Origin of the sequence: Streptomyces sp. NPDC017940 (genome assembly GCF_044328435.1) — a bacterium.
Classification (GTDB): Bacteria; Actinomycetota; Actinomycetes; order Streptomycetales; family Streptomycetaceae; genus Streptomyces.
Genome location: NZ_JBIRHJ010000006.1, coordinates 537,468 through 593,758 on the forward strand (window position 1 = coordinate 537,468; position 56,291 = coordinate 593,758).

Below are 56,291 nucleotides of genomic sequence, written 5' to 3' on the forward strand. Positions count from 1 at the left end.
GGACAGGCGGGTGAGTCGGCTGTCGCCCGCCACGCGCGCGAGCAGTTCGACGCCTCCATCGGCTGGTCCGACCTCGCCTGGCTGCGCGAGCGGACCTCGCTGCCCCTCGTACTGAAGGGCATCCTCACGGCCGAGGACGCGCTGCTCGCGGCCGACCACGGTGTCCACGCCGTGATCGTGTCCAATCACGGCGGACGTCAACTGGACTTCGCCCAACCCGCCTTCGCCGCCCTGGCCGAGGTCGCCGACGCCCTCGACGGCCGGATCCAGGTGTTCGTCGACGGCTCGGTCCGGTACGGCACCGACGTCGTCAAGGCGCTGTGCCTCGGCGCCGACGCCGCTCTGCTCGGCAGACCCGTGCTGTGGGGTCTCGCCGAATCGGGGGACGAGGGCGCGTCCCTGGTCCTGGGAGGCCTCGTGGAAGAGGTCGAGGAGGCCATGGCGCTCATGGGTGCCTCCGGGGTCGGCTCGCTGAGCCGCGCCGGAGTGGTCTGTCCACGCGCTGAATGACATCCGCAAATCAATCCGCCCTGCTTTATTTTCGGAATAAGCGGGGAGGTTGATCGGTGCTGCCCGAAACATAAACCTCCGCTAGAGGATTCCTCGTGCCATAGATCTGCCACAAGATTTCACTTGTGCCGCTCCTGCGGGTCTGCTGTGATGGAGACAAGGTTAGCTCTCAGTGATCGTCCGTAAGTGATGGAGAATCGCTGCGCACCTCCAACGGGGAGTAATTCTTGTGAATGGCGAATGGGTCGACGAGTTTCTGCTCTCCGGTCCGGACCACGAAGCGGTGCTGACATTGGGCGCCGTCGTGACCAGGGGGGAACTGCGGGCGGAGGTGCAGCGGCGCCAGCAGGAGCTCAGGTCCGCGGGACTGACCCCCGGAGGCGTCGCCGTCCTGCGGCTTCCCCCTTCTCTGACACTGGTTGCCACACTGCTCGCCGGCTGGCGCGGCGCGGCCCAGTGCGCTCTCGTCGACCATCGGCTCACCAGCAGCGAGGCCGACGCGGCGATCGAGAGAATTAATCCGCAGGTCGTTGTCACGCCCGATCGCGAGATTCGTGGAAGACTGCGCGGCTATTTCGAAACGGATTCCGTGATCACTGCCCGGGAGAGTGGTGAATCGGCACACACGGAACATGTGCTGTTACAACTCAGTTCCGGATCCACCGGCCCTTCGAAAGTGATCGGGCGGACCGCGGAGAGCCTCATGGCGGAAGTGGAACGCTATGGGATGTTGAGTGCCTATCCGAAGAACGGCGAGCGTATTGTTGTCCTCGCCTCGGTTATCCATGTGCTCGGCCTCGTCGGTGGACTTCTGTACGGTCTGCACAACCGCATTCCCCTGACCCTGCCGAGCAGTCACACCGCGGACTCCGTCCACGGCGCGGTGGCGGCAGATCCCGCACCGACCACCCTGCTCGGTGTTCCCTCGCAGGCGGCGCTCCTCGCCACGGTGCAGTCACCGCCCCGACTGCCGCAGCTCACCGGCATGATCACGGGCGGTGAGACCGTCAAGGCGAAGACGTGGGAGTTCTTCACGTCCCGGTACGGTGTCCCGCTCGGCGGCATGTACGGCATGACCGAGGCCGGGATGATCGCCACGGACCTCCTCGGCACCACCCGGCCCGGCCTCACCCCGGCCCCCGGCATGACCGTCGAGATCGCGGACGGCGAGATCCTGCTGCGGCTGCCCGCCAGTCCCTACGTCGGCCGCGCCGACCCGACGCGTTACGTCGACGGCCGGCTGCGCACCAAGGACGCCGGGACCCTGGACCCGGCTACCGGGCTGCTGACCGTGCACGGCCGTCTCGACCAACAGGTGTCGGTCGGGGGACTCAAGGTCGACCTCACCGAGGTCGAGGAACTCCTCAGCAGGCTGCCGGGGGTCCGTGAGGCCGTCGTGGTGCAGGGCTCCGGCATCGAGGCCTATGTGGCCGTGACCGACACGATGGTCACCGGCGAGGAGCTCAGCCGTGCGGCCGCGGTCCGCCTCGCGGCGTACAAACGCCCCCGCCGCCTGACCGTACTCCCAGCGATCCCCCGCACCCCCACCGGCAAGCCGCTGCGCAGCGCCGACGCGCTGCGCGCCGCGGCCCGGGCACAGGTGGCGCGATGACCCGGCCGACGTCAACCGACGACCGCGGGCCGATGCCGTACGCGGACCGACAGCCGCTCGAACAGCCCGCTGCCGGCCACGCCCCGCACGGCCACACCCACCACGTGCCTGCCACCACCCACGAAGACCGCCGTACAGGCCGTGGCGGCGTCACCCGGCAGCGCGACCGGCGCGCGCGGACCGCCGTCGGGCGGCGGCCACACCGCGGGCAGGGGCATCGGGCGACTCATCCCGCCCGCGCGCAGTCCGAGCCCGAGCGCCTTGCCCACCGCCTCCTTCTGCGTCCACAACCACAGGAACGCCCGGCTGCGTTCGGCCGCGGCGAGACCGTCCAGCCACTGCGCCTCGGCAGCCGCCAGGTAACTGTGCGCCAGGGCCCGGGCCGCCAACGGCCGGACCGTCTCCACATCGACGCCCAGGTGGACACGAGGAGATCCGCATAGCGCGACCGCGGCCGTGCCCCGGCCGTGACTGACACTCACCTGCGTTCCCAGGCCCGCCCCGTTCAGCAGCGGCCGGCCGCTCGCAGCGTGCGACATCCCCACCTCGGACGGCTCGACGCCGAGCAGCTCCGCCGCGCCCCGCACCGCCAGGGAACGCGCCACGCGCCGTGCGTCACCGTCCACCGCAGACCACAGCACCGTAACCGAGACCGGGTCCGAACCCGGCTGACGCCCCATGAGATCGGAGTCAAGCACATGCAGAAGGACGAGGTCACGAAGTTCATCCTCGACGCCCTGTCGACCATGAACTATGACGTGTCCGAGGTATCCCCCGACAGCCCTCTCGGCCCTTCCGGGCTGGATCTGGAGTCTCTTTCCGTGGCCGAGATCGCGATCCAGATAGAGGACACCTACGGCGTTCGCTTCGAGGAGGACGAGATGGAGAGCCTCGCGCTGCTCACGATCTCCGGCCTCGTCGACGAGGTCGTCAAGCGCGCCTCCGCGTCCGCCGCCGCCGCCCACTCCGGCTGAATTCGGCTCTTCACGCCACCGAACCCGGCACACGAGGAGTCGCCCGGATGAAACGCACCAACGACCGCGCCCAACTGGCGGCCGACCAGGAACTCGGCATAGGCAACGTGCTGACCTCCCTGGCCGGCCGCGGGACGGGCCTCGACCGCCCGGCCCTGACGTTCGACACGGACGTCGAGGGCCATCCCGCCTGGCAGCCGCTCACCCTGCACGAACTGGACCAGCGGGTGGCGGCACGCGCCGCCTCCCTGCACGCCATCGGCGTCGCCCCGCGCGACTGTGTGGCGGTCTTCGTCAGCACCGGCGCCGACATGGTCCTCAGCTATCTCGCCCTGGCCCGCATCGGCGCGATCCCGGCCCTGATCAACGCACGGGTGGCGGGGGCGACGGCGGCCGAGTACATCCGCAGGCTGCGGGCCACCGGAGTGCTCACCGACGAGGCGCACCGCGCCGAGCTGGCCCCGCACGGGCTCGACACGCCCCTGCTCGCCGACGTGGCCGACCTCGGCAAGGGGGATCCGGCGAAGGCCCCGCCGGTCTACCGGCACCACGCCGACGAGCCCGTGGTCATCACGCACTCCTCGGGCACGACCGGACTGCCGAAGGCCGTCGCCCACTCCCACCACGCCCTCTTCGCCTCCATCCGGCACCGCCTGACCCTGCCCAAGGCCCAGGGCCTCGACCGTATGCTCGCCGCCCTGCCGACCGCGCACGCGGCCATGGTGATCGCGGTGAACCTCGCCCTGACCAATCGGGTCGAGCTGGCCGTGCTCTCCGAACAGAGCGGCTCCGGCGTCCTCCAGGCCATCGAGCGCTGGAAGCCGCAGAGCGTGCTCGGCTTCGCGGCCACCTGGTCGGAGCTCGCGGGCGAGGACCTGTCCCAGTGGGACCTCGACTCGATCAGCGTCTGGTGGAACACCGGTGACTGCGCCCACGAGGCGCACATCCGGCGCCTGGTCGCGGTGGGCAGCCGCATGTCGCTGACCCCGCAGGGCATCAAGCGGACCAAGGGCTCGCACTTCGTGGACGGCCTCGGTTCCACCGAGATGGGCCACTCGCAGTTCTTCATCACCCACACCCCCACCACGGACCGCTACGGCCGGTGCATCGGGCGTCCGCACGCCTTCTCCACGGTGGCCGTCCTCGACGACGACTGCGAGCCGCTCGGCCCGGGTGAGGTGGGCCAGCTCGGCATCAACGCGCCGACGCTCTCCCTTGGCTACTGGAACGACTCGGTGACCACCTACCGGACCCGCAGGAACGGCTTCTTCCTCACCGGGGACCTCGTCTACCGCGACGAGGACGGCTGGTTCTACCACGTGGACCGCGCCGTGGACGCCGTGGAACTCCCCGACGGCCAAAAGCTGTTCTCCGCCATGAGCGAGGAACGCGTCCTCGCCGCCTGCGACGACATCCGGGAGTGCACGGTCGTCGCCGTACGGGAGGGCGAGAGCGTCACCACCACGGTGCTGCTGATCCCGGCGGACAAGGCCGACATCGAGACCGACCGCACCGCTCAGGTCCTGGCAGCCCTGGAGGACCACGTGGCCGCCACCGTGGACCGGGTCGTCGTGGTCGACCCGGAACTCATTCCGCTCGGCCCCACCGGAAAGGTGCGCAAGGTCCTGCTCCGCGAGCGGTTCCTCGCGGGCGAGCGGTTCGGGGCCGGGGAGTCGGTGCTCGCCTCATGAGCACGACCGCCGTCCGGCACGGCGCCACCGTCACCGGCCTGGGGACGTTCACTTCCCTGGGCCGGGGCGCCGCCGAGATGTTCGACGCGCTGTGCAGCGGGAAGTCGGGGCTCACCACGCCTCCCGCGGCACATCCCCTGTTCGGCACCCTGGACGTGGCGGGCATCGCCCCGGACCTGGACCCGGCCGAGGTGCTCCCGCCCGGGGAGCGGATGGTCGACCGGTACGCGCTGATGGCGCTGGCCGCCGCCGCGGACGCCATCGCCGACTCCGGCCTCGCCATCGGCAGCGACGTCGACCCGACCAGGGTGGCCGTGGTGCTCTCCAGCGGCGCCGGCGGCCTCACCACGTACGAGGAGCAGGCGCACGAGCGGCGCGACCGGGGCCCCACGGCGGTCAGCCCCTATCTGCTGCCCGGCATGCTGCCGAACATGGCGGCGGCCCGGGTCGCCATCAAGTACGGCATCCGTGGCTGGAGTTCGGCGATGGCCACCGCCTGCTCGGCCGGTGCGCACGCGGTCGTCGAGGCCGCCCGGCTGATCCGCCACGGCGAGGCCGACGTGGTGATCTGCGGAGGCGCCGAGGCACCGCTCAACCCGACATCCGCCCTGGCCTTCAAGCACGCCAGGGCCCTCGCGCGCGGGTGGGAGGATCCGACGGCCGCCAGCCGCCCGTTCGACACGGGGCGCAACGGCTTCGTCCTCGCGGAAGGCGCCGGAGTGCTCGTCGTGGAGCGCACCGACGTCGCCGACGCCCGCGGCGCCGCCGGCTACGCGGACCTGCTCGGCTGGGGCGTCTCCACCGACGCGTACAAGCCGACCGCGCCGCGGCCGGACGGCGAGGGCGCGGTGCAGAGCATGCGGTCCGCCCTGGCCTGCGCCGGCCTCGCCCCCGAGGACATCGGCTACGTCAACGCGCACGGCACCGCCACCAAACTGGGTGACATCGCCGAGGCCCGTGCCGTGCGCACCGTCTTCGGCACGGACGGCGGCCCCGCGGTCAGCGGTACGAAGTCGATGACCGGTCACCTGCTGGGCGGCGCCGGAGCCGTGGAGGCGGCCGTGTGCGCGCTCGCCCTCAGCACCGGGCAGCTGCCGCCCACACACAACCTCCAGGACGTGGCCCCCGACTGCGAACTGGACCATGTGCGCGGCGCCGCCCGGCCGAGCGGGACCGAGGCCGTGCTCTCGAACTCCTTCGCGTTCGGCGGGCACAACGTGAGCCTGCTGCTCGGCCGGGCCCGCACCCGCAGCAAGCGTGGGCGATGACCCCACGACCAGGCACGACGCCATGACCGGAGCAGAAGACCAGTGACGCGAAAGGACTTCTTGTGAACATCGACGGCATCGACCATGTCGAGTTCTATGTGGGAGATGCCCAGCAATGGGCGTTCTCCCTGTGCACCGCCTTCGGGTTCCGCCTCGCGGGCCAGGCGGGCCCGGAGACCGGGCTCGACGGCCGCCGTTCGCTGCTGCTGAGCCAGGGCGGCACCTGGATCGTGCTCACCTCCGCGCTGACCGCCGACCACCCGGTCGCCGACTACGTCAGCCGGCACGGTGACGGAGTCGCCGGCATCGCCTTCGAGGTGAGCGACGCGGCCGGGGCCCACGCCGAAGCGGTGCGGGCGGGCGCCGTCTCCGTCACGGCACCCGCCGTCCACGCCCGCGGCGCCACCGAGGTCACCACCGGCACGGTGGCGGGCTTCGGCGACATCACCCACACGTTCGTGCAGCGCGAGGGCGACCGGGCCGAGTTCCTGCCCGGCGTGATGGACATGTTCGCCGCCGACCCCGACGGGCCCGAGGCACTGATCAGCGTCGTGGACCACGCGGCGGTGTGCCTGCCCGCCGGGGAGCTGAACGAGACCGTCGCCTTCTACGAGAAGGTCTTCGGCTTCTCCCAGATCTTCGAGGAGTTCATCGAGGTCGGCGAGCAGGCCATGGACTCGAAGGTGGTCCAGAGCCCCTCGGGGAAGGTCACCTTCACCCTGATCCAGCCGGTGGCGGGCCGTCGCCCCGGCCAGATCGACGACTTCCTCGCCCGTCACGGCGGCGCCGGAGTGCAGCACCTCGCGCTGCTCAGCGACGACATCATCGCCACCGTGGAGACGTTGCAGAACCGCGGCGTGCGGTTCCTCGAGACCCCCTCGGGCTACTACGACGAACTCGAGCAGCGCCTCGGCCGCACCGACGTGCGCCTGGACGACCTGCGCCGGACCAATGTCCTGGTCGACCGCGACCACTGGGGCCAGGTGTTCCAGATCTTCACCCGCTCCATGCACGTGCGCCAGACGTACTTCTGGGAGGTCATCGACCGGCACGGTGCCCGCACGTTCGGCAGCGGCAACATCAAGGCCCTCTACGAAGCGGTCGCCCGCGAGGAAACCGCCCCGGTCTGACCGGCACCTTCCCCACCCTGGAGCAGAACTGTGATCCATCAGGAACCGAGCCGCTTCGCGCTCACCGAAGCGGAACGCGCACTGCTGCCCACCGAGACCGAGATCGACCACTACCTGGATCACGGCTGGTACCTCTCGAAGAAGCTCCTCACCGACGAGGAGACGGAAGCGCTCGTCGAGGCCAGTGAGCGCTTCTACGACGGCCACCGTGACCGCACCCTGCCGGCCCGCCCGCCCAAGCTCGCCTACTGGGAGCCGTCGGCCGGACCCGTGCAGCGGCACAACGACTACATCCACTACGAGGACGACACCATCGGCCGCATCCTGCGCAAGCCGCTGATCGGGGCCGTGGCAGCGAGGCTCGCCGAGGCCGAGGAGATACGGATCTTCCAGTCCACCCTCATCCTCAAGCCGCCGCGGCCCGAGGAGCAGAGCAACGTCGTGCCGTGGCACTTCGACCGGCACTACTGGGCCACCTGCACGTCCGAGAACATGCTGACGGCGTTCATCCCGTTCCACGACTGCGACGAATCCCTCGGCACCATCACGATGGTGGACGGCAGTCACCGCTGGAAGGAGACCTCGGCCAACGACCAGACGTCGCTGCACTTCGCCGAGCGCAACCGGGACGAGCTCGAGGAGATGCTGGAGGAGAACGCCGCGTTCAACAACGCCGAGGTCCGCAAGGTCCCGATGAACATCCCGCGCGGCCACATGAGCTTCCACCACTGCCGCACCTACCACGGCAGCGGCGCCAACCTCGCGGACCGCCCGCGGCGGGCCGTCTCCCTGCACTTGCAGGACGGCGCCAACCGCTACCAGGACTTCCGCCGTTCGGACGGCTCGTGGGTGTCGTACAACCACGATGGGCTGGTCCGTCGTACCGCCGACGGCAAGCCCGACTACTCCGACCCCGAGTACTGCCCGGCGCTATGGCGCTCCTGACCGCCGACCCGCGGGAGAGGACCGTGTTGCGCACCGCCGCGGTGGTCGGTACCGGCATGATCGGCACCTCGGTGGCCCTCGCCCTGCGGTCCCGGGGCGTGACGACCTACCTCGTGGACCGGGTCGCGGAGGCGGCGAGGACCGCGGAGGCGATTGGCGCGGGAATCGCCGGACTGCCGCCCGAACCGGTGCAGTTGGCCGTGCTCGCGGTACCGCCGAGCAGTACGGCGGACGCGCTCGCGGAGTGGCAGGGCCGGGATCTGGCCGAGAGCTACACCGACGTGGCGAGCGTCAAGGCAGGACCGCACCGGGAGATGACCGCGACCGGCTGCGACCTGACCCGGTTCGTCGGCGGACACCCGATCGCCGGCAGTGAACGGTCCGGTCCGACGGCGGCCCGTGGCGACCTCTTCCACGACCGGCCCTGGGTACTGACCCCCTCCCGGCAGTCGGGGGACGCCGCCCTGTGGCACACGCGGCAGCTGGTGCGGCTGTGCGGGGCCCGGCCGCTCCTGATGGACCACGCCGAGCACGACCGCGCGGTGGCCCTCGTCTCGCACACCCCGCACCTGGTGTCCAGCCTGCTGGCCGCCCGCCTCAAGGACGCAGGACCGGCCCAGCTCCAGTTGGCGGGGAAGGGACTGCGGGACACCACCCGGATCGCCGCGGGCGACGTCGGGCTGTGGACGGACATCCTCGGCAGCAACGCCGAGGCCGTGCACACGGTCCTCGCCGGTCTGGCGGCCGACCTGGGCGAGGTCCTGGCCGTCCTCGACCGCCTCGGCCCGGGCGGGGCGGAGCGGGACACGGCCGTGGCCACCCTTCGATCCGCCCTCGCCCGTGGCATCGAGGGCCGCGAGCGGCTCGACCCCCGGGCACGCGACACCGCGACCGCGGTGCCCGGTGCCACCGACGGCGGCCCGCGGGACGCCGGTCGCGCAGCGGCGGAGCCGTTACTGACCGTCCCGGCCCTGCATACGTGACACCCGAACGGCCCGCGCCACGGCAGAGGACCACCGGGGAGACCCCGACACCCCCCAACCCAGTGGAGAGCGACCCATGAACACCCGACGGTTAGACGTCTGCCTGATCGGCGCGGGCCCCCGCGGGCTCGCGGTACTCGAACGGATCTGTGCCAACGCGGAGGAGGTCGCACCCGGTACCGAGGTGACCGTGCACGTCGTCGACCCGTTCCCGTCCGGCGCCGGGCGGGTCTGGCGCACCACCCAGCCCCGGCGGCTGCTCACCAACACCGTGGCCTCCCAGACCACCGTGTTCACCGACGAGAGCGTGGAGATGGCGGGACCGCTCGTGCGGGGCCCCAGCCTGTACGAGTGGGCGCGTTTCCTCGCTCTCGGCCTGGAGGACGAGGACGGCCCCGACTACCCGGAGTCCGTGCTCGCCGAAGCCCGTGCCCTGACCCCCGACTCCTACCCCACCCGCGCCTTCTGCGGCTACTACCTGAGGTGGGTGTTCCGGCGCGTGCGGAACACCGCCCCACGACAGGTGACCGTCGTCGCGCACCGGACCAGAGCGGTGGCCCTGCGGGACGAGAGCCCCGGGGGCACCCAGTGGGTGCGCCTGGAGAACGGCGTCGTCCTGACCGGACTGCACGCCGTCGTGATGGCCCAGGGCCATCTGCCGCTGCGCTCCACCACCCGCGAGGCGCGGCTCTCGGTCTTCGCCGACCGGCACGGCCTGCGCTACATCCCTCCCGCCAACCCGGCGGACGTGGATCTGTCGGGCGTGCGTTCCGACGACCGGGTCGCCCTGCTCGGGCTCGGTCTGAACTTCTTCGACTACATGGCACTGTTCACCGAGGGCAGGGGCGGCACGTACCGAAGACGCGAGGGGAAGCTCGTCTACGTCCCCTCGGGTCTGGAGCCGAGGCTGAGCGCCGGATCCCGCCGGGGGCTGCCGTTCCACGCGCGCGGCGAGAACCAGAAGGGCCCGCACGGCAGGCACATCCCCTTCCTGCTGACCCCCAAGACCCTCGCCGACCTGCGGGCGCGGGCCGAGACCCGGGGCGGCCTCGACTTCCGCGCGGCGATCTGGCCGCTGGTCGCCAAGGAGGTCGAGACCGTCTACTACGCGACCCTGCTCACCGCCCGCGGCCGCGCCGATGAGGCCGAGCGGCTGCGGGCGGCCTATCCGGCCGCTGCCGCCGGGAGCGCGGAGGAGGAGCGTCTGCTGGCCGCGGCCGGGATCGGACCGGACGAGCGCTGGGACTGGGAACGCCTCGCCCGGCCCTTCGACGGACTGTCCTTCGCCTCGCCGGAGGAATTCAAGGACTGGCTCCTCGGCCATCTGCGCGCGGACGTGGACGCGGCCCTCGCGGGCAACGTGGACGGCCCGTTGAAGGCCGCCCTGGACGTGCTGCGCGACGTGCGCAACGAGGTGCGCCTGCTGGTGGACCACAGCGGACTCGCGGGCGCGTCCCACCGCGACGATCTCGACGGCTGGTACACGCCGCTGAACGCGTTCCTCTCGATCGGCCCGCCCGCCCGGCGCATCGAGGAGGCTGTCGCACTCATCGAGGCGGGGGTCCTGGAGGTGCTCGGCCCGGACACGACTGCCCGCGCACATGCCGAGGAGGGGGTGTTCGTCCTGGAGTCCGCACGGGTGCCCGGCTCCCGGCGCACGGCGAACGTGCTGGTCGACGCCCGGCTGCCGGCCGTCGACCTGCGCACCACCGCCGATCCGCTGTTGACCTCGCTGCTTGAGCAGGGCCGGTGCCGTCCGCATGTGCTGACCGGCGCCGACGGCGTGCGGTACGAGACCGGCGGCCTCGCCGTGACCCCGCGCCCCTTCCACCTCCTGGACGCCGGGGGCGTGCCCCACCCGAGGAGGTTCGCCTACGGCGTGCCCACCGAGTCCGTCCACTGGGCGACGGCGGCGGGCATCCGCCCCGGGGTGAACTCCGTGACGCTGGCCGACGCCGACGCCATGGCCCGCGGTCTGCTCGCGCTCGGCGAGGTGGGCGATGTGAGCGTCGAGACCGCGGAGGTGGTGGTGCCGTGACCGGGACCGCTCGTGACCGGCCCCCGGCCACCGGCCTGGACGCGGGGCTGCTCAGCCCGGTGTCGGCGGGCACCGCGGCGGCGGCAGCGACCACCGACGAGGCCTGGTTGCAGGCGCTCCTCGACGCCGAGGCCGCGCTGGTACGGGCGCAGGCGGCACTCGGGGTCGTCCCCGAGCGGGCCGCCCGGACGATCACCGAGCTGGCCCGGGCCGAGCACCTGGACCCGGTCGCGCTCGCCCGGCAGGCGCGCGGCGCGGCCAACCCCGTGGTGGCGCTGGTCCGGGCGTTCACCGAGGTGGTGGCCGCCAAGGACGCGGCGGCCGCGGAGTATGTGCACCGCGGGTCCACCAGCCAGGACATCATGGACACCGCGGCGATGCTGGTGGCCCACCGGACGCTGGGGCCGCTCATCGACGACCTCGACGGCGCGGCGGTGGCCCTGCGGGGACTCGCCGCCGCCCACCGCGACACCGTCATGCCGGGACGCACCCTCGCCCTGCACGCCGTCCCCGTCACCTTCGGGCTCAAGGCGGCGGGCTGGCTCCGGGGCGTGGTCCAGGCCGCGGACCGGCTGCGGGCGTTGCGGGCCGAGCGGCTGCCCGTCCAGCTCGGTGGCGCGGCCGGCACCCTGGCCGGGTACGCCGAGTACGCCCGCCTCGACGGCGCGGGCGGCCCGGAGGCGTTCGCCGCGGAGCTGTTCGCGCGGCGGCTGCCCGCCGAGTACGCCCGCGAGACCGGCCTGGCCGAGCCGGTGCTGCCCTGGCACACCGAGCGCACCCCGGTGACCGCGCTCGCCGCCGAACTCGCCCTCACCACGGGCGTGTTGGGTAAGATCGCGGTGGATGTGCAGAGCCTGTCGCGCACCGAGACGGCCGAGCTGGCCGAACCGGCCGCGGCCGGCCGGGGGGCGTCGTCGGCCATGCCGCACAAGCGCAACCCGGCGCTGGCCACCCTGGTGCGCGCCGCCGCGCTCCAGGTTCCCGCCCTTGCCTCGGTGCTCGCCCAGGCGATGCTCTGCGAGGACGAGAGGTCGGCCGGCGCGTGGCACGCCGAGTGGCTGCCGCTGCGCGACTGTCTGCGCCTGACCGGGGGCGCCGCCGAGACCGCCCGTGAACTGCTCGAAGGGCTACGGGTGTTCCCGGACCGGATGCGGGACAACCTGGATCTGACCGGCGGACTCGTCGTCTCCGAACGGCTCGCGGTGGTGCTGGCCCCGAAGCTCGGCAAGGTGCGGGCCAAGGACGTGGTGAGCCGCGCCGCGCTGCGGGCCGCGGCGGAGCGACGCCCCTTCGCCGAGGTGCTCGCCCAGGCTCCGGAGGTCGCCGGGACCCTCACCGGGGAACAGCTGGCGGAGCTGCTCGACCCGGCGCACTACACGGGGGTGGCGGGGGAGTTGGTCGACCGGGCGCTGCGGTGCGGGCCGCAGGGTGCCCGGCAGCCCGTGGAGCACTGAGAGGGGAAGCACGTGCGGGGCCGGGAACGGGACGGGTCCCGCACGTCAGCACGAACACCTAGGGGACGGGGGGAGACACCCAATTCCCGGTACGTACGTACGGCCGGGATGACCCAGGGAGTCGTTATCGTTATGCGTACAGCTTTGGTTCTCGGTGGCGGTATGGCGGGCCTGGTCGCGGCCCGGGTGCTGGCGGACCACGCCGAGGAAGTGATGGTGCTTGAACCCGACGACGTCGCGGTGGATCAGCCGCGGCAGCGGCGCGGTGTGCCGCAGAGCGCGCACGCCCACATCCTGCTCGGCCGCGGCCGGCAGATTCTGGGAGACCTCTTTCCCGGACTGTTCGACGCGATGATCGGTCACGGCGCGGAACTGCTCGACTTCGAGCGGGACGGCGGCTGGTACGCCGACGGGCTGCGCCGGGTGGCGGTGCCGGGTGACGACATGCTGAGCATGACCCGCCCCTTCCTGGAGTGGCATCTGCGCCGCCACGTGCTCAGGTCGGGGCGGGTGCGGTCCGTGCGGGCGAAGGCGACCGGGCTCACCCTCACCGGGTCCCGGGTGGACGGGGTGCGGATCGCACGGGTGGACGGCGGCGGCGCGGGGACCCCCGGCGGGCCGGGGGAACGGATCGCCGCCGATCTCGTCGTCGACGCCACCGGACGGTCGAGCCGACTCGGCGACTGGCTGCGGGAGAGCGGTTTCCAGGAGCCGCCCCGCCGCCGCGTGGGCTCGGACATCGGCTACGCGACCTGTCTGTTCCGCCGTGAGCCGGGGCAGCGTCTCGCCGGTGTCCGGGCCGCGCACTCCACCCGGACGCTGCGCTCCGGGCGCCCGGGGGCCAGCTCCCTCAGCCCCGTCGAGAACGGCCGGTGGATCGCGCTGACGACGGGCTTCGCCGATGACCGGCCGAGCCGCTGCTACGACGAGTTCGTGGCGCGCTGCATGGCGGACGTGGAGCCGATGCGGGAACTCGTGCGCGCGTGCGAGCCGATCGGGGAGGTGGCGGTGTACCGCTTCCCGGCCAGTGTCCGCCGGGACTTCCACCTCCTCGGCGACGACTTCCCGGCCGGACTCGTCGTGTCGGGCGACGCCGTGGCCTCGTTCAACCCGGTCTACGGCCAGGGCATGACCACGGCGGCGCTGCACGCCGAGGCGCTCGGCCAGTGGCTGCGCTCCGCTCCGGACCTGGACCGGCCGGCCGGCGCCTACTTCAAGCGGATCGCCGCCGTCGTCGACAACGCCTGGGAGACATCCGCCCAGCAGGATCTCTTCCTGCCGCACGTCGCCGGGAAGCTGACGGTGGGGCAGCGGGCCCAGCTCTACCTCCGGGACCGGCTGATCGACGGCTGCATCACCGACATGAAGGTGCACCGGAGCTTCCTCGACGTGGTGAACATGCGGACCGGACCGCGTACGCTGCGGCGGCCCTCGATCCTGTTCCGTGCGCTGCGCGCGCCACGACGACAGTCGGCACTGCGGTGACTGATAAGCTGAAAAAGCACGATCGAGCGTTCATATTTCCTGCGAACACACCGCACCCTGCGGCTGCCAGTCAGGCAGACGGCGACGCACAGGAGGCTCCGAGGATGCCGGACCGCACATGGTTGATCACGGGCACGTCGACCGGCATCGGGCGCGCCCTGACCGAGATCCTGCTGGAGCGCGGCGAGCGGGTCGCGGCCACGGTCCGTGCGCCCGAGGCGCTGGCCCCGCTCGTCGAGGCCGCGGGTGACAGGTTGCTGCCGCTCACCCTGGACACCACCGACCCCGAGGGTGTCACGCGGGCGGTGGAACGGGCTCACGCCACCTTCGGACGGATCGACGTAGTGGTCAGCAACGCCGGATACGGCCTGTTCGGCGCCGCCGAGGAAGTCACGGACGAGCAGATCGAGCGGCAGCTCGCCACCAATCTGCTCGGCCCGATCCGGCTGGCCCGCGCCGTGTTGCCGCGGCTGCGAGCCCAGGGAGGCGGCCGGTTCGTACAGATCTCCAGCGTGGGCGGCCTTGTCTCCGTGCCGCACCTGAGCGTCTATCACGCCACCAAGTGGGGCGTGGAAGGGTTCTTCGAGGCCCTGCGTGCCGAGGTCGAGCCGTTCGGTGTCCAGGTCACGCTGGTCGAACCCGGGGCCGTCCGCACCGACTTCGCCGGCCGCAGCGGGGAACTGGCCCCGGCGCTCCCGGAGTACGCCGACACACCGGCCGGGCAACTGCGCCAGGCGTTCGAGCACGGCGTCCTCCCGGTACCCGGCGACCCGCGCAAGGTCGCCCGCGCCGTCGCGGACCTGGCCGACCGGGAGCGGGCCCCGCTGCGGCTCGTGCTCGGCAGCGACGCGTTCGCACTCTTCCAGGGCGCGCTCCGCGACAGGCTCGGCGAACTGGAGGAGCAGAAGGACACGGCGCTTTCGACGGACGCCGACGCCCCGGCCTGAACCGCATCCCACTCCGGCCCGAACCACACACCCTTCCCGTACCCGTATCCGTACCCTTTCGCATCCGCACACCGACCGTACGATTGCCGAGGCGTCCCAGCATGGTGAACCCCCTCAACACCAAGGCCACACTGTTCCGTTCGTTCCACGCCGAGGGTGAGCTGCTCGTGCTGCCCAACGCCTGGGACGCCTGTAGCGCCGTCGTGATGGAACGCGCCGGCGCAGCCGCCGTCGGCTCCACCAGCGCCGGTGTCTCCTGGTCCCTGGGCCGCCCCGACGGCCAGCGGCTGACCCGGGACGAGATGGTCGCCGCGGTCGGCCGGATCGCCACCGCCGTGCAGATCCCGGTCACCGCCGACATCGAGGGCGGATACGGCCCGACCCCCGAGGACGCGGCCCTGACCGTCACGGCGGTCGCGGCCGCGGGCGCTGTGGGCGTCAACCTGGAGGACGCCCCGGGCGCGGACGGCGCACCGCTGATCACCCCGCCCGCGCAGGCCGAGCGGATCGCTGCCGTCCGGGAGGCGGCCGCCGCGGCCGGTGTGCCCGACCTCGTGATCAACGCCCGTACCGATGTGTACATGGCGCAGGTGGGCGAGGCGGACGAACGCTTCGACCTCGTCCTCGACCGCGCCAAGGCCTACGCCGAGGCGGGCGCCGACGTGCTGTTCGTGCCGCTGCTCCTCGATCCCGGAACCCTGACCCGCCTGGTGGCCGAGGCACCGCTGCCGATCAGCGTCATGGCCTGGCCGGGCGGACCCACCGTCGCCGAATTGAAGGCGACGGGCGTCCGCCGGATCAGCGTGGGCACCGCGCTGGCGCAGGCGGCCTACACCGCGGCGGATCGCGGGACGCGTGAGCTGCTGACCGAGGGCACCTATGAGACCAGCGCGAACTCGCTGAACGTGTTCGAACTGAACACGTTCCCCCATCTGTCCGCCGAGTGAGGAGGGAGCGGGCGGCCGGGCCCGTGTGACGTCCGCCTTCCCCGTTTTCCCCGGGCGTCCGTGTTCCCCGGGCGTCCGTGTTCCCTGGGCGTCCGTCGTTCCCGAGTGCCCTCTCTCTGCACGCGCGGCAGCACCCCGTGGCCGGTCACCCCGGCCACGGGGTGCTGTTCGTCGTCCGGCCGGCCGACGCCGCTGCGCGACTGCCCTCGCGGGGCTGTATATCGTTATGCGGAGTCATTGGCGCCTGAATGGATTGTCGGTGCCCCGGTGTGCGTCGGCGGTCGTGCGGCGGGCGGACCGGGGAGCGGCCCCGCGGGGGAGACGGCATGAGGAGTACGGCATGAGTGACAGTCCCGCGGCGCGGCTTCAGGTGCTCTTCGAGGGGCACCGACTGACACCGACGCAGCGGCGCATCGCGCACTGCATGGTGCGGCGCGCCGCCGACGCGCCCTTCCTCTCCAGCGTCGAGCTCGCCGAACTGGCCGGCGTCAGCCAGCCCTCCGTCACCCGCTTCGCCGTCGCGCTCGGCTTCGACGGCTATCCGGCGCTGCGGCGGCACCTGCGCGAGGTGACCCCCGCGGAGGCGGGCGACGGCGGCGACCTGAACGAGTACCAGCAGGCGGTCGAGGCGGAGATCGAGAACCTGCGGCACCTGGCGGACCTGCTCGCCGACCCGGCGCCCGTGGAGCGCGCGGGGCATCTGCTCGCCGCCTCCCGGCCGCTGCCCGTGCTCGGCCTGCGGGCCGCGGCCTCCCAGGCGTACGGGTTCTCGTACTTCGCCGCCAAGGTCCACCCCGACGTACGCCTCCTCGACGAGGGCGGCACCATGCTGGCCGACCGCGTCGACGCCGCGGTGCGCGCCGGGGCGACGGCCCTGCTGTGCTTCGCGCTGCCCCGCCATCCGCGGGAGGTCGTCGCCGCCCTGGAGTACGCCAGGGCGGCGGGCCTGACCGTGGTCACCGTCGCGGACTCCGCGTTCGCCCCGGTGGCCGCCCACTCCGACCTGCTCCTGCCCGCCGCCGTCGGCACCGGACTGGCCTTCGACACGGCCTGCGCCCCCATGCTCCTCGGCCGTGTCCTGCTCGAAGCCCTGTGCGACGGGCTTCCGGATGCCCAGGCCCGCCTGGAGGAGTTCGATGTGGGAGCGGCGGAGCGGGGGCTCTTCGTGGAGTAGGTGTTCCTCCGGCCGGAAGGGGGGGCGTCGATCGCGCCGCGCGCTCGTCCTCAAGCGCCGGACGCAGTCTGCCTCCGCAGCACCACCTTGTTCACCGCCCACAGGCCGATGCCGATCAGGACGAGCACCCCCGCGCGGATGTAGACGTCCGCCGGGCGGTCGGCCAGGGGGCTGGCCAGGGTGAGGGCGGTGACGGCGCCGAGGACCGGGAGGACGGTGGGGGTGCGGAAGTGGTGGTGGTCGACGGGGTCGCGGCGCAGGACGAGGACCGCGACGTTGACGACGGCGAACACGCACAGGAGCAGGAACGCCGTGGTGTCGCCGAGGCCCTCGATCTCACCGGTGGAGACCAGGCCGACGGCGAGCAGCGAGACGAAGACGATGCCGACGATCGGCGTGCGGCGGCGCGGCAGGACACGGCTCATCGCGCGCGGCAGGATGCGCTCGTTGGCCATGCCGTAGCAGAGGCGGGAGGCCATCATGATGTTGATGAGGGCCGAGTTGGTGACCGCGAACAGGGCGATGAGCGCGAAGAGTTTGTGCGGAAAGTCGACGCCACCGGCCTTCACCACCTCCAGGAGGGGGCCGCTGGAGCCGGCCAGGGTCCCGTGGTCGACGAGGAGCGAGGACACCAGGGCCACCAGGACGTAGATGGTGCCGGTGACGGCGACCCCGATGAAGATCGCCTTGGGGAACGTCCGCGTCGGGTCCTTGGTCTCCTCGGCCATGTTGACGGAGTCCTCGAAGCCCACGAAGGCGAAGAATCCGAGGGCCGTGGCCCCGAGCACGCCGGTCATCAGGGCGTACCCGGTGCCGGACGCCTCGAACTCGGTGAGCCTCGCGGGCTCCCCGTCCCCGCTGAACACCGCCCACGCGCCGATCGCGAGGATGATCAGCAGGCCGGTCAGCTCGACCACCGTGAGGACGACGTTGGTCTTCACGGACTCCGAGACCCCGCGCAGGTTCAGCGCCGCGAGCAGCAGGATGAACGCGATGGCCACCAGGGTCGGGGGCAGCGCGTCACCGGTCAGCTCGGCCAGATAGTCGCCGCTGAAGGCACGGGCGGCGGCGCTCGCCGACGAGAGCCCGGAGGCCATCACCATGAACGCGACGATGAAGGTGAGGAAGGGGACCTTGAACGCCTTCTGCGTGTAGAGGGCCGCGCCCGCCGCCTTCGGGTACTTGCCGACGAGTTCCACGTACGACGCCGCCGTCAGGATCGCCACGACGAACCCGATCGCGAACGGCACCCACAGCGCGCCGCCGACCTTTCCCGCGACCTTGCCCGTGGTGGCGTAGATGCCGGTGCCGAGGATGTCGCCGATCACGAAGAGGATGAGCAGTCTGGGGCCGAGCACGCGCCGCAGGCCCGGATCCTCGGCGGCCGGTGGTGCGGTGGTGCCACTCGTTCCTGACGTCGTCACAGGAGCCTCCCCCGAGGGTGACGGTGAGCCGCTTCCGGCTGGGGATGGCCTTCTGCCCGCCCCGGGCGCCGCCGAAGCCGGAGTTGAGCAACCTCAGAGCTCGCGCAGCGCGTCCCGCACCCCGCCGCCCGCCTCGGCGACGACCTCCGCCACGCTCTGCGGCTCCCGCACCACCCCGAACCGCACCGCGCCCCCCGCCTCCCGCGGGTCGGCCACGAAGCCGTGGATGCCGGGCCTGACCAGGCTGTTGTACGAGTAGTGGTGGGCGAAGCAGTAGGCGCCGGTGTCCAGGACGGCCACGTAGTCGCCCTGTTGCAGGGGCGGCAGCTCGCGGTCCCTCGCCAGCAGGTCACCGGCGAAGCACGCAGGGCCCGCGATGTCCTGGCGGACGGCGGGACCGGGCTTGGGGCGCCCCTCGGCGTCGTACGCGGCGATCCTGAGGGGCCAGGACTCGGGCACGTACACCGTGCGCGTCGCCACCTGCACGCCCGCGTGCGTCAGCGCGATGCCCCGGCCGCCCGCCGACTTCACGTACTCGACGCGGGCGAGCAGCGTCCCGTGCTTGGCGAGCAGCGACCGGCCGAACTCGGTGACCAGGCCGTAGCGTCCGTCGAGGAGTTCGGGCACCTCGCGCCGGAGCAGCCGCGCGTAGTCGGCGTGGGTCGGTGTCTCCTCGTCCGACGCGAAGTTGACGGGGAGCCCGCCGCCGAGGTCGAGGGTGTCGATCTGGCGCCGCCCCGCGCGGTCGTTGATCTCCTCGGCGAGCGCGTACGTGGCCGCGACACCGCCCGCCATCAGCTCCAGGGGCATGCCCTGCGAACCGGAGTGCGTGTGCAGCCGGGTCAGCCACGGACGGTCCAGGTACGCGCGCACCAGCCACTCCCGCGCGCCCTCGTCCCGCAGCGGCACCCCGAACTTGGAGGTGGCGGTCGCCGTCGAGAGTGCCTCGATGGCACCACCGCCGACCTGCGGGTTCACCCGTATACCGAGGGGCGAGCGAGTGGGCGCGGAGCGCACGAGCGCGTCGATGCGGGCGAGTTCCTGCGCGTTGTCGGCGTTGACGGCGATGCCGAGCGCGAGGGCCTCGCGCAGTTCGGCCGGGGTCTTGGCGGGGGAGTCGAGGACGGTGTGCGTCGGAGGAACACCCGCGGCGCGGGCCAGGGCCAGCTCGCCGGGGCTCGCCACCTCGGCGCCCACCCCGGCGGCGGAAAGGAGCCGCAGCACGGGGACCAGCGGGGCCGCCTTCACCGCGAAGGCGTGCAGGACGGGGGTGCCGGGCGCGGTGACCTCGTCGAAGGCGGTACGGAGCGCGGCGGCCGAGGCCCGTACCCCGGTCACGTCGAGCAGCCCGGCGAGCGGCAGGTCGGGGCCGACGAGGCCCTGCTCGACGGCGGCGCGCACGGCCTGGTCGCGGCGGGCGGCGGGGTCGGTGGGCGCGGTGGGGGGAGTGGCGGGGGCCTTGGCGGGCCGAGCGGAGGGGGCCGTGGCGGGCCGAGCGGAGGGGGTGGTGGCGGGCGGAGCGGAGTTGTCTGGACCCATGTGATCCAGACAATCACCCGGACGCGGCGACCGCTGCCCCGTGACGCTATTGACTAGTTCTATTCACAGCAGCAGGATGTGAATAACAACGTCACAGCAGGACAGCATGCGAGGAGGCACCCCATGTCAGGACCCCGCCCCGTACGGGCCCCGCGCGGCACTGCACTGAGCGCCCTGGGATGGCAGCAGGAAGCGGCCCTGCGCATGCTCCAGAACAACCTCGACCCGGAGGTCGCCGAGCACCCCGACAAGCTCGTCGTCTACGGCGGCACCGGCAAGGCGGCCCGCGACTGGCGCTCCTTCGACGCGATGGTGCGCACGCTGAGGACCCTCAAGCAGGACGAGACGATGCTCGTCCAGTCCGGCCGCCCCGTCGGCGTCATGCAGACCCACGAGTGGGCGCCGCGCGTGCTCATCGCCAACTCCAACCTGGTCGGCGACTGGGCGAACTGGGAGGAGTTCCGCCGCCTCGAAGCGCTCGGCCTCACCATGTACGGCCAGATGACCGCCGGTTCCTGGATCTACATCGGCACCCAGGGCATCCTCCAGGGCACGTACGAGACCTTCGCGGCCGTCGCGGCGAAGAGGTTCGGCGGCACCCTCGCCGGAACGATCACCCTCACCGCCGGGCTCGGCGGCATGGGCGGCGCCCAGCCGCTCGCCGTGACGATGAACGACGGCGTCGCGATCTGTATCGACGTCGACCCGCGCGCCATCGAGCGCCGCATCGAGCACAAGTACCTGGACGTGAAGGCCGACTCCCCGGAGCACGCCCTCCAGCTCGCCGTCGAGGCCCGCGACGCCCGCCGCCCGCTCTCCATCGGCCTCCTCGGCAACGCAGCCGACCTGCTCCCGCGCATGCTCGCCGAGGGCGCCCCCGTCGACATCGTGACGGACCAGACCTCCGCCCACGACCCGCTCGCGTATCTGCCGTCGGGCGTCGACTTCGACGACATGGCCGCGTACGCCGCCAAGGACCCGGCGGGCTTCACCACCCGCGCCCGCGAGTCCATGGCCCGGCACGTCGAGGCCATGGTCGGCTTCATGGACGCGGGCGCCGAGGTCTTCGACTACGGCAACTCCCTCCGCGGCGAGGCCCAACTCGCCGGATACGACCGGGCCTTCGCCTTCCCCGGCTTCGTGCCCGCCTACATCCGCCCCCTCTTCTGCGAGGGCAAGGGCCCCTTCCGCTGGGCGGCCCTGTCCGGCGAGGCCTCCGACATCCACAAGACGGACAGGGCGATCCTCGACCTCTTCCCCGAGAACGAGTCGCTCCACCGCTGGATCAAGATGGCCGGCGAGCGCGTCCACTTCCAGGGCCTGCCCGCCCGCATCTGCTGGCTCGGCTACGGAGAGCGGGACCGCGCGGGCGAGCGCTTCAACGACATGGTCGCCTCCGGCGAGCTCCAGGCCCCCCTCGCCATCGGCCGCGACCACCTGGACTGCGGCTCCGTCGCCTCCCCGTACCGCGAGACCGAGGCCATGCTCGACGGCTCCGACGCGATCGCCGACTGGCCGCTGCTCAACGCCATGGTGAACGTGGCGTCCGGAGCGAGCTGGGTCTCCCTGCACCACGGCGGGGGCGTCGGCATGGGCCGCTCGATCCACGCGGGCCAGGTCTCGGTCGCCGACGGCACGAAGCTCGCGGGCGAGAAGGTGCGGCGCGTGCTCACCAACGACCCCGGGATGGGGGTCGTCCGGCACGTCGACGCCGGGTACGAGTCCGCGGACGCGGTCGCGTCCGAGCGCGGCGTGCGGGTGCCGATGCGGGAGGGCGAGTGAAGCGCCCCGAGAAGGCCCGCGGAACCGCGCGCCCAGCCACAGCGGCGCAGTCGCCCGCGCCCCGCACGACCTTCACGCAGATGTGGCGCGACCTGCGCCCCGTCGGGCGCGACGCCGAGTCCGGCGGCTACCGCCGCCACGCCTGGACGGGCGCGGACGCCGACTGCCGGACCTGGTTCCAGGAGCAGGCGGAGTCCCGCGGCCTGACGTACGAGACCGACCGCAACGGCAACCAGTGGGCGTGGCTCGGCGACCCGGCCGCGGGGGACGCCGTCGTCACCGGTTCCCACCTGGACTCCGTCCCCGACGGCGGCGCCTTCGACGGCCCCCTCGGAGTGGTGTCCGCCTTCGCCGCCCTGGACGAACTCAGGGCCCGCGGCGCCGAGTTCACCAAGCCCCTCGCCCTCACCAACTTCGGTGACGAGGAGGGCGCCCGCTTCGGCCTGGCCTGCGTTGGCTCCCGCCTCACCGCGGGCAAGCTGACCCGCGAAGCGGCGTACGAGCTGCGGGACGCGGACGGCGTCACCCTCCCGCAGGCGATGGAGCGGGCCGGGTACGACCCGGCGGCCATCGGCCCCGACCCCGAGCGCCTGGCCCTCGTCGGCGCGTTCGTCGAACTGCATGTGGAGCAGGGCCGGTCCCTGGACCTGTCCGGCGACCCGGTGGGCATCGCCGGCGCGATCTGGCCGCACGGCCGCTGGCGCTTCGACTTCCGCGGCGAGGCCAACCACGCGGGCACCACCCGCCTCGTGGACCGCAGGGACCCGATGCTGTCGTACGCCGAGACGGTCCTCGCCGCCCGCCGCGAGGCGGAGCTGGCGGGCGCGCTCGCCACCTTCGGCAAGATCGCCGTCGAGCCGAACGGCGTCAACGCCATCCCGTCCCTGGTCCGCGGCTGGCTGGACTCACGGGCCGCCGACCAGGACACCCTGGACACGGTGGTGACGGCGATCGAGAAGGCGGCCCGCGAGTACGGCGACCGGCACGGCATCGACGTGGACGTCGTCCAGGAGTCCTGCACGCCCGTCGTCGAGTTCCAGCACGCGCTGCGCGACGAACTGGGCAGGGTCCTGCGCGAGCGCACCGGCCGCGCGCTCCCGGTACTCGGCACGGGCGCGGGACACGACGCGGGTATTTTGTCCGAGTCGGTCCCGACCGCCATGCTGTTCGTACGCAACCCCACGGGCGTCTCGCACTCGCCCGCCGAGCACGCCGAAGAGGACGACTGCCTGGCCGGGGTGCACGCCCTCGCGGACGTACTGGAAGGCCTCGCGTGCCGATGACCGAGCCGACGCCGAAGTCGACGTACTGGATGGAACACGCCTGGCTGGACCCGGTCGTCGAGCCCGGGGTCGCCCTCGACATCGACACCGGCGGCCGGATCGCCGCCGTCCGGCGCGGCGTCGAGGTCCCGCCGCCCGGCGCGACGGTGCTGCGCGGCCTGACCCTGCCGGGCCTCGCCAACGCCCACTCGCACGCCTTCCACCGCGCGCTGCGCTCGACCGTCCAGGTCGGCAGCGGCACGTTCTGGACGTGGCGCGAGGTCATGTACCAGGTCGCCGACCGGCTCACTCCCGAGTCGTACCACGCCCTGGCCAGAGCCGTGTACGCGGAGATGGCCCTGGCCGGGATCACGGCCGTCGGCGAGTTCCACTACCTGCACCACGCGCCCGGCGGCACCCCCTACGCCGACCCCAACGCCATGGGCGAGGCGCTGATCGCCGCCGCCGCCGACGCGGGCATCCGCATCACCCTGCTCGACACGGCGTACGTGGCCGCGGGCCTCATCGACGCCTCCCGGGGCGTGGCCCCCAACCGCCACCAGCTGCGCTTCTCCGACGGCACGACGCAGGCGTGGGCCGAGCGGGTGTCGCTGCTCAAGGACCGCGCCCACGCCCGCGTCGGCGCGGCCGTGCACTCCGTACGGGCCGTCCCCGCGCGGCAACTGGCGGCCGTCGTCGAGTGGGCCTCCGTACGGGGCGCCCCGCTGCACGTCCACCTCTCCGAGCAGAAGGCCGAGAACGAGGCCTGCGTCGCCGCCCATGGCCGCACCCCCACCCGGCTGCTCGCCGACCACGGCGTCCTCGGCCCCCGCACGACCGGCGTGCACAACACCCACCTCACCGACGAGGACATCGCCCTCATCGGCGGCTCCGGCACCGGCACCTGCATGTGCCCCACCACCGAACGGGACCTAGCCGACGGCATCGGGCCCGCGCCCGCCCTCCAGCGCGCCGGCAGCCCGCTGTCCCTCGGCAGCGACAGCCACGCCGTCATCGACCTCCTCGAAGAGGCCCGCGCCATGGAGCTCGACGAGCGCCTGCGGTCCCACACCCGCGGGCACTGGACCGCCGCCGCCCTCCTGCGGGCCGCCTCCGCCGACGGCCACGCCGCCCTCGGCTGGCCCGACGCGGGCACCCTCGAACCCGGCGCCCTCGCCGACCTCACCACCATCGCCCTCGACTCCGTCCGCACCGCGGGCGCCCTGCCCCGCCTCGGCGCGGAGGCGGCCGTCTTCGCCGCCTCCGCCGCGGATGTGCGGCACACCGTCGTGGGCGGCCGCCACGTCGTGCGCGACGGCACGCACACGGCGGTCCCCGACGTGGGGGCGGCGCTGGGGGAGGCGGTGGCGGCATTGCGCTGACCCGCGCGGGGCGCCCCGGTCCCGCCCCTTCTCCGAAACCGGGGCTCCGCCCCGGACCCCGTTGTCGGCCTGCGGCCTCGTCCTCAATCGCCGGACGGGCTCAAAAACTCTCGCCGGTGCGGTGAAGTCACCACCCGACCGGCACGGATCCAGCCCGTCCGGCGTTTGAGGACGAGGCGCGGAGCGCCGATACGGGGTCTGGGGCGGAGCCCCAGTTTCGGGAAGGGGTGCCCGCGCGCGGAGCGCGCTGATGCATACAGCGGGGAGCCCCCGGCAAGGCCCCCGACCCGCACCCCACCCCCCGGACAGGACCATGACGAAGACCACCACCACCATCACCAACATCGCCACCCTGGTCACCAACGACCCCGCCCTGGGAGAGGGCCCCCTCGGCCTCATCGAGAACGCGGCCCTCGTCCTGGAGGGCGAGACGCTCGCCTGGGCGGGCCCCACCGCCAAGGCCCCCGCGGCGGACGAGACGTACGACGCGAAGGGCCGCGCGGCCATCCCCGGCTTCGTCGACTCCCACAGCCACCTGCTCTTCGCGGGCGACCGCACCAAGGAGTTCAACGCCCGCATGGAGGGCCGCCCCTACGAGGCGGGCGGCATCCGCACCACGGTCGCGGCGACCCGAGCGGCCACGGACGCCGAGCTGGAGGCGAACGTCACCCGCTACCTCCGGGAGGCCCTGCGCCAGGGCACCACCACGTTCGAGACGAAGTCGGGCTACGGCCTGACGACACAGGACGAGGCCCGCGCCCTGCGCATCGCGTCCCGCCACACCGACGAGGTGACGTTCCTCGGCGCCCACATCGTGTCACCGGACTTCGCCGACGACCCGGCGGCGTACGTGGAACTGGTCACCGGCGAGATGCTGGAGGCGTGCGCGCCGCACGCCCGCTGGGTGGACGTGTTCTGCGAGAAGGGCGCGTTCGACGGCGACCAGGCGCGGGCGATCCTGACGGCGGGCAAGGCGAAGGGCCTGCACCCCCGCGTCCACGCCAACCAGCTCTCCCACGGCCCCGGCGTCCAGCTGGCCGTGGAGCTGGACGCGGCCTCGGCCGACCACTGCACGCACCTCACCGACGCCGACGTCGACGCCCTAGCGAACAGCGGCACGGTGGCGACCCTCCTGCCCGGCGCCGAGTTCTCCACCCGCGCCGAGTGGCCGGACGCCCGCCGCCTCCTGGACGCGGGCGCGACGGTGGCGCTGTCCACGGACTGCAACCCGGGCTCGTCCTTCACGTCCTCGGTCCCGTTCTGCATCGCGCTCGCCGTACGGGACATGGGCATGACCCCGGACGAGGCGCTCTGGTCCGCCACGGCGGGCGGCGCGGCGGCCCTGCGCCGCACGGACGTGGGCCGCCTCTCCCCGGGGGCGCGCGCCGACCTGGTGCTCCTGGACGCCCCGAGCCATGTGCACCTGGCGTACCGGCCGGGGGTCCCGCTGGTGGCGGAGGTATGGCGCAGGGGCGCCCGTACGGACTGAGCTGCCCCGCCCCAGAAGTACCGCGGGCTCAGGCCCACATGCCGCCGTCGACCCGCAGGACCGTGCCGGTGACGTACGAGGAGCGGTCGCTGAGGAGCCAGGCGGCGGCCTGGGCGATCTCCTCCGGGTCGGCGGCGCGGCCCAGCGGGGTCTGGGCGTTGAGGCGGTCGATGGTGCCGGGGGACTCGTCGTCCCACGCGCGGAGCATCTCGGTGAGGGTGGTTCCGGGGGCGACGGCGTTGACGCGGATGCCCTCGGGGCCGTAGGTGGCGGCGGCGGACGCGGTGAGGCTGTTGACCGCCCGCTTCGTGGCTCCGTACGCGGGCAGCGCGGGGTTGGCGAGGAGGCTGCCGACGCTGGAGGTGTTGACGAGGGCGCCGCGGCCCGCCGTGCGGCGGATGGCGGCGACCTCGGCGTTCATGGCCAGCCACGGGCCCTTCAGGTTCACGGCGCAGACGCGGTCGAAGTCGGCTTCCGACAGCTGGTCCATGGGGCCGGGCGGCTGGCCCGTCGCACCGTTGTTGAAGGCGACGTCGAGCCGTCCGTACAGCTCCACGGCCCGGTCGACGGCGCCCCTGACGCTGTCGGCGTCGGCGAGGTCGCACACGACGTGGTCCGCGGTGCCGCCGTCCGCCCGGACGGCGTCCCGCACCCTCCGCAACTGCTCCTCCGTGCGGGCGGCGAGCAGGACGCGGGCGCCCTCGCGGGCGAAGAGGCGTGCCGCCGCGGCGCCGATGCCGCGGCCGGCACCGGTGATGAGGGCGACCTTGCCGTCGAGGAGGCGGGTGCCGGGCAGGAGCGATGTGGTGTCGTTCATGCGGAGGAGCCTGGGCCCGCTCCCCGGTGTGGTCCAGGCACTGGCAGTACCTGGTTGGCAGGCGCGTGACCGGCGCACACTGGTCGGATGAACCGACAAGAACTGGCGGGCTTCCTGCGCGGCAGGCGCGAGCGCGTCACGCCCGCCGACGTGGGCCTGCCCGTGGGGCCGCGCCGCCGTACGCCGGGGCTGCGCCGCGAGGAGGTGGCGCAGCTGGCGTACATCTCGACCGAGTACTACGCGCGCCTGGAGCAGGGCCGCGCCCCGCACCCGTCCCGCGAGGTGCTCGCCCAGCTCGCGCGCGCCCTGCGCCTGTCGGACGCCGAACGCGACCACCTCCACCACCTCGCCGGAGCCCCGCCGGGACCTCCGCCCGGCCCCTCCCGGGAGGTGCGCGGGAGCATCGTCGACCTCATCGAGCGGCTGCCGGACGCGGCGGCGCTCGTGGTGTCGGCGACGTACGAGGTCATCGCCTGGAACGCGCTGGCCGCCGCCCTGACGGAAGACTTCTCGGGCCTGTCGCGCCGGGACCGCAACCTCGTCCGGCGCGCCTTCCTCGGCCCCCACCGGGACGGCCGCCGACTGTACGGCGTCTCGGACGCGGAGGCCTTCGCCCGCACCGCGGCCCAGCACCTGCGCGCGACGGCGGCCCGCTACCCCGACGACGCGGAGGTGCAGGACCTGGTACGCGAACTCCGCACCTCCAGCGAGGACTTCGCCCACCTCTGGGCCACCCACGAGATCTCCCCCCGCCCCACCCTCTGCAAGACCTTCCACCACCCCCTGGTGGGCCCCGTGGCCGTCAACTGCGACGTTCTGGACATCACCGACCGCGACCAACGCGTCTTCTTCTACACGGCGACGCCCGGTACCCCTTCGGGGGAGGCGCTGCGGTTGTTGTCGGTGGTGGGGACGCAGCGGATGGGGGTGCCGGGCTGAGTGCCCGCCGGCCGGCGAAGCCGGTGGTGGCCTCCCGCGGCATCTCGTAGCCGTGGGAGGTCGGACGGCTCAGGACGACGCCCCCAAGGCCGCGAGTTCGGCGCGCACCAGGGCTTTCGCGTCCTCCCCGTAGACCGCGGACCGCTCCAGGAGGCTGAAGGCCTTCTCGTAGCGCTGGATCTGGACGACGTCGGTGCACACGGGGGCATCTCCGAACAGCTCGACCTCTACGCGCGCCCCGTCGAAGATCCCGAAGCTGTTGCCGGGGAAGACATGGAGCGGGGCGCGGCCGGGGATGATGCCGAGCGTCACTCCTGGCAGTGCGAACGATGCGAGGACGCGTTCGAGTTGCCCCCGCATGACGTCGAAGCCGCCGATGTTGGAGCGAAGGGACTGCTCGCCCAACAGGGTCCTGTACGTCCGTCCGTCCTTGCCGAACAGTTCGGCACGCGCGGTGCGGGCCCTGACGCCCGCCTCGATGTCCCGTGGCGACTCCAGGAAGTCGACGACAAGGGTGAGCATCGCTCGCACGTACTCGGGGGTCTGTAGGCTCCCCCAGATCACGTCCGGGCAGTAGTGCTTGGTCTCCTTGGTCTGCCTGACCAGGTTCAGGAAGGCTTCCTGAGTCGGGCCCATACCCTCCTGGTGAAGCTCCTCCCATGTCTTCGCGCGGCCTTCGGGCGTATCTGCTGTCACGGGCACCTGCTCCATTCGATGGATCACTCATGGCGGGCCAGGGCATTCAGACGATCACTGGTGACGTCGGACCGTCTGCGCGGGGCAGTCGAGTTGCGGCATGGTGCGATTCGGGGAACAGCACACCAGGGCCAGGGACAGGAACGTGGGCCTTTCGAGATAGCAGCCGAGGGAGACGTCGCCGCCCCAGCCGAGCCTCACGACGGCGCACTCGGCGAGTAGCGCGAGGCGCTCACGATTCCGCTCGGCGGCCGGCGGCAGGTCCACGACGGGGAACTCCGCCTTCACCTCCCGGTGGCGTCGGACCAGCTCGGGGCGACTGCCCTCCGGGGGCGCGTGCGGGGGCGGAGGCCGCCGGAGGGCCTCGTCGTCGAAGTGCTGCTTGGGTCCGGTCCACAGGTAGCCGTGGTGATGCAATTGCCGTCCCCTTTGGGGAGTACGGGGTGGGAGTCCGGGTGCGACCGGCCTCCGCCTCCGCCGAGGCGGGAGTCCGCGTTCGACCGGCCTCCACCCCCGCCGAGGCGAGAGCGGAGACCGGGGGGGGGAAGTACCGGGCGCGAGGAACGCGAGAATCAGGCGGAGAGCCCGAACCTCGCCGGGTCGATACCGGCCGCGTCCAGCTCCGCCGTACTGAAGCGCAACGCCGCGCCGCCGGGCCGCTTGCTGTCCCCCACGGCCCAGATGTCCTCTCCGATCCTCGCCAGGGTCACGCACGACTCACCGTCCGGGTGCGTGTTGCCACCGCACGCTTTGCTGAAAACGACGGTGTCGGAAAGGGGGAGGCTGTACAGGTCGGTTCCGTTGTGCATTGCCGCACCTTCTTCCTGCTCGGCTGGGTACGGCCATGGCCGGCCGTGGCACCATCATTGCGCTCGGACGGGGCGATGTGCAGCGCTAGGTACGTTGACGCATAAAGTCTTCGGCGGCCTCGGTAAGAAATGCTGACGCGTTCTGTCCGGTAAGGGCGTGGGACCAGAACAGATCGAACAGGTTCAGGTGTTGGTTCACGTCTCTCGGGTCGCGCAATACAACTTCGCCGGAGAAGAGTTCGACCGTGACAAGACGGTCGTCGTAGACGACGAAGATGTTCATCGGTGTACCGGGAACCTGCACTCTTTGCGGGACCACTCCGATTTCGACGTTGCTCTTCCTGTTGACCTGCGCCATGTGCGCACACTGCGCCGCCATCGTTCCGGCGCTCGCCCGTCGCCACTTGACGGCTTGCTCGGTCAACAGGAACTGAAACGATCGTGATGTGTCGTCCAGGACGACCTGGCGGTCCATGCGCGCCTGTACGGCCCTGCGAACGTCCCTGGCCGGATCGCCGTCCACCGTGGGTGACAGCGTCTCGACGGCGTACTCGCGGACGTGCAGGAGTCCTGTGGGAACGGCGGGCAGGAAGTGCCGCATCACTCGCGAGGAAGACTCGAGAGCCTTCAGTTCGGCTTGCTTGTGGTAGAGGCCCATGCGCGCGTACGCCCGCCATGACGCGTAAACGACATTCGCCCTGCGGGCCAGCTGTATGAGCTCGTCGGAGACCTGGTCGGGCACAGCAAGTGCCTTGAGGATCCGCTCGACGTCGATCACCGAGGGCAGCGCGCGGCCGGTCTCGATCCGGCTGATCTTCGTCTGGCTCATGTTGCAGCGGAGCGCCAGACGTTCACCGCTGAGACCGGCAGCGCGGCGAAGACCCCGAAGGGCCTCCGCCAGATCCTTCCGCTCCCGTGCTTGCTCGTCAGGTGCGATAGGCACTGAACGGTACGGCGCTTTCCAGAGCGAGATCTCGCCACGCGAGATATTTCCCCAAGTCCGGGTCCTGGATCAGTTCACGGCTGATCTGCGAGCCGTCGGAACGGTAGTTGAGGTGTACGACCGTCGACTCGTCGAACATCCAGAAGTCCTGCTCCGGAAGTCCGGAAACCTCGCGGTCGGTCACATCGACTATGTGGTAGTCCTCCCCGGCCGCGACATTTCCGGGAATGCACCACTCGAACAGATACCGGCTGTACGGCGTGAGCGGTCGACGCACGAGCTTGGCCCGCGTCATCGTCCGCCCGGCCGCCGTACGGTCACCGACCGTCCGATGCCACGGTGCGTTGAATCCGTCGGGTTTCCGGGCTCCGGCCAGAAAGCCGCGAACCGTCTCGGCCTCGGCGGGCATGGTGTACGTCTGGTGCACTTCGAGCCGAAAGGCGGAACGCTCGAAATCTCGGAAGTACGCCTGCCATGCGTCGCCGTCGAGGAGTACAGGGCTAGAACCACCCACGGGCACGGGCCGCCTCCTTCAGGATCGCTTCCGGAATCATGACGACCGACTCGCCATCCGGCGTCGGGTGGGACACGTCGTAACCCTGGATCGCCAGCATCCCCGGTTCCGGCGTCGCGTACACGGTCGGGCAGTCGCCATTCCCGCACTTGTCGTCGTCATCGCTCTTGCACGGCCCGCCGGCCACCATCCGCAGTTCGTCCATCGAGGCCCCTCCGGTCTGTGTGTCAGCAAGTTACGGAGAGTCCTCAACCCGACACAAGGGCGACCTGCGGTTCAGTCACGTAGTCGCATAGAACTGTGCGGGCAGGGCACGGCCGTCCTCACCCTGCGGAAAGGTCCGCCACGTACTCCTCGAAAGGCACGGCCTGTTCCAGGGCTGTGCGCTGCCACTGCACATAGGGGGCGGGGTCGTCCTCGTACACCTCACGATCGATCTGCGTACCGTCCGGCCGGAAGTTCAGGTGCGCGACGCGCAACCCGTCGAACAGCCACCAGTCACGCCCGGTGAGCGGCAAGCCGTGGCCGTCTCGCGTCACGTCCAGGACCCGGATGTCCTCCCCGGCCGCGATGTTGCCCGGGATGCCCCACGCGAACTGATACCGCTGGTAGTCGGTCAGCGGTCGACGCACGACGCGGACGCGGCCGATGCGTCTGCCCGACTGGACGTATCCGCGGACTCGTTCGTGCCAGCGGGCGTTGTGGTCGGCGGGCTTGGCCTCGCCCCGCAGGAAGCGGGCGACGTTCTCCTGCTCCTTGGGCATGGTGTAAGTGGGCTGCGCCTCGAACCGCCACGCCTCCCGCTCGAAGGCATCGAAGAAGCGGCGCCAGTTCTCACCTTCCAGGGGCACGGGTTGCCTTCCTCAGGAGGCCGGGCCGCCCGCAGCGACGGCGGCGATGAAGGGTGTCCACGCTGTGGCGCCGATGAGCAGGGCGGGGCCGTCCGGGACCTTGGAGTCCCGGACGGGGACGGTGCCGGGGAGGTCGGTGGCGACCTCCAGGCAGAGCCCTTCGGAACCGTTGCTGTAGCTGCTCTTGTGCCAGGCAGTGATACCCAGGTCAGCGCTCGTACGTGCCATTTCCGTAGTCCTCCGCTGCCTTCTTGATCATCCTCAGTGAGTCCTCCGGCGGCAGTGCCGCGGCTCTGAGTCGACCGTACGCGCTCGTGTACTGCGCCACGAGTTCCGGTTCATCGATGAGCTGCCCGCTGTACATGCCCTCCGTGTACATGAGCGGCGGCGAGTCGGCAAAGGTCATGAGCCAGGTCGCGCCCATCATGAAGGGGTGCGCCCTGCCGTTCCACGGGAGGATCTGTGGGATGACGCGCCGACGCTGGGTGACAGTGACGATGTGGGCCAGCTGCTCCGCCATCTCGGCATCGCCGATGATCGGTTGCCGAAGGATCGACTCGTGCATCACGAGCCAGCAGTCGGGACCCTTCGCGTCTTCGAAGAGCCAAGCCCGTTCCCGCCGGTCCTCGACCTTGGCCTTGACCGACTCCTCGGCCTCACGAGGGTGCGCGGCATGGACAACTGCCCGGATGTACGGCTCCAGTTGGAGGGGACCCGGGATCAGCGTGGGGTTCCACTCCTCGATCTCCTTCGCGTGCGCCTCCAGCTCCACGACGTGGGCGAAGTACTCGGCGTGCTTGCTCCTCCGCGCCTTGTGCACGTCCTCGCAGCGTCGTTCGAAGAACCCGTCGGTCGCGAGGAACCGGTCCACGTGGCGGGCCAGTTCCAGCGGAATCCTCCGCTGCCCCCGCTCGATCTCGCTCAAATACGTCGCCCCGAAGTAACTGCCCTCCACGGTCTCCTGGAGCGTGCGGCCCGCACTCTCCCGTTTCCAGCGCAGCTCCTTGCCGTAGAACGCGGGAACGCTCGCCGAACCGTCGATGTCCTTGCGCGCTGCCACAGCTGACCGCCTTCCACGCCTCGCACTGTGGAACCCAAACCCCTGTCACGCTACGTCACTCGGACGCCACTGTGTGACCAGAACGTCACAGAGCGCACGGAAGAAGGCGTCCCCCCATGCACGATCAGGACCCGCACCCCGCCCCCACCTTCGAGGTGGCCCTCCTCGCTGCCCCCAAGGCGGTGCCCGAGCTGCGGCGCGTGCTGCGGGGGCGTCCCGACGTACAGCTCTGCGTCAGTGAGCTGCTCAGCAACGTGATCCGGCACCTCGGTGAGGGGACGCCGGTGACCGTCCGGCTGACGAGGGCGGGGGACGGGCGGACCCGGGTGGCCGTCACCGATCCCGACCCCCGGGCCTGGCCGGTGCTGCGGAACGCCGGGAGCGGGGACGAGACCGGGCGCGGTCTTGCCCTGGTCGACGCGGTGTCGCTGCGGTGGGGCGTGGAGCAGGGCGCCGACAGCAAGACCGTCTGGTGCGAGGTGGGGGAGGGGTGAGGCGGGCCCGGACACACGTCTGGGGCCGCCCACAGGGGACGGCCCCACAACGACGTGCCGTCCGGACCGTTTGCTCGCGGAGCGCCTGGGCATCCGACAGAACAGGAACGTGAGGCGGCGCCCTACTCCTCCAGGGTCAGCCCCTTGCGAAGGCGCATGAGGGTGCGGGACAGCAGACGGGACACGTGCATCTGGGAGATGCCGAGTTCCTCGCCGATCTCCGACTGCGTCATGTTGGCGACGAAGCGCAGCGAGAGGATCTTGCGGTCCCGGGCGGGCAGTTCGGCGATGAGCGGCTTCAGGGACTCGACGTACTCGATGCCCTCCAGGCCGTGGTCCTCGTAGCCGATGCGGTCGGCGAGGGCGCCCTCGGAGTCGTCCTCCTCCGGCTGCGCGTCCAGCGAGCTCGCGGTGTAGGCGTTCGACGCCGCCATACCCTCGATGACCTCGTCGTTCGAGATGCCGAGGCGCTCGGCGAGTTCGGCCACCGTCGGCGCGCGGTCGAACTGCTGCGCGAGCTCGTCGCCCGCCTTGGCGAGGTCGAGGCGGAGCTCCTGGAGTCGGCGCGGCACCCGCACCGACCAGGAGGTGTCGCGGAAGAAGCGCTTGATCTCGCCGACGATCGTCGGCATCGCGAAGGTGGGGAACTCCACCCCGCGGCTCAGTTCGAACCGGTCGATCGCCTTGATCAGGCCGATGGTGCCGACCTGGATGATGTCCTCCATCGGCTCGCTGCGGGAGCGGAACCGGGAGGCGGCGAACTTGACCAGGGCCAGATTCAGTTCGACGAGGGTGTTGCGGACGTACGCGTACTCGTACGTGCCCTCTTCGAGGGATTCGAGCCGCTCGAAGAGCGTCTTGGAGAGGGCGCGCGCGTCCAGCGCCCCCACCTCGTCGTAGGGGGGAATCTCGGGGAGCCCGGGCAGGCTCTCGTGCGGTTCGCCGATGACGGCGGACGGACGCACGGCGGTCGTCGCGATCGGCGCGGCCTCGTCGGCGGGAGCCGAGGGCGCCGGAATCGTTGTGATCTCGGTCTCGGTGCGGTCCGTGCGGTCCGTGCGGTCCGTGGGGTTCGTACGGTGCGGCGGGAGTGTCGACGTCGCCTGGTCAGTATGCGATTCGTCGAGCCGGGGTGACATGGTCTCCTCCATCGTTCTCGGCATATGGCTGCCGATGCCACTACGTGCACTGCGGTGTGCGGCGCCTCCATGGCCGTCCGTGTCGATTGGTGTCCCTTCTACCCCTACCCGCTTCCGCGCCGGAGTCGCAAGTGCGTTCCGTTCCTAAATGTCCGAATTCTGGAGGATGTTCGGGTACCCCAAGGCGCAAGGAGGGCGTAGTGTTCAGGGGCGTCATCGCGTCTCACAGCGCGCAAGGAACAGCCCACGACTTGTCGGGAAGAGCGGGAAGAGAGTGACGGCATGGACCGCGGGACGGTCGGCAGCGCACACAAGGGCCGGCTTCTGGTCGAAGTCCGGAAAGAGGGCCACAGCGCCGTCGTGACTCCGGCGGGTGAGTTGGATCACCACACCGCCGATTTGTTGCGCGAGCCGCTGGAGGCCTGCGTCGACGACGGCTTCACACGCCTCGTGGTCGACTGCTCGCGGCTCGAGTTCTGCGACTCGACGGGGCTGAACGTGCTCCTCGGGGCCCGGCTCAAGGCCGAGGCCTCCGGAGGTGGTGTCCATCTGGCCGGGATGCTGCCGGTGGTGGCGCGGGTCTTCGAGATCACCGGCGCCGACGCCGTCTTCACCGTCCACGAGACGCTCGAAGCGGCGCTGGCCGACTGAGTCGGGTGACTCTCCGTGTGCGGCGCGTAGTGTTACGCGTCAGTTGTCGCTGCGTGATCAATGCGTTACCGGCGTCACACGGTTCCTACCGAAATCCATGGGTGTTCCCTCGGAACTGTCGGGCAGGAGACAAACTGGATCTGTCGTCGCCCCGGCGTCGATTCGGCGTCGGCCCGACTTGGCGTCGATCCCCTTCGGCCTCGGTATCGGCGTCGGCTCGGTGTCGGCTCGGTGTGGGCTCATCCCCGTGAGTCCCGTCGAGTGGTCCGCAAGCAGCAAGTCAGCAGTACGTCAGTTCAGTCAGTCAGCAAGTATTAGTCAGATCGGTAAGCGGCCAGGAGGCAGCCCGCGGGCGGGGGTCCGCCGGGACCTCGCACCCTCGTCACTTGTCCAGTCCTCTTGTCGGTGAGGTGAAGTGCTGATGAGCACCACCCGGCCTTGCTCGCCGGGCGACCGCGGCCCGGAGCCGGAGGCCGCGGTCGCGGCTGCTCCCGTGCCCGCGACCGCCCCGGAGTCCGGGGTCCGTCAGGCCCGCAGACTGAGCCTGAACGGGGAGAGCGGCGTCGTGCCGCTCGCACGCGACTTCACCCGGGAGGCGCTGCGCGCCTGGGGCTGGCTGCCCGCGTCGGGCGCCGATCGGCGTGCCGCCGCCGAGGATGTGCTGCTCGTCGTCTCCGAGCTGGTCACCAACGCGTGCCTGCACGCGGAGGGGCCCGACGAGCTCCGGCTCTCCAGTGACGGCAAGGTCCTGCGCATCGAGGTCGCCGACCGTGGCGCCGGTCAGCCCGCTCCCCGGACCCCGCATCGGGCGGGGCGGCCCGGGGGGCACGGGATGTTTATCGTGCAGCGGCTCTGTCTCGACTGGGGTGTTGTGCGGGCGTCCGATTCCGAGGGTAAGACTGTCTGGGCGGAATTGGGCGCCCCCGGTTAGTTTGGGGGGCCGGGCCGCTTTTGCCTCTCCGGCTGGGGTGGGAGGGGGTTCGCCTTTCCCCTCCGGGGGTGGGGTGGGCGTTGGTCGCGCTGCGCGCTCGTCCTCAAACGCCGGACGGGCTGGAACCTCCTCCTCGGCCGCTTGTGTGTTGGCTGAGTGAAAGCACCGCGCTGCGCGCTTGTCCTCAAGCGCCGGACGGGCTGGAACCCCCCTCCTCGTCTGCTCGTGTCCTGGCGGAGGTGAAAGCGCCGCGCTGCGCGCTTGTCCTCAAGCGCCGGACGGGCTGGATTTTGCCCGCGTACCGGGCGGGTTTCGGGCGCGCCGGATCACCACAGATCCGGCGCGCCCTCTGTCTTCCCTCTACAAGGTCACGGGCGTACCTTGAGCGCCCAATCTGATGTGCCGTCAGTAAAAGTGCATGTGCGGCACGGGACTCGCCCGCACCACGGCATGAGGGGAAAACGAGGTGTCGTACCAGAAACAGACGGCCGCGCTCGTCCTCGCCACGGCTCTGGCCGGATCGGCTCTGCTCCTTGCCGCACCTGTCGCACAGGCCGAGGTCCAGGACGTGGACTACCAGTGCAAGACGCCCATCGGCAACAAGGGGGCGGTCTCCCCGATCGACATCAAGAGCGTCAAGAGCGGCAGCGGCTACAAGCTCACCATGTCCTTCCGGAAGGGCGTCTCCTCAAGCCCCGTCGAGCTCGGCAAAGGCGCGATGAAGCCCAGCGCGCTGATCAAGCTCGGTGGCGCGGAGAGCGGGACGGTCCCGGTCTCCGGGCCCACCAACGCGGCGGCGATCCCGGCCAACACCCCCATCAAGATCAGTGACCTGTCGGGTACGTACACACCGAAGAAGTCGGGCGAGGCCACCTTCACGGCCGGAGTCCTGACCATCAAGGCCCTCGGCACCACCACGACGTGCACGCCCGCGAACAACCCCGGGCCGTCCCTGACGCTCGACGTCAAGGGCTCGGGCGGCGGTGGTTCGGGTGACGGTTCCGGTGACACCGGCGCGGGCTCCGGCACCGGTGACGCCTCCACGGGGTCCCGGGGTGCCGGGTCGGGCGGCGGCGAACTCCCGCAGACCGGTCCCGCCGACTCCGCCCTCGCGCTCGGCACCCTCGGCGGCACCGTGCTACTCGCTGGCGCGGCCGGAGTGCTGTGGCTGACCCGGCGGAACCAGGCGGCGCGGTCCCGCTGACATGTGAGGAGACCTGGTACGGGTGCGGAAGCCGCCGATGCCGGTGACGTGGGGGAGGTACGGGGCGCATGCGTTGTGCGCGGGTGCGGCTCGACGCGGCGGCGGGGCGGGTCTCGTACGACCTGGTCAACCGCGGCAACACCGTCCTGGAACCCCGGCTCGCGGTACGGGCCGACGGGCTGTTCGGCGAACTGCTCGACCGCAAGGCACGGAAGCTGCCCCTCCAGCTGGCACCCGGACGGCGGATCTCCCTCACCGAACCCTGGGCTTCGCTCCCGGCCCTCGACTCGGTGGACGTGCGGCTCACGGTGACCGCGGCGGGCGGGGTGCGCGAGCACGGGGACGCCTCCGCCCGCTTCGTGCCGTGGCCCGCGGTCGGAGGAGGCGCGGCGGGCGCACTCGCGCTCACCGCGGGAGGCGTAGTCGCGGTACGTCGGCGTCGACGGGCGGAGGCCAGCTGTGAACGGTGAGGGTGCGCGGGGTGCGGTTGGTGGCGGCTTCGCGGTGGCCGTGGGGGGTGTGGCGGGCGGTGGGTCCGCGCATGCCGTACGGGGTGTGGTGCGCGGCGGGTCCGCCGTGGTCCTGCGGGGTGCGGTGGGCGATGCGGGGAGGCGGGAGTGCTGGTCTGCGGCTCGCAGCCTCGGGCCGCGCGCCCGGCGACCACGGCCCCGCCGCCGCGGGCGTGAGCACGCCCCGGTCGCCGTCACCCTCTTCGCCGCCCTGCTCGGCAGCGCCTTCGCCGCGTCGCCGGTCGCCCGCGCTGCCGACAATCCGCGCGGTGCCCTCGCCGCACCTCCGGCTCCCCGCAGCCCAGCCGCGCCCCCCGCCGACAAACCCACCGTCACCCTCTCCACCCCCCAGGCCGGTGCGGGAGGTTCGGTCACCGTCCAAGGGGTGGGGTGGCGGGGTGGGGCCCTGCTGATGGTGCTGGTCTGTGGGCAGGCGGAACCCGGTGTCGGGGTGCCGGGCGGTACCAACTCCTGTGCCAACTCCCACGGGCGTGCCGTCACCACCGACGGTGACGGTGCCTTCCGCAAGGAGCTGCCCGTCGCCGAACCCCCGCAGCCCTGCCCGTGCGTCGTGCACGTCGCCACGGTGACCGGCGCGAAGGCCGCCGCGGACGTGGAGTTCAAGGTCGCGGGGCACCCGGTGCAGCCGCTGCCCGAGCGGCGCGCGGGCGGCAGGCTCGCCGTGCTGACCGACACCCGGCTCGACGGCTCCAGCGGCCTCCTCACCTGGTTCGGCGCCCCGCCGGCACGCACACTCGCCTTCACCGTCGGCAACGTCGGCTCCGCCCCGGTCAAGGACCCGGTCTTCCACGTCGGTACCTCCCACGGCGTGTTCGCCCCGCAGTGGGAGGAGCAGCAGTGGCGCGGCACCATCGCGCCGGGCAAGAAAGCCAGGATCGAACTGCCCGTCGAACTGTCCGCGGGCGCGCACGGCGACTACCTCGTCTCGCTGCGGTTCGGCGACAAGGTCCTCGCCGAGCAGCCCTGGGGCGTGGGCCGCCCCTGGGGCGTCACCCTCTTCTGGGTGCTGCTCTGCCTCGTCGTACCCGCCGCCGTCTTCCGCATCGGCATGGCGGTCGTCGACCGGCTGCGCCCCCACCGCGGCCGCGGCCGCCGCCCCCAGGGCCGCCACCGCACCGACCGCATCCGCGCCCTGACCGTACGCCTGCCCAAGCTCCGCCTGCCCCGGACGGCCGTGACCGAGCGGCACGAGGGCGAGAAGCGCGCGGGCGAGAAGCGCGCGGGCGCGAAGCGCGGCGTGGGAGCGGAAGCCGCGCGCCCCGCCGCGCGCCCCTCGTCCCTGCCCTGGTTCAGCCCGGACACCGACCCGGGCACCCCCGCACCACAGCTCTCCGCACCGTCCGACCAAGGCCGCAACAGCCGTACGACGAAAGGAGAACCATGAGGAGGACGTGGACGACGCGGAGGACGTTCAGGACTCGCGGCACGCGGGAAGCGACCTGAGAGTGGAGGGGACGCGGACCAACCCGCCCATCCCTAAGGGCGGCGCGATGGTCCTGTCCGACATGAAGGGCACTCTGAAGCTGACGGAACCGGGCGAGGTGACGCTCACGCCGGACGCCTACGCCATCAACGTCGACAAGCCGATCTCCACCGACACCAAGTGCAGGCCGGAGGAGGCCGTGAAGGCGGCGGTGACCATCAAGGTGACCACGGGCGGCGGGAGTTCGGGCGGGACGACGACGTCCGGGGGCAGCACGTCGGGAGGTACCGCGTCCGGCGGCAGCGACTCGGGCGGCAGCGACTCGGGTGGGAGCTCCGGCGGCACGGCTTCCGGCGGGAGTTCCGGGAGCAGCGCCTCCGGTGGGAGTTCCGGTGGCGGTGGCGACCAGAGCGACTTCACCGGCAGGGAAGTCCAGGTCCCCTACCGGTGCAAGACACCGATCGGCGACAAGGAAGCCACCTCGCCGGTGCAGATCAACGCCAGGAGGAGCGGCGGGAGTTACGGTCTCACCGTACGGTTCAAGAAGTCGGTGATGGACAGCCCGGCCGACATCCCCGCTAACTCCGTCGTCCCCTCGATGGAGGTACGGCTCGGCGGTGCCGACCAGGGCACGGTGACGGTGCAGGGCCCCGCGAACAAGGAACCGATCAAGTCCGGTGCCCCGATCACCGTCCCCGACCTCAAGGGCACGTACAAGCCCGGCGCCGACGGCAGGTCGACGCTGTCGCCCGGCATCCTGACCGTGCAGGCCCTCGGTACGACCACGACCTGCACCCCGGCCAAGACCCTGGTCTCCCTGGAACTCGACACGTCGGCGCAACCGGGCGGCGCCTCCGGCGGCTCGTCCGCCAGCGGTGGCAGCGGTGGCAGCGGTGGCAGCGGTGGCAGCGGTGGCAGTGCCGGGGGCGGCGCGGCGGGCGGCTCCGCGTCCGGGGCGGCGGGCGGTGCCGCGGCGTCGGGCGGCGGCCTCGCGGACACCGGCGCCGACGACAACGGGGGCCTGCGGGCGCTCAGCCTCGTCGCGGGCACGGCGATCCTGCTCGGCGGCGCGGTCTTCACGTTCCTCCCGAGGTGGCGCCGCGACACCTGACGCCCCGGTACTCCTCGCAGAGGGCCGGGACAGGTGGCTGCGCGTGCCCTAGTGTGCCCGCAGCCACCTGAGGACGTCGTCCGCGAGGCCCGGCGCCCGCAGGAGCGGGCCGCCGTGCGCGGAACCGGGCAGCGTCCGGGCGGTCACGTCCCGCAGACCGGCGTCGGCCTGGGCGGCGGCGAGTTCGGCGGAGTGCGCGGGCGGTACGAAGTCACCGGCGGAGTGGACGAGGTACAGGGGGGCGTCGCGCGCGCCCGAGGCGTGCGAGGCGGCCGACATGTCGCCCCACCGCCCCCGACAGCCCGCCCCCGCCCGGCCGGGGTCGCGCGGCGCCGCGATGCCCGGGTCTTCCTGCCCTGCTTGGCCGGGGTCGCGCGGCGCCGCGATGCCCGGGTCCCCCTGCCCCGCCCGGCCGGGGGCGCGCCGCGCCGCGATGCCCGGGTCCCCCCGCCCCGCCCGCCCCGGGTCGCACCCGGCGAGACGTCTCGCCGCCCGGGCGAGCGCCCGCTGGGCGTCGCTCGCCTCCGGCCGGGTCCCGTCCCGCAGGGCCCGGAGGGGTGACGCCACGGGGGACAGGGCGACGACCCCGCGGGTGTACGCGCGGCCCTCCCCGTACGCGCCCACGCTCACCGCCAGGTGACCGCCCGCCGACGAGCCGAGCAGGAGGGGGCGCGCGGCGCCGGGGCCCTCGCGCCGGGCGATCCACCGCAGGGCCGCGAGGACGTCGGCGCGCTGCGCGGACCACACCGCGTCCGACGAGAGCCGGTAGTCCGTGTCGTACACGGTGAAGCCGCGGGCCGCGAACCACCGCGACCAGCCGCTCCAGTCGGTGTCCCGCGCCCACGAGCCGCCGTGCAGGACGACGAGCGCCGGACGCCTGCCGCCCTGCGGCCCGTACACGGTCACCGTCTGGCGCGGATGCGGGCCGTAGGCGAGTACCCGGCCCGCCGGGGCGGGGGCGGGGGCGGTGGCCGTGGACGCCGCGGTGACGGCGGCCGAGGGCGCGGCGACGGAGGGCGGGGTGGCGGCGCCCGCGGAGAAGAGCGTTCCGCACAGGGTCAGGGTCAGCAGCGCGCGGCGTACGGTCATGCGGCGATGGTCCACCGGGCGCCGGAGCCGTGCCCGGTGAAACGCCAAGGGCCACCGCACCGGGTGGTGCGGCGGCCCTCAGTTCGTACGGACCGTACGAGATCGTGCTCGGGCGGGGGGTGTCAGTTGACGTCGCCCATGAGTGCCTTGACCTTCTTGCGGTACATGAAGACCGAGATGCCCGCGACGACGGCGAGGGTGGCCTCCATGGCGACCACGCCGGTCTTGTTCAGGTCGACGCCCGCGGTGGACAGCAGGCCGGTCGTGCAGTCACCGGCGGTCACGGCGAGGAACCAGACACCGAGCATCTGCGAGGCGTACTTCGCCGGCGCCATCTTCGTGGTGACCGACAGACCGACCGGGGAGACGCACAGCTCACCGACGGTGTGCATGAAATAGATCGCGACCATCCAGTACGCGCCGACCTTCTCGCCGTCACCCGCCATGGTCAGCGGGAGCAGGAAGACGAAGAACGAGGCGCCGGTGATGATCAGGCCGACGGCGAACTTCACGACCGTGGTCGGCTCCTTGTCGCGGCGGTTCAGCGCCAGCCACAGGACGGCGACGACCGGCGCCAGAGCCATGATCAGGACCGGGTTGACCGACTGGTACCAGGAGACCGGGAAGTCGAAGCCGAGGATCGAGGTGTCGGTGGAGTTCTTGCCGAACAGGGCCACCGTGGAGGCACCCTGGTCGTAGATCATCCAGAAGACGGCGGCGGCCACGAAGAACCAGATGTAGGCCGTCATCCTGGACTGCTCGACCTGGTCGAGCTCCTTGTCCCGCTTGATGCGGGCGAGCACCCAGATCGGGATGACCAGGCCGGCGACCGTGATCGGGACGATGGCCCAGTTCAGGGTGTAGACGCCGGTGGCGATCGTGACGCCGTAGAAGACCGCGGCGGCGATGATCCACAGCATGGCCTTGCGCAGCAGAGCCATCAGGACCGGCTTCTCCACCGGCTTCGGTACGACGCTGCTGCGCTCGCTCAGGTGGCGGCTGCCGAGCAGGAACTGGATCAGGCCGAGGGCCATGCCGAACGCGGCGAGGGCGAAGCCCAGGTGCCAGTTGACCTTCTCGCCCACGGTGCCGATGGCCAGCGGGGCGAAGAAGGCACCCAGGTTGATGCCGATGTAGAAGACCGTGAAGCCACCGTCGCGGCGCGGGTCGTCCGGGCCGTCGTAGAGGTGGCCGACCATCGTGGAGATGTTGGCCTTCAGGAGGCCGGAGCCGATCGCCACCAGGACGAGGCCGACGAAGAACACCCCCTGGCCGGGCAGCGCCAGGGTGATGTGACCTGCCATGATCACCAGGGCGGCGATCGTGATCGTCTTGCGCGGGCCCCACACGCGGTCGGCGAACCAGCCGCCCGGCATGGCGAGCAGGTACACCATCGCCATGTAGATCGAGAAGATCGCCGTGGCGGTCGCGGCGTTCATGTTCATGCCGCCGGGCGCGACCAGGTACAGGGGGAGCAGGGCCTTCATGCCGTAGAAGCTGAAGCGCTCCCACATCTCGGTCATGAAGAGAGTGGCCAGGCCGCGGGGGTGGCCGAAGAAGGTCTTCTCGGAACCAGGAGTGCTGGCCGAGTCCTTCGTCAGGCTGGACGCCATGGGTCGATCCTCGTGGTTCGGGACGCGTCCGACGGCGCGGGGCCGCGGGCACGCCCGGTGGGGGGCGGTCGGCACCGGCGCCGGCCGTCCTGCCCTCACGCCTGAAGAGGGATCGGTGCCACGAAGTCCGTGGGGCACCGGGGACGACGACTCCGAGATCCACACCCCGGGACGCGACTTCGCGTGCGGGGCCCGACCACAGGTCATTCCGTTCAAGGCCGGTGAACGCGCACCGACCCACACACAGAAAAGACCCCTGGCGCGCAATAGCGGGCCAAAGGTCCTTGAGTAGTGCTACAGGCGTCTCGCCACCATACGCCACGACAGAGCGGCATTTGGAAGGACTTGAGACATGGATCACAGGTGACGATGGAACCAATCTCGCACATTCCAAGGTGTACGCAGGGTACTTCCGAGGATCGCACCGCTCGGGTGAGAGGGATCGCATTCCCGGGGCGCGCGGTGGCGGGGTGCGGTGGCCTGCGCGGCCGGGGGGTGCGGATCGCGTGGCGATCAGCCTCCTGCGCAGGTTCGGTGCGGACTACCATCACCCCATGACCCGTGTACTGCTCGCCGAGGACGACGCGTCCATCTCGGAGCCGCTGGCCCGCGCACTGCGCCGCGAGGGCTACGAGGTCGAAGTGCGCGAGGACGGTCCCACCGCCCTCGACGCCGGACTTCAGGGCAGCGTGGACCTCGTCGTGCTCGACCTCGGCCTGCCCGGCATGGACGGCCTCGAGGTCGCGCGCCGGCTGCGTGCCGAGGGTCACACGGTGCCGATCCTCATCCTGACCGCCCGCGCCGACGAGGTGGACACGGTGGTCGGGCTCGACGCCGGTGCCGACGACTACGTGACCAAGCCGTTCCGCCTCGCCGAACTCCTCGCCCGCGTACGGGCCCTGCTGCGGCGCGGCGCCACCGAGCCCCCCCAGCCGCCCGCCACGCACGGCGTGCGGATCGACGTGGAGTCGCACCGGGCCTGGATGGGCGAGGAGGAGCTCCAGCTCACGGCCAAGGAGTTCGACCTGCTGCGGGTCCTCGTACGCGACGCGGGCCGCGTCGTGACCCGGGACCAGCTCATGCGCGAGGTCTGGGACACGACCTGGTGGTCCTCCACCAAGACCCTCGACATGCACATCTCCTGGCTGCGCAAGAAGCTCGGCGACGACGCGGCCAATCCGCGGTACATCGCCACGGTGCGGGGGGTGGGGTTCCGCTTCGAGAAGAGTTAGGGGCTGGTGGGGGGCTGGGGGGCGTTGGGCGGTGCGGTTCGCTGGGGTTGGGTGGGTCTGCGCCCTGCCGGGGGTGGGGTTGGCCCGCGGTTCGCTGGGGGTGGGGTTGGGCCGTGCCTCGCCGGGGGCAGGGCTGACCCGCGCCTCGCCCGACCCCGGGCTGACCGGCGCCCCGCTCGGGGTCGGGTTGACTCGCGCCCCGCCGGGGGTGGGGTGGGGCTGATCCGCGCTTCGCCGGGGGTTGGCCCTCTCGGCCCACCGGGGCGCCGGCTCGCCCGTCGACCCCCGGCTCGCCCGTTGGCCTGCGGCCTGCCCGTCCCTCGGGCTCGCCTGTCGGCTTGTGCTGGCCTGTCGGGTCGCGCCAACGGGTACCGCACTTGGTCCGCGCCACTGGGCTCCGCCCCTGGCCCTCCGTCGCTGGGCGGCATCCGACTCCGCCGCTGCGCGGCAGGTTCCCCACCCGCCCGGCCGTGACCGTCGTCCTGGGCGTGCCCGCCACTGGCTGCCGTCTCTTGTCTCCCGCGCCGGTAGGGGCTTGTGTCTCCGCCGCTGCGCGGCGGGTTCCCCACCCGCCCGCCCGTGACCGCCGTCTCTGGCGGCGTGCCCCCTGCTGGCTGCGGTCTCCTGTCTCCCGCCGTGGGGGTCTGTGTTTCCGCCGCTGCGCGGCGGGTTTCCCACCCGCCCGCCCGTGGCTGTCGTCCTGGGCGTGCCCGCCGCTGGCTGCGGTCTTTTGTCTCCCGTCCGGAGGGGGTTTGTGTCGTCGCCGCTGCGCGGCGGGTTCCCCACCCACCCGCCCGTGATCGTTGTCTTCGTTGGTGTGCCCGCCACTGGCTGCCGTCTCTCGTCTCCCGCGCCGGTAGGGGCTTGTGTCTCCGCCGCTTGCGCGGCGGGTTTCCCACATGCCGGCCCGTGACCGCCGTCTCTGGTGGCGTGCCCCCCGCTGGCTGCGGTCTCCTGTCTCCCGCCGGTGGGGGTCTGTGTTTCCGCCGCTGCGCGGGAGGTTTCCCACACGCCCGCCGTGACCGCCGTCTTCGGTGGTGTGCCCGCCACTGGCTGCCGTCTCTCGTCTCCCGCGCCGGTAGGGGCTTGTGTCTTTGCCGCTGCGCGGCGGGCTCCCCACCCACCCACCCGTTGCCGGGAACGTGACCGTGACCAGCGTCCCCCACGCTCCTGGCGTCCCGGCGCTCCCGCCCCCCTGCTGCCCCCGAGCGGCCCGCGCTGCCCAGCCCGAGCGCTCCGCGCCACGCGCCAACCAGCGCCCACGCCGACGGCCTCCGACCTGTTCCTGCCGGGGGCCCCGGACCCGGAGTACGGGCGGGTGGGTGGGGGAACCCGCCGCGGAGCGGTGGGACGGTTGTTGTGTTCGCCGCCGGGTGTCCCGGTGCCGGGCAGCACGAGCGCGGGGGCCCCGGACCCGGAGCACGGGCGGGTGGGTGGGGGAACCCGCCGCGCAGCGGTGGGACGGTTGCCGTATTCGCCGCAGGGTGCCCCCGGGGCCGGGCAGCACGAGCCGGTGAGCGCACCGGACCGGCAGCACGGGCGGGTGGGTGGGGGATTCCGGCGCGCAGGAGCCGGACGGTGCCGCACGAGGCAGGGACGGGCAGGAGCGGGGTACCGCCCGAGACCGGGCCGGGCGGGGCGGTGCCGTGCGGGGCCGGGTCGCGCAGGAGGTGGGGCGGTGCCGGGCCGGGCAGGGGCGAGACGGTGCCAGGCCGGGCAGGAGCGGGACGGTACCGCCCGAGACCGGGCCGGGCGGGACGGTGCCTTGTGGGGCCGGAGCGAGCGGGCGGGACGGGTGCCGCGCCGAGCCGCGCAGGGGCGGGACGGTGCCCCGCCGGGCCGGGCCGGGCAGGGGCGGGACAGTGCCTTGTGGGGCCGGAGCGGGCGGGCGGGACGGGTGCCGTGCGGGGCCGGGTCACGCAGGAGGTGGGGCGGTGCCGCACCGGACCGGCAGCACGGGCGGGCGGGTGGGGGATTCCGGGGCGCAGGAGCCGGACGGTGCCGCACGAGGCGGGGCCGCGCAGGGGCGGGACAGTGCCGGGCGGGCGGCGGTGTCGCGCCTGGCCGGGAGGGGTGGGCCCGGGAGGGGCCCGGGTGGGGGGACACTGGTCGGGTCCGTCACCCTGCCCGGCCGGAGGGCTTATGCGTCGCCGCCTGATCAACTCGACCCTAGCCGTAGTCCTCGTGGTGATCGCCGTCTTCGGCGTCTCCCTGGTGATCGTCGAGACCCGCACGATCAGCAACAGCGCCCAGGAGCGCGTGGACTCCGAGGCGCTCCGCCTGGTCGGCATCGTCGACAGCAGGCTGCTCAGCGACGAGCGCGTCAGCGGGGACGTCCTGCGCAAGCAGGTAGACACCGAGCGCTACGCCCGCATCGAGATCCCCGGCCGCCCCGCCATCGAGGTGGGCACCCGCCCCACCGGCGACGTGATCCGCGCCACCCGGGACGGCGGCGAGGGCGAGAAGGTCACCGTCGAGGAGCCCCGCACCGCGGTCACCCAGGAGGTCGGCCGCACCCTCCTGATCATCGGCGGCGTCGCCCTGCTCGCGATCGTCGCGGCGGTCCTGCTCGCCGTACGCCAGGCCAACCGCCTCACCTCCCCCCTCACCGACCTCGCGGAGACCGCCGAACGCCTCGGCTCCGGCGACCCCCGCCCCCGCCACCGCCGCTACGGCGTCCCCGAGCTGGACCGCGTGGCCGACGTCCTCGACGGCAGCGCCGAACGCATCGCCCGCATGCTGACCGCGGAGCGGCGCCTCGCCGCCGACGCCTCCCACCAGCTGCGCACCCCGCTGACCGCCCTGTCCATGCGCCTGGAGGAGATCACCCTCACCGACGACCTCGACACGGTGAAGGAGGAGGCCACGGTCGCGCTCGCCCAGGTCGAGCGGCTCACGGACGTCGTGCAGCGGCTGCTCACCAATTCCCGCGACCCGAGCACGGGCTCCGCGGTCACCTTCGACCTGGACGAGGTGATCAAGCAGCAGCTCGAGGAGTGGCGCCCCGCCTACCGCAGCGCGGGCCGCGCCATCGTCAGCTCCGGCAAGCGGCATCTGCACGCCGTGGGCACCCCGGGCGCGGTCGCCCAGGTCCTGGCCGCGCTGATCGAGAACTCCCTGATGCACGGCGGCGGCACCGTCGCCCTGCGCACCCGTGTCATCGGCAACCAGGCCGTCGTGGAGGTCACCGACAGCGGCCCCGGCGTCCCCGCCGACCTGGGCGCGCGGATCTTCGAGCGGGCCATCTCCGGCCGCAACTCGACGGGCATCGGCCTCGCCGTGGCCAGGGACCTGGCCGAGGCGGACGGCGGGCGCCTGGAGATGCTCCAGGCGAAGCCCCCGGTGTTCGGCCTGTTCCTGTCGCGTGCACCCTCGTACCGGGACGACCGTGACGACCGGGACCAGGACGGCGACCGGGACCACGAAGGCGACCGGAACCACCGGGGCGCGGACCAGGAGACGGTGCGCTGAGCCCGCGCCGGGCCCCCGCGAAGGCCCTTCCTCAGGCGGCCCGCCGCGGCCGGACGGCGTCCTGCCCGGGCCCGTCGTCGCCGCGCCCCTCGCCACCCCCGCCCCCGTCGCCGCCACCGTCCAGGAACGATTCCGCATGGGCCACGGCCTCCCGCGCGGGCAGCGCGCGGAACACCCAGGTGCGGTAGGACCAGAAGCGGAAAAGCGTGGCGATGGCCATGCCGAGGAACTTGAAGACGTTGGACTGCAAGCTGCTGTCCCAGCCGAAGCCGTACGTCGCCACGTACAGAACGCCGTTCTCGATCACCAGGCCGACCGCGCTGAACAGCAGGAACAGCGTGAGTTCCCGGGTGCGGCCGCTCTTGTCGCGGTCACGGTAGGTGAAGTACCGGAACCCCAGGTAGTTGCAGCAGATGGCGACCGCCGTGGCGATGACGCTCGCGCGCACCACCGGCAGGTCGGTGACGTGGCGGACCAGGTTGAACACGGCGAAGTTCACCAGCGTCCCGACCGCCCCCACGGCTCCGAACTTGGCTACTTCGCGCGCGACTTGGTCGAATCGCACCCTCAGTGCGCCGCGTTCCGTCATGTGTGGTCGCCCCAGCCCCCGTCGATTTCGTATGGTCCCGTCGACGGGATCGATGATCGATATCGAGCGGTGTGTGGTGCGTCGATGTGAATCGGTAGCTGCCCGGGATCCGTCGTTTCGCTCGCGTCAACCCAGCCATGCTAACCAGCGGTCCCCGTGGGCGCTCGCGGGCGCGGGGAACTCCGTGACACCCCCGTGACACCGGTGCACGGCCCGGCCGCACCCGCGCCGGGGCCGGATGGCGGGGCGGGGAATCGGTCCCGTACCGGATGGCCGATACCCTGTGGGTGTGACGTTCCCGGTAGTCGGCATGGTCGGCGGGGGGCAGCTCGCTCGTATGACACACGAGGCGGGCATCCCGCTCGGCATCAGGTTCAAGCTCCTCAGTGACACCCCGCAGGATTCCGCGGCGCAGGTCGTCGGCGACGTCGTCATCGGCGACTATCGCGACCTGGACACGCTGCGTGACTTCGCGCGGGGCTGCGACGTGATCACTTTCGATCACGAACATGTACCCACCGAGCATCTACGGGCCCTGGAGGCGGACGGCATCCCCGTGCGCCCGGGGCCCGACGCGTTGGTGCACGCCCAGGACAAGGGCGTGATGCGCGCGCGGCTCGACGCGCTCGGGGTGCCCTGCCCCCGCCATCGGATCGTGCGGGACCCGGCCGACGTGGCCGCCTTCGCGGCCGAGGGCGCCGCGGCCGCAGGCGATACGGAGGGTGACGGCTTCCCCGTCGTCCTCAAGACCGTGCGCGGCGGGTACGACGGCAAGGGCGTGTGGGTGGTGCGCTCCGCGGCGGAGGCCGCCGAGCCGTTCCGCGCGGGCGTGCCGGTCCTCGCCGAGGAGAAGGTCCCCTTCGTACGGGAGCTGGCGGCCAACGTCGTCCGCTCCCCGCACGGGCAGGCGGTGGCGTACCCGGTCGTGGAGTCCCGCCAGGTCGACGGCGTCTGCGACACGGTGATCGCGCCCGCGCCCGGCCTCGCCGAGGGCCTCGCGGGCCACGCCCAGGAGCTCGCGCTGCGCGTGGCCGAGGAACTGGGCGTCGTCGGGCACCTCGCCGTCGAGCTGTTCGAGACCGCCGACGGCCGTGTCCTGGTCAACGAGCTCGCCATGCGGCCGCACAATTCCGGCCACTGGAGCCAGGACGGCGCGGTCACCTCCCAGTTCGCCAACCACGTACGCGCCGTCCTCGACCTGCCGCTCGGCGACCCGCGCCCGCGGGCGCGGTGGACGGTCATGGCCAACGTCCTGGGCGGCGACTACCCCGACATGTACGCCGCGTACCTGCACTGCATGGCACGCGACCCGCAGCTGAAGATCCACATGTACGGCAAGGACGTGAAGCCCGGACGCAAGGTCGGCCACGTCAACACCTACGGCGACGACCTTGACGACGTGCTCGAGCGCGCCCGTCACGCGGCCGGCTACCTCAGAGGGACGATCACCGAATGAGCAGCACCTCCCCCGTCGTCGGCATCGTCATGGGATCCGACTCCGACTGGCCCGTGATGGAGGCGGCCGCCAAGGCCCTGGCCGAGTTCGAGGTTCCCTACGAGGTCGACGTGGTCTCCGCGCACCGCATGCCGCGCGAGATGGTCGCGTACGGCGAGCAGGCCGCGGACCGCGGGCTCAAGGCGATCGTCGCGGGCGCGGGCGGCGCCGCCCACCTGCCCGGCATGCTCGCCTCGGTCACCACGCTGCCGGTGATCGGCGTCCCCGTACCCCTGAAGTACCTCGACGGCATGGACAGCCTCCTGTCCATCGTGCAGATGCCCGCGGGTGTGCCCGTCGCCACGGTGTCGGTGGGCGGCGCCCGCAACGCGGGGCTGCTCGCCATCCGCATGCTGGCCGCGCACGACGAGGAACTCGCCGCCCGGATGCGGGAGTTCCAGCAGGACCTGAACGACCAGGCGACGGAGAAGGGCAAGCGCCTGCGCGCCAAGGCCGAGGGTGCCGGTTCCGGTTTCGGCTTCGGTTCGGGACAGTGAGCGCATGACGAAGCTGCCCGACTCCCTGGCCCGAGCCCGCGCCCTGCTCGCCGAGTTCCCCGTCGTCGACGGTCACAACGACCTGCCGTGGGCGCTGCGCGAGAAGGCCGGGTACGACATCGACCTGCTCGACATCGCCGCCGACCAGAGGGGCCGGCTGCACACGGACATCGCGCGGCTGCGGACCGGCGGGGTCGGCGCGCAGTTCTGGTCGGTGTACGTCCGCGCGGACATGGCGGGCGACACCGCCGTCAGCGCCACGCTCGAACAGATCGACTGCGTACGGCGGTTGCTGGCCCGCCACCCCGGGGACCTGCGCGCCGCGCTGACCGCCGCCGACATGGAGGCGGCCCGGGGCGAGGGCCGCATCGCCTCCCTGATGGGTGCCGAGGGCGGCCACTCGATCAACAACTCCCTGGCCACGCTGCGGGCCCTGTACGAGCTCGGCGTGCGCTACATGACGCTCACGCACAACGACAACATCGCCTGGGCCGACTCGGCCACGGACGAGCCCGGCGTCGGCGGGCTCTCGCCGTTCGGCCACGAAGTGGTACGGGAGATGAACCGCCTCGGCATGCTCGTGGACCTCTCCCACGTGGCGGCCACGACGATGCGGGCGGCCCTGGACACCTCGGTCGCGCCGGTGGTCTTCTCCCACTCCTCCGCCCGCGCGGTGTGCGACCACCCACGCAACATCCCGGACGACGTCCTGGAGCGCCTCCCCGCGAACGGCGGCGTGGCCATGGCGACCTTCGTACCGAAGTTCGTCCTGCGGGCGGCGGCCGACTGGACCCTGGCCGCCGACGAGAACATGCGCGCCCACGGCTTCCACCACCTCGATACCACCCCCGAGGCGATGAAGGTGCACGCCGCCTTCGAGGAGTCACGGCCGCGCCCGGTCGCCACCGCCGCCACGGTCGCCGACCACCTCGACCACATGCGCGAGGTCGCGGGCGTCGACCACATCGGCATCGGCGGCGACTACGACGGCACGGCGTTCACACCGGACGGCCTCGACGACGTGGCGGGCTACCCGAACCTGATCGCCGAACTCCTCGACCGCGGCTGGTCCCGCACCGACCTCGCCAAACTGACGTGGCAGAACGCGGTACGCGTCCTGGGCACCGCCGAGGACGTCGCCCGCGACCTGCGATCCCGACGCGGCCCCTCCATCGCCACCCTGGAGCAACTCGACCACTGAAGGGCCCGCTCCCGCCACGCCTCACGGCTGCGGCATGCCGCAGCCGTGCCTGGTTTCCTGTTCTCTCAACCGGGCCACCTTGACCCGTCTGTCACGGCATCGCGAGGATCGAACAGGACACCAACCTGCGCAGGGGGTCAGCCAGTGAAGCTCAACCAGCTCGCAAGCGAGTGCGACGAGGGGCCGTGCCCGACCGTGTGGGCGGTAGAGGGCACGGGGAGCGTCTTGGTGCAGGGCTTCAAGGTGGATGACGAGGAAGCGCTCACCACCATGCAGCTACCGAACAACGAAACCGCCGTGCGTATCCCTATGTCGCTGATTCTGAGGGTGGCCCGTGAACATCTCGCCTGACGAGTTCGGAAAGCTCTTCACGGAGTTTCAGCGAGAAGCGTTCCGGCTTGAGACCCTGGACGACTACAGCAAGTCGGGTGGGGTCGACGCTTACCACGCATTCTTGGCCGGTAGGCCGCAGCCGGAAGAGTACAAGTCAGCCGGTTGGGTCACGACCGTACGAGATGCCACACATGCCGGTAAGCGCCTGTACCGCGTGCACATCCTGGCTCGCCCCTTGAGTGACTACCTCCGGTTCGAACTCGGTTGGGGTTACGTCCGGAACCAGGAAGCCGGGGAAGAGTTCTTCATCCTGGACACCACCGAACAGCCGAACCCGCTTGAGGGTGTGCCGGACTTCTGGGCCTTCGACGAACGCACGATCGTGACTATGCGGTACGGCGATGGCGGAGAGTTCCTAGGTGCAGAACTTTTCCCCGACGAGCAGGCACAGGAATGGCTAGAGCGTCGAGACGCAGCCTTGAGTAAGGCTGTACCGTTCCGCGACTGGTGGGAACAGCACAAGCCGGCGTGAACAACATCAATATCGGTCGGGCGCTACGGGAACTGCGAGAAGCCAGCGGAAAGCAGGCCAAGGCGGTCGCCCGTAGTGCTGTCATGTCTCCGAGCAAGCTCAGCAAGATTGAGAACGAAGCGCTTGCGCCGAGCCTGATAGACGTGGAGCGCATCCTCACTGCCTTGGAGGTCTCGGAGGAGGTCAAGGCCCGACTCACCGAAGCTGCCCGTAAGGCCGCCACGGAGGCGACGGCGTGGCGCATCCTGCGGCGTACCGGGCTTCACAAGCACCAGGACGAGATCCGGGCGATAGAGGCGCAAACGACCCTCATGCGGCTCTTTCAGCCGTCATGCATTCCTGGCCTGCTCCAGACCCCCGAATACGCCCGCGTCATCCTTGGTAGACACGGCTACACGCAAGGCGTCCTAGAGAAGATGATGGGTGCACGCCTGCTCCGGCAAGAGGTCTTGCACGACACCGACCGAACCTTTCGGTTCGTGATCACTGAGTCCGTGCTGAGATGGAAAATCGTTCGCCCCTCGATGCTGGCAGCGCAGCTGGACAAGCTCATCACCATGTCGAGAATGCCGAATGTGAGTATCGGGGTGCTTCCCCTGTCGGCACCGGTGGCTGACCTGCCCAGTTCCTCTTTCGTTCTCTTCGACACCAGCCTGGCAATTATGGAGATCCCTCACGCTGAGATCACCACCACCGAAGCCAGGGACGTCGAGCTGTACGTGAACAAGTTCGATGGCTTCGAGGGCGCGGCCGTCACGGGCGAGGAAATGAGGTACTTCGTTGCAGGGCTCCGGGACGACTTCTTGAGGCAACAGGAAACGGGCTAGAGGTTCCTCGGTGACGGTCCGAGAATGTACTCATGCCGACCGAACCGAAGAACAACAGCCGGAAAGTCCCGAAGGTTGGCGGTGTCTTGTACGTGTCGAAAACGGATCAGTACCGCCTCTAAGTCCGCCCCAGCACTGACCACACAGGAAGGCACACCCATGCCCGAAACCGACCTGTACAGCCTGCCCATCGACGGTGTCACGTTCCTCAAGGCGTGCGGGGGCAACACGCATCCCGACGGCGAGTCCTGCGCCACGTTGGCGAAGATCGGCCCCCACGCGTGGGCGCTGGGCGACAGCAAGCGCCCCGGTGCGGAGCCGTTGCGCTTCACCACTGCCGAGTTGGACGCGGCCGGTATCGACCCGGCCCGCTTCGGCCTGTCCGCCTGACGGTCATCCCTGACGCCCCCGGCCCTGGCTCACCCCCGGGAGGCAGGGTCGGCCGGGTGCCCTCCTTCTTCCTGCACTGAACGGGACGACAGTTGCACCACCACGGCTACCTGTGGACCGGCTCCAAGCAACGGTTCGATGACGAGGCGCTGAGACGGCCCCCGCACCCTGATCCACCTCCGGCCGACAAGCCGGAGCTTGTCCAGCGGTACAGGGAAGTAAAGGCGGAGTTCCCGACCACGGATCTGCCACCGCTGGAAACGGCCCACTGGCTGATCAAGCCCGCGAAGCTGGTGCGCGGTACCTGGGAGGAGCCGAGGGAAGCGGCGGAATGGCTCGGCCGACGACTGGCGGAGTACGCGCCCCGGTTCGCCTCCGGGTCGGACCGCGACAGTACGCGCCTGGCGCTGCTGGTCCACTCCGCTGCGGAACGGCTGGGTCGGGGCGGAGACGTGTCCCACGGCTTCTACCTGGAGAGGCCCACATTCCTGTCTGTAGCTCTGGTGACGTGCTCCCCGAACCGTGCCGCACCGGACCTTGTCTGCCCGACGGACCGAAGCAACGAAACAGCCCCGGCCAGAAACGGGCCGGGGCTGTCGTCGTCACGGAACGGGAGCCGCTCGCAGCCCGCGAGCCATCCGAAATGGCCGCTGACCCGCGAAGAACCACCCGCGAAGAAGCACTCGCGAAGAACCTCTTACGGCAGGTTCCGCGCCATCACGATCCGCTGGACCTGGTTCGTGCCCTCGTAGATCTGCGTGATCTTCGCGTCGCGCATCATCCGCTCGACCGGGTAGTCCCGGGTGTAGCCGTAGCCGCCGAGGAGCTGCACGGCGTCCGTGGTGACCTCCATGGCGACGTCCGACGCGAAGCACTTGGCGGCCGCGCCCTGGAAGGTGAGGTCGCCTTCCGCGCCTCCGGCGGTGACGCGCTCGGACTTCGCCGCCGCCGCGTACGTCAGCTGCCGCGCCGCCTCGATCTTCATGGCCATGTCGGCGAGCATGAACTGGATGCCCTGGAAGTCGGCGATCGGCTTGCCGAACTGCTTGCGCTCCTTGACGTACCCCTTGGCGTAGTCGAGGGCGCCCTGCGCGATGCCGAGGGCCTGGGCCGCGATGGTGATGCGGGTGTGGTCCAGGGTCTTCATCGCCGTGGCGAAGCCCGTGCCCTCCGCGCCGATCATGCGGTCGGCGGGGATGCGGACGTTGTCGAGGTAGACCTCGCGGGTGGGGGAGCCCTTGATGCCGAGCTTCTTCTCCGGCGCGCCGAAGGACACGCCCTCGTCGGACTTCTCGACGACGAACGCCGAGATGCCCTTGGAGCGCTTCTCGGGGTCGGTGACGGCCATCACCGTGTAGTACTCCGAGACGCCCGCGTTGGTGATCCAGCGCTTCACGCCGTTCAGGACGTAGGAGTCGCCCTCGCGGACCGCCCTGGTCTTCATGCCCGCCGCGTCCGAGCCCGCGTCCGGCTCGGAGAGGCAGTACGAGAACATGGCGTCGCCCTTCGCCAGCGGCGTCATGTACTTCTTCTTCAGCTCCTCGGAGCCGGAGAGGATGACCGGCAGCGAACCGAGCTTGTTCACGGCCGGGATGAGGGACGAGGACGCGCACACCCGGGCGACCTCCTCGATCACGATGACGGTCGCGAGGGCGTCCGCGCCCGTGCCGCCGTAGCTCTCGGGGACGTGGACCGCGTGCAGGTCCGAGGAGACCAGGGCGTCGAGGGCCTCCTGCGGGAAACGGGCCTCCTCGTCCACCGCGGCCGCGAACGGCGCGATCTTCGCCTCCGCGAGGGAACGGATCGCGTCCCGGAGCATGTCGTGCTCCTCGGACGGGCGGTACAGGTCGAAATCAGCCGATCCGGCCAAGGTATCTCACGCTCCAAGCACGCTGAGGACGCTAATTACCGTTAAGTAACCCCAATTTTAGGGTGCCCGCTCACGGATGGGATACGTGAGTTTGCCGACAGCGGAAGACGTGCCCGGTGAGAGCCCCGCTCATGCCCGGACTATGCTCGGCAGCCGCGCGCGGCGACGCCCGCGGGAAACCCCGATGCACTGGAGCACCGCATGGCCCTCAGGATCACCGTGATCGGCACCGGTTATCTCGGCGCCACCCACGCAGCGGCCATGGCCGAGCTCGGCTTCGAGGTCCTCGGCCTCGACGTGGTGCCGGAGAAGATCGAGCTGCTTCGCCGCGGCGAGGTGCCGATGTACGAACCGGGCCTCGCGGAACTGCTGCGCAAGCACGTCGCCGGCATCGAGGGGTCCACCGGCCGGCTGCGCTTCACCATGGACTTCGCCGAGGTGGCCGACTTCGGGGACGTGCACTTCGTGTGCGTGAACACCCCGCAGAAGCACGGCGAGTACGCCTGCGACATGAGCTACGTCGACGCCGCCATGGAGTCCCTCGCCGTCCACCTCACCGGGCCCGCCCTGGTGGTCGGCAAGTCGACGGTGCCGGTGGGCAGCGCCGACCGGATCGCCGCGAGGATCGCCGAGCTGGCGCCCGCGGGGGAGGCGGTCGAACTGGCCTGGAACCCGGAGTTCCTGCGCGAGGGCTTCGCCGTCGACGACACCCTGCACCCCGACCGGATCGTGGTCGGCGTGCGCGGCGAGCACGCCGAGAAGGTGCTGCGCGAGGTGTACGCGACCCCGGTCGCCGAGGGCTCGCCCTTCGTCGTCACCGACTTCCCGACCGCCGAACTGGTCAAGACCTCCGCGAACTCCTTCCTGGCCACGAAGATCTCCTTCATCAACGCCATGGCCGAGGTGTGCGAGGCCGCGGGCGGCGACGTGGTGAAGCTGGCGGAGGCCCTCGGGTACGACGACCGCATCGGCGCCAAGTTCCTGCGCGCCGGCATCGGCTTCGG

The 56,291-nt window shown here is 71.6% G+C and carries 54 protein-coding genes and 1 pseudogene (2 of these 55 cut by a window edge); 37 read left to right on the forward strand and 18 right to left on the reverse strand.

The features are described 5' to 3' along the window. Both ACH4DX_RS23350 and ACH4DX_RS23355 read left to right on the forward strand, forming a co-directional pair. Positions 1–510, forward strand: partial view of an alpha-hydroxy acid oxidase gene (locus tag ACH4DX_RS23350; protein WP_398156523.1) — the final stretch only. Its footprint begins 579 nt before the window's first position; the window shows 510 of its 1,089 coding nt (coding positions 580–1,089); its start codon lies beyond the left edge, outside the window; its stop codon occupies positions 508–510. Positions 511–739: 229 nt separating this feature from the next. Next, the gene (locus ACH4DX_RS23355; RefSeq protein WP_398122839.1) at positions 740–2,122 is read left to right on the forward strand and encodes a class I adenylate-forming enzyme family protein; all 1,383 of its coding nucleotides are present in this window, start codon (positions 740–742) and stop codon (positions 2,120–2,122) included. Between the two features lie 11 nt (positions 2,123–2,133). Here ACH4DX_RS23355 and ACH4DX_RS23360 read toward each other — a convergent pair whose 3' ends face one another. Further along, positions 2,134–2,727 (reverse strand): 4'-phosphopantetheinyl transferase family protein, encoded by a 594-nt coding sequence (locus ACH4DX_RS23360; protein WP_398156524.1) that lies wholly within the window; start codon positions 2,725–2,727, stop codon positions 2,134–2,136. Between the two features lie 93 nt (positions 2,728–2,820). Between ACH4DX_RS23360 and ACH4DX_RS23365 the strand changes: the two genes are divergently transcribed. The 12 genes from ACH4DX_RS23365 to ACH4DX_RS23420 all read left to right on the forward strand — a co-directional run bounded on the left by ACH4DX_RS23365 (position 2,821) and on the right by ACH4DX_RS23420 (position 17,158). After that, positions 2,821–3,096, forward strand: coding sequence for an acyl carrier protein (locus ACH4DX_RS23365; protein WP_398122841.1), 276 nt, complete (start codon positions 2,821–2,823; stop codon positions 3,094–3,096). 47 nt (positions 3,097–3,143) lie between these two features. After that, complete coding sequence (locus ACH4DX_RS23370) at positions 3,144–4,787, forward strand: class I adenylate-forming enzyme family protein (RefSeq protein WP_398156525.1); 1,644 nt, start codon at positions 3,144–3,146, stop codon at positions 4,785–4,787. After that, positions 4,784–6,055 (forward strand): beta-ketoacyl-[acyl-carrier-protein] synthase family protein, encoded by a 1,272-nt coding sequence (locus tag ACH4DX_RS23375; protein WP_398122843.1) that lies wholly within the window; start codon positions 4,784–4,786, stop codon positions 6,053–6,055. Before ACH4DX_RS23370 ends, ACH4DX_RS23375 begins: the two co-directional genes overlap by 4 nt. Before the next feature lie 62 nt (positions 6,056–6,117). Then, on the forward strand, positions 6,118–7,185 hold the full coding sequence (hppD, locus tag ACH4DX_RS23380; protein WP_398156526.1) for a 4-hydroxyphenylpyruvate dioxygenase: 1,068 nt from the start codon (positions 6,118–6,120) through the stop codon (positions 7,183–7,185). Positions 7,186–7,215: 30 nt separating this feature from the next. After that, positions 7,216–8,130 carry a phytanoyl-CoA dioxygenase family protein gene (locus ACH4DX_RS23385; protein ID WP_398122845.1) on the forward strand — a complete coding sequence of 305 codons (915 nt, stop codon included), beginning with the start codon at positions 7,216–7,218 and terminating at the stop codon, positions 8,128–8,130. Then, positions 8,118–9,113 carry a prephenate dehydrogenase gene (locus tag ACH4DX_RS23390; protein ID WP_398156527.1) on the forward strand — a complete coding sequence of 332 codons (996 nt, stop codon included), beginning with the start codon at positions 8,118–8,120 and terminating at the stop codon, positions 9,111–9,113. Before ACH4DX_RS23385 ends, ACH4DX_RS23390 begins: the two co-directional genes overlap by 13 nt. A 76-nt stretch (positions 9,114–9,189) precedes the next feature. Further along, positions 9,190–11,151, forward strand: a complete 1,962-nt coding sequence (locus tag ACH4DX_RS23395; protein WP_398156528.1) for an FAD/NAD(P)-binding protein — start codon at positions 9,190–9,192, stop codon at positions 11,149–11,151. Beyond that, positions 11,148–12,605: an adenylosuccinate lyase family protein gene (locus tag ACH4DX_RS23400; RefSeq protein ID WP_398122848.1), complete on the forward strand. Its 1,458-nt coding sequence runs from the start codon at positions 11,148–11,150 to the stop codon at positions 12,603–12,605. Before ACH4DX_RS23395 ends, ACH4DX_RS23400 begins: the two co-directional genes overlap by 4 nt. Positions 12,606–12,737: 132 nt before the next feature. Further along, entirely contained in the window at positions 12,738–14,090 is a 1,353-nt protein-coding gene (locus tag ACH4DX_RS23405; RefSeq protein ID WP_398156529.1) for an FAD-dependent oxidoreductase, read from the forward strand. A gap of 104 nt (positions 14,091–14,194) precedes the next feature. Continuing rightward, positions 14,195–15,037, forward strand: coding sequence for an SDR family oxidoreductase (locus ACH4DX_RS23410; RefSeq protein WP_398156530.1), 843 nt, complete (start codon positions 14,195–14,197; stop codon positions 15,035–15,037). Positions 15,038–15,138: 101 nt separating this feature from the next. Continuing rightward, positions 15,139–15,984: an isocitrate lyase/phosphoenolpyruvate mutase family protein gene (locus tag ACH4DX_RS23415; RefSeq protein WP_398122851.1), complete on the forward strand. Its 846-nt coding sequence runs from the start codon at positions 15,139–15,141 to the stop codon at positions 15,982–15,984. Between the two features lie 340 nt (positions 15,985–16,324). After that, entirely contained in the window at positions 16,325–17,158 is an 834-nt protein-coding gene (locus ACH4DX_RS23420) for a MurR/RpiR family transcriptional regulator (RefSeq protein WP_398122852.1), read from the forward strand. 50 nt (positions 17,159–17,208) lie between these two features. Here the strand turns inward: ACH4DX_RS23420 and ACH4DX_RS23425 are convergent, their stop codons facing one another. Continuing rightward, the gene (locus ACH4DX_RS23425; RefSeq protein ID WP_398156531.1) at positions 17,209–18,582 is read right to left on the reverse strand and encodes an APC family permease; all 1,374 of its coding nucleotides are present in this window, start codon (positions 18,580–18,582) and stop codon (positions 17,209–17,211) included. A 93-nt stretch (positions 18,583–18,675) separates the two neighbouring features. Further along, entirely contained in the window at positions 18,676–20,121 is a 1,446-nt protein-coding gene (locus ACH4DX_RS23430) for a diaminopimelate decarboxylase (RefSeq protein WP_398156532.1), read from the reverse strand. A 123-nt stretch (positions 20,122–20,244) separates the two neighbouring features. On the opposite strand from ACH4DX_RS23430, the gene hutU reads away from it, so the two are divergent. From hutU to hutI, 4 genes are all read left to right on the forward strand, one after another. After that, positions 20,245–21,903, forward strand: coding sequence for a urocanate hydratase (gene hutU, locus ACH4DX_RS23435; RefSeq protein ID WP_398156533.1), 1,659 nt, complete (start codon positions 20,245–20,247; stop codon positions 21,901–21,903). Positions 21,904–21,983: 80 nt separating this feature from the next. Beyond that, the gene (locus ACH4DX_RS23440) at positions 21,984–23,186 is read left to right on the forward strand and encodes an allantoate amidohydrolase (protein ID WP_398156600.1); all 1,203 of its coding nucleotides are present in this window, start codon (positions 21,984–21,986) and stop codon (positions 23,184–23,186) included. Further along, complete coding sequence (locus ACH4DX_RS23445) at positions 23,183–24,547, forward strand: formimidoylglutamate deiminase (protein ID WP_398156534.1); 1,365 nt, start codon at positions 23,183–23,185, stop codon at positions 24,545–24,547. The genes ACH4DX_RS23440 and ACH4DX_RS23445 overlap by 4 nt, the downstream gene beginning before the upstream one ends. Positions 24,548–24,860: 313 nt before the next feature. Then, positions 24,861–26,036, forward strand: coding sequence for an imidazolonepropionase (gene hutI, locus ACH4DX_RS23450; protein ID WP_398156535.1), 1,176 nt, complete (start codon positions 24,861–24,863; stop codon positions 26,034–26,036). Positions 26,037–26,064: 28 nt separating this feature from the next. Here hutI and ACH4DX_RS23455 read toward each other — a convergent pair whose 3' ends face one another. After that, on the reverse strand, positions 26,065–26,853 hold the full coding sequence (locus ACH4DX_RS23455) for an SDR family NAD(P)-dependent oxidoreductase (RefSeq protein ID WP_398156536.1): 789 nt from the start codon (positions 26,851–26,853) through the stop codon (positions 26,065–26,067). Positions 26,854–26,940: 87 nt separating this feature from the next. Here ACH4DX_RS23455 and ACH4DX_RS23460 point away from each other — a divergent pair, with 87 nt between their 5' ends. Further along, positions 26,941–27,792: a helix-turn-helix transcriptional regulator gene (locus ACH4DX_RS23460; RefSeq protein ID WP_398156537.1), complete on the forward strand. Its 852-nt coding sequence runs from the start codon at positions 26,941–26,943 to the stop codon at positions 27,790–27,792. A 69-nt stretch (positions 27,793–27,861) separates the two neighbouring features. On the opposite strand, the gene ACH4DX_RS23465 is transcribed toward ACH4DX_RS23460, so the two are convergent. The 9 genes from ACH4DX_RS23465 to ACH4DX_RS23505 form a co-directional block, all read right to left on the reverse strand. After that, complete coding sequence (locus tag ACH4DX_RS23465; protein WP_398156538.1) at positions 27,862–28,428, reverse strand: DUF5753 domain-containing protein; 567 nt, start codon at positions 28,426–28,428, stop codon at positions 27,862–27,864. Positions 28,429–28,542: 114 nt separating this feature from the next. Continuing rightward, positions 28,543–28,905, reverse strand: coding sequence for a hypothetical protein (locus ACH4DX_RS23470; protein ID WP_398156539.1), 363 nt, complete (start codon positions 28,903–28,905; stop codon positions 28,543–28,545). A gap of 155 nt (positions 28,906–29,060) precedes the next feature. Beyond that, entirely contained in the window at positions 29,061–29,297 is a 237-nt protein-coding gene (locus ACH4DX_RS23475) for a DUF397 domain-containing protein (RefSeq protein WP_398156540.1), read from the reverse strand. 85 nt (positions 29,298–29,382) lie between these two features. After that, positions 29,383–30,240 carry a helix-turn-helix domain-containing protein gene (locus tag ACH4DX_RS23480; protein ID WP_398156541.1) on the reverse strand — a complete coding sequence of 286 codons (858 nt, stop codon included), beginning with the start codon at positions 30,238–30,240 and terminating at the stop codon, positions 29,383–29,385. Beyond that, complete coding sequence (locus ACH4DX_RS23485; protein WP_398156542.1) at positions 30,224–30,760, reverse strand: DUF6879 family protein; 537 nt, start codon at positions 30,758–30,760, stop codon at positions 30,224–30,226. Before ACH4DX_RS23485 ends, ACH4DX_RS23480 begins: the two co-directional genes overlap by 17 nt. Next, positions 30,741–30,959 (reverse strand): hypothetical protein, encoded by a 219-nt coding sequence (locus ACH4DX_RS23490; protein ID WP_398156543.1) that lies wholly within the window; start codon positions 30,957–30,959, stop codon positions 30,741–30,743. Before ACH4DX_RS23490 ends, ACH4DX_RS23485 begins: the two co-directional genes overlap by 20 nt. A gap of 118 nt (positions 30,960–31,077) precedes the next feature. After that, the gene (locus ACH4DX_RS23495; protein ID WP_398156544.1) at positions 31,078–31,605 is read right to left on the reverse strand and encodes a DUF6879 family protein; all 528 of its coding nucleotides are present in this window, start codon (positions 31,603–31,605) and stop codon (positions 31,078–31,080) included. 12 nt (positions 31,606–31,617) lie between these two features. After that, a complete protein-coding gene (locus ACH4DX_RS23500) occupies positions 31,618–31,833 on the reverse strand; it encodes a DUF397 domain-containing protein (RefSeq protein ID WP_398156545.1) in 216 nt (71 codons plus the stop codon). After that, entirely contained in the window at positions 31,814–32,665 is an 852-nt protein-coding gene (locus tag ACH4DX_RS23505; protein ID WP_398156546.1) for a Scr1 family TA system antitoxin-like transcriptional regulator, read from the reverse strand. Before ACH4DX_RS23505 ends, ACH4DX_RS23500 begins: the two co-directional genes overlap by 20 nt. A gap of 116 nt (positions 32,666–32,781) precedes the next feature. Here ACH4DX_RS23505 and ACH4DX_RS23510 point away from each other — a divergent pair, with 116 nt between their 5' ends. Then, complete coding sequence (locus ACH4DX_RS23510) at positions 32,782–33,159, forward strand: ATP-binding protein (protein WP_398156547.1); 378 nt, start codon at positions 32,782–32,784, stop codon at positions 33,157–33,159. 122 nt (positions 33,160–33,281) lie between these two features. Here the strand turns inward: ACH4DX_RS23510 and ACH4DX_RS23515 are convergent, their stop codons facing one another. Further along, on the reverse strand, positions 33,282–34,310 hold the full coding sequence (locus ACH4DX_RS23515) for an RNA polymerase sigma factor SigF (RefSeq protein ID WP_398156548.1): 1,029 nt from the start codon (positions 34,308–34,310) through the stop codon (positions 33,282–33,284). Positions 34,311–34,580: 270 nt separating this feature from the next. Between ACH4DX_RS23515 and ACH4DX_RS23520 the strand changes: the two genes are divergently transcribed. From ACH4DX_RS23520 to ACH4DX_RS23545, 6 genes are all read left to right on the forward strand, one after another. Further along, entirely contained in the window at positions 34,581–34,949 is a 369-nt protein-coding gene (locus tag ACH4DX_RS23520; protein WP_398122869.1) for an STAS domain-containing protein, read from the forward strand. A gap of 421 nt (positions 34,950–35,370) precedes the next feature. Next, the gene (locus ACH4DX_RS23525; RefSeq protein WP_398122870.1) at positions 35,371–35,880 is read left to right on the forward strand and encodes an ATP-binding protein; all 510 of its coding nucleotides are present in this window, start codon (positions 35,371–35,373) and stop codon (positions 35,878–35,880) included. 466 nt (positions 35,881–36,346) lie between these two features. Beyond that, positions 36,347–37,084 (forward strand): LPXTG cell wall anchor domain-containing protein, encoded by a 738-nt coding sequence (locus tag ACH4DX_RS23530; RefSeq protein WP_398156549.1) that lies wholly within the window; start codon positions 36,347–36,349, stop codon positions 37,082–37,084. A 68-nt stretch (positions 37,085–37,152) separates the two neighbouring features. Then, positions 37,153–37,554 (forward strand): hypothetical protein, encoded by a 402-nt coding sequence (locus tag ACH4DX_RS23535; protein ID WP_398156550.1) that lies wholly within the window; start codon positions 37,153–37,155, stop codon positions 37,552–37,554. Between the two features lie 124 nt (positions 37,555–37,678). Beyond that, positions 37,679–38,998 (forward strand): hypothetical protein, encoded by a 1,320-nt coding sequence (locus ACH4DX_RS23540; protein ID WP_398156601.1) that lies wholly within the window; start codon positions 37,679–37,681, stop codon positions 38,996–38,998. Between the two features lie 7 nt (positions 38,999–39,005). Beyond that, a complete protein-coding gene (locus tag ACH4DX_RS23545; protein ID WP_398156551.1) occupies positions 39,006–40,148 on the forward strand; it encodes a hypothetical protein in 1,143 nt (380 codons plus the stop codon). A 48-nt stretch (positions 40,149–40,196) separates the two neighbouring features. On the opposite strand, the gene ACH4DX_RS23550 is transcribed toward ACH4DX_RS23545, so the two are convergent. Next, positions 40,197–41,237: an alpha/beta hydrolase gene (locus ACH4DX_RS23550; RefSeq protein WP_398156552.1), complete on the reverse strand. Its 1,041-nt coding sequence runs from the start codon at positions 41,235–41,237 to the stop codon at positions 40,197–40,199. Positions 41,238–41,359: 122 nt separating this feature from the next. After that, entirely contained in the window at positions 41,360–42,850 is a 1,491-nt protein-coding gene (locus tag ACH4DX_RS23555) for a peptide MFS transporter (RefSeq protein WP_398122875.1), read from the reverse strand. Between the two features lie 554 nt (positions 42,851–43,404). Between ACH4DX_RS23555 and ACH4DX_RS23560 the strand changes: the two genes are divergently transcribed. Continuing rightward, positions 43,405–44,082: a response regulator transcription factor gene (locus tag ACH4DX_RS23560; protein ID WP_030574906.1), complete on the forward strand. Its 678-nt coding sequence runs from the start codon at positions 43,405–43,407 to the stop codon at positions 44,080–44,082. Positions 44,083–46,224: 2,142 nt separating this feature from the next. Further along, positions 46,225–47,553 carry an ATP-binding protein gene (locus ACH4DX_RS23565; RefSeq protein WP_398156553.1) on the forward strand — a complete coding sequence of 443 codons (1,329 nt, stop codon included), beginning with the start codon at positions 46,225–46,227 and terminating at the stop codon, positions 47,551–47,553. A gap of 31 nt (positions 47,554–47,584) precedes the next feature. Here the strand turns inward: ACH4DX_RS23565 and ACH4DX_RS23570 are convergent, their stop codons facing one another. Further along, positions 47,585–48,142, reverse strand: a complete 558-nt coding sequence (locus ACH4DX_RS23570) for a GtrA family protein (protein WP_398156554.1) — start codon at positions 48,140–48,142, stop codon at positions 47,585–47,587. Positions 48,143–48,380: 238 nt separating this feature from the next. Between ACH4DX_RS23570 and ACH4DX_RS23575 the strand changes: the two genes are divergently transcribed. From ACH4DX_RS23575 to ACH4DX_RS23610, 8 genes and pseudogenes are all read left to right on the forward strand, one after another. Next, positions 48,381–49,598, forward strand: a complete 1,218-nt coding sequence (locus tag ACH4DX_RS23575) for a 5-(carboxyamino)imidazole ribonucleotide synthase (protein WP_398156555.1) — start codon at positions 48,381–48,383, stop codon at positions 49,596–49,598. Continuing rightward, complete coding sequence (gene purE, locus ACH4DX_RS23580) at positions 49,595–50,134, forward strand: 5-(carboxyamino)imidazole ribonucleotide mutase (RefSeq protein ID WP_398122879.1); 540 nt, start codon at positions 49,595–49,597, stop codon at positions 50,132–50,134. The genes ACH4DX_RS23575 and purE overlap by 4 nt, the downstream gene beginning before the upstream one ends. 4 nt (positions 50,135–50,138) lie before the next feature. Then, complete coding sequence (locus ACH4DX_RS23585) at positions 50,139–51,335, forward strand: dipeptidase (RefSeq protein WP_398156556.1); 1,197 nt, start codon at positions 50,139–50,141, stop codon at positions 51,333–51,335. A 144-nt stretch (positions 51,336–51,479) separates the two neighbouring features. After that, a complete protein-coding gene (locus ACH4DX_RS23590) occupies positions 51,480–51,686 on the forward strand; it encodes a hypothetical protein (RefSeq protein ID WP_125055969.1) in 207 nt (68 codons plus the stop codon). Continuing rightward, complete coding sequence (locus ACH4DX_RS23595; protein WP_398156557.1) at positions 51,670–52,200, forward strand: DUF6879 family protein; 531 nt, start codon at positions 51,670–51,672, stop codon at positions 52,198–52,200. Before ACH4DX_RS23590 ends, ACH4DX_RS23595 begins: the two co-directional genes overlap by 17 nt. Further along, a complete protein-coding gene (locus ACH4DX_RS23600) occupies positions 52,197–53,027 on the forward strand; it encodes a helix-turn-helix domain-containing protein (RefSeq protein WP_398156558.1) in 831 nt (276 codons plus the stop codon). The genes ACH4DX_RS23595 and ACH4DX_RS23600 overlap by 4 nt, the downstream gene beginning before the upstream one ends. Positions 53,028–53,186: 159 nt before the next feature. Then, positions 53,187–53,417, forward strand: coding sequence for a DUF397 domain-containing protein (locus ACH4DX_RS23605; RefSeq protein ID WP_398122883.1), 231 nt, complete (start codon positions 53,187–53,189; stop codon positions 53,415–53,417). A gap of 92 nt (positions 53,418–53,509) precedes the next feature. Continuing rightward, positions 53,510–53,965 (forward strand): annotated as a pseudogene (locus tag ACH4DX_RS23610) (hypothetical protein); the annotation flags it as partial. 149 nt (positions 53,966–54,114) lie between these two features. Here ACH4DX_RS23610 and ACH4DX_RS23615 read toward each other — a convergent pair. Continuing rightward, positions 54,115–55,287 (reverse strand): acyl-CoA dehydrogenase family protein, encoded by a 1,173-nt coding sequence (locus tag ACH4DX_RS23615; protein ID WP_398122884.1) that lies wholly within the window; start codon positions 55,285–55,287, stop codon positions 54,115–54,117. A gap of 201 nt (positions 55,288–55,488) precedes the next feature. Between ACH4DX_RS23615 and ACH4DX_RS23620 the strand changes: the two genes are divergently transcribed. After that, on the forward strand, positions 55,489–56,291 hold the 5' portion of the coding sequence (locus ACH4DX_RS23620; protein ID WP_398156559.1) for a UDP-glucose dehydrogenase family protein. The gene runs 541 nt beyond the window's last position; only the first 803 of its 1,344 coding nucleotides appear in the window; it begins with the start codon at positions 55,489–55,491; its stop codon lies beyond the right edge, outside the window.

Excerpts from the sequence above, each read along its gene's own strand:
- ACH4DX_RS23490 (WP_398156543.1), bottom strand. The coding sequence starts at position 30,959 with ATGGACGAACTGCGGATGGTGGCCGGCGGGCCGTGCAAGAGCGATGAC.
- ACH4DX_RS23375 (WP_398122843.1), top strand. The coding sequence starts at position 4,784 with ATGAGCACGACCGCCGTCCGGCACGGCGCCACCGTCACCGGCCTGGGG.
- ACH4DX_RS23585 (WP_398156556.1), top strand. The coding sequence starts at position 50,139 with ATGACGAAGCTGCCCGACTCCCTGGCCCGAGCCCGCGCCCTGCTCGCC.
- ACH4DX_RS23510 (WP_398156547.1), top strand. The coding sequence starts at position 32,782 with ATGCACGATCAGGACCCGCACCCCGCCCCCACCTTCGAGGTGGCCCTC.
- ACH4DX_RS23465 (WP_398156538.1), bottom strand. The coding sequence starts at position 28,428 with ATGGGCCCGACTCAGGAAGCCTTCCTGAACCTGGTCAGGCAGACCAAG.
- ACH4DX_RS23565 (WP_398156553.1), top strand. The coding sequence starts at position 46,225 with ATGCGTCGCCGCCTGATCAACTCGACCCTAGCCGTAGTCCTCGTGGTG.
- ACH4DX_RS23460 (WP_398156537.1), top strand. The coding sequence starts at position 26,941 with ATGAACCGACAAGAACTGGCGGGCTTCCTGCGCGGCAGGCGCGAGCGC.
- ACH4DX_RS23390 (WP_398156527.1), top strand. The coding sequence starts at position 8,118 with ATGGCGCTCCTGACCGCCGACCCGCGGGAGAGGACCGTGTTGCGCACC.
- ACH4DX_RS23515 (WP_398156548.1), bottom strand. The coding sequence starts at position 34,310 with ATGGAGGAGACCATGTCACCCCGGCTCGACGAATCGCATACTGACCAG.
- ACH4DX_RS23535 (WP_398156550.1), top strand. The coding sequence starts at position 37,153 with ATGCGTTGTGCGCGGGTGCGGCTCGACGCGGCGGCGGGGCGGGTCTCG.
- ACH4DX_RS23570 (WP_398156554.1), bottom strand. The coding sequence starts at position 48,142 with ATGACGGAACGCGGCGCACTGAGGGTGCGATTCGACCAAGTCGCGCGC.
- ACH4DX_RS23605 (WP_398122883.1), top strand. The coding sequence starts at position 53,187 with ATGCCCGAAACCGACCTGTACAGCCTGCCCATCGACGGTGTCACGTTC.
- ACH4DX_RS23405 (WP_398156529.1), top strand. The coding sequence starts at position 12,738 with ATGCGTACAGCTTTGGTTCTCGGTGGCGGTATGGCGGGCCTGGTCGCG.
- hutU (WP_398156533.1), top strand. The coding sequence starts at position 20,245 with ATGTCAGGACCCCGCCCCGTACGGGCCCCGCGCGGCACTGCACTGAGC.
- hutI (WP_398156535.1), top strand. The coding sequence starts at position 24,861 with ATGACGAAGACCACCACCACCATCACCAACATCGCCACCCTGGTCACC.
- ACH4DX_RS23440 (WP_398156600.1), top strand. The coding sequence starts at position 21,984 with ATGTGGCGCGACCTGCGCCCCGTCGGGCGCGACGCCGAGTCCGGCGGC.
- ACH4DX_RS23550 (WP_398156552.1), bottom strand. The coding sequence starts at position 41,237 with ATGACCGTACGCCGCGCGCTGCTGACCCTGACCCTGTGCGGAACGCTC.
- ACH4DX_RS23525 (WP_398122870.1), top strand. The coding sequence starts at position 35,371 with ATGAGCACCACCCGGCCTTGCTCGCCGGGCGACCGCGGCCCGGAGCCG.
- ACH4DX_RS23445 (WP_398156534.1), top strand. The coding sequence starts at position 23,183 with ATGACCGAGCCGACGCCGAAGTCGACGTACTGGATGGAACACGCCTGG.
- ACH4DX_RS23500 (WP_398156545.1), bottom strand. The coding sequence starts at position 31,833 with ATGGCACGTACGAGCGCTGACCTGGGTATCACTGCCTGGCACAAGAGC.
- ACH4DX_RS23520 (WP_398122869.1), top strand. The coding sequence starts at position 34,581 with ATGGACCGCGGGACGGTCGGCAGCGCACACAAGGGCCGGCTTCTGGTC.
- ACH4DX_RS23365 (WP_398122841.1), top strand. The coding sequence starts at position 2,821 with ATGCAGAAGGACGAGGTCACGAAGTTCATCCTCGACGCCCTGTCGACC.
- ACH4DX_RS23410 (WP_398156530.1), top strand. The coding sequence starts at position 14,195 with ATGCCGGACCGCACATGGTTGATCACGGGCACGTCGACCGGCATCGGG.
- ACH4DX_RS23560 (WP_030574906.1), top strand. The coding sequence starts at position 43,405 with ATGACCCGTGTACTGCTCGCCGAGGACGACGCGTCCATCTCGGAGCCG.
- ACH4DX_RS23420 (WP_398122852.1), top strand. The coding sequence starts at position 16,325 with ATGAGTGACAGTCCCGCGGCGCGGCTTCAGGTGCTCTTCGAGGGGCAC.
- ACH4DX_RS23430 (WP_398156532.1), bottom strand. The coding sequence starts at position 20,121 with ATGGGTCCAGACAACTCCGCTCCGCCCGCCACCACCCCCTCCGCTCGG.
- ACH4DX_RS23395 (WP_398156528.1), top strand. The coding sequence starts at position 9,190 with ATGAACACCCGACGGTTAGACGTCTGCCTGATCGGCGCGGGCCCCCGC.
- purE (WP_398122879.1), top strand. The coding sequence starts at position 49,595 with ATGAGCAGCACCTCCCCCGTCGTCGGCATCGTCATGGGATCCGACTCC.
- ACH4DX_RS23415 (WP_398122851.1), top strand. The coding sequence starts at position 15,139 with ATGGTGAACCCCCTCAACACCAAGGCCACACTGTTCCGTTCGTTCCAC.
- ACH4DX_RS23575 (WP_398156555.1), top strand. The coding sequence starts at position 48,381 with ATGGCGGGGCGGGGAATCGGTCCCGTACCGGATGGCCGATACCCTGTG.
- ACH4DX_RS23455 (WP_398156536.1), bottom strand. The coding sequence starts at position 26,853 with ATGAACGACACCACATCGCTCCTGCCCGGCACCCGCCTCCTCGACGGC.
- ACH4DX_RS23555 (WP_398122875.1), bottom strand. The coding sequence starts at position 42,850 with ATGGCGTCCAGCCTGACGAAGGACTCGGCCAGCACTCCTGGTTCCGAG.
- ACH4DX_RS23370 (WP_398156525.1), top strand. The coding sequence starts at position 3,144 with ATGAAACGCACCAACGACCGCGCCCAACTGGCGGCCGACCAGGAACTC.
- ACH4DX_RS23475 (WP_398156540.1), bottom strand. The coding sequence starts at position 29,297 with ATGCACAACGGAACCGACCTGTACAGCCTCCCCCTTTCCGACACCGTC.